This window comes from Pontibacter harenae, assembly GCF_020907245.1.
Classification (GTDB): Bacteria; Bacteroidota; Bacteroidia; order Cytophagales; family Hymenobacteraceae; genus Pontibacter; species Pontibacter harenae.
The window spans coordinates 1-57,671 of the sequence record NZ_JAJJWH010000023.1 but is presented as its reverse complement, the minus strand read 5'-3'; the positions used below and the strand labels follow the sequence as shown (position 1 = coordinate 57,671).

Below are 57,671 nucleotides of genomic sequence, written 5' to 3'. Positions count from 1 at the left end.
TGGAAGTCTTCTTCAGATTGAAATTCTTCCATCATAATGAAAACAGCTGGATCGGAAGTTGTACGATGTACCTCATACCGATGACAGCCTGGCTCAAGCCGGGTGGCGGAAACTAAGGGTTCAAATAGGGCCAAGAGGGTCTCAATGGCTTCGGATTGTACTTTGATAATTCCTGTGATATAAAGCATTTGTTTTGTATTTAAATTGGTTAGTAGAATAAGTCTTATGACGACCTATATAAGAAAATATATTTATAGGACTTTCGCACATTACGCATAAGCAATGTCAGGTTTTATTAGTTGCTGACAGAGATACTTATCGAGTAGCCCCTTCTTGAGTTGGTAAATTGTTTGGTTGTAGGCGTAGGCCAGACTCTTTAGCCTTGTCCACACCAGGGCTGCGGCCAGGATGTGGTTTCGCTGCGCCCTGGCCAGGCGGCACTGCGACTCCTCTATGCCCGTAAGCTGTTTCTCCTCGCGGTGAAGCTGCTCAATGCTCCATCTCAGCCTGCACATGTCTTTGATAGCCTGAAGGTCATCTTGCTCCACATCGTTTGTCACGGTGTAGTCCGTGCGGTGGGTGGACACCTCAACCCAGAATAGCTTCACTTTCACATCCATGGGGAACTTGTGGAGCTTTACTACTTTGCCATGGGCCAGTTCCTGCTCACTCCAATCCAGCTCATCGACAGGCCGGTAGGGCTGCTGGCCTGCCGAGTCATCTGCCTTCCTGTTGCTCTTGACAGGGCAGTAGAAGGTCTTTCCCTCCTTTATTAAGTATTTCATCACTTCTGTGGTGGCGTACCAGCTGTCCATAAGCACCGTCTGGAACAGCACGCCCCTATCCTTGAGCTGCCCAAGCATGTCCAGCACGTGGTCCAGCTTGCTTTTGCCATCCGAATCAGGATCAAAGATGCGGAAGTCTATGAGCCAGAACTGCTGGTTGATCGGGTCCAGGTAAAGGCAGTTGACCACACCGATGCCTTTGATGATGCCGTGCGCGTTGCCCGAGTATTGCCGCCTGACCAGCCCCATGACCCGCGAGTGCCGCTTGTCGAGCACTATATCATCGAAGATGATATAGGCAAAGGAGGACTGGGTAATCAGTGGGCTCACCTTCTCCCAAAGCAGGCGCGGCGTGAGCTTCTCATCCCGCAGGAAACGGTGAGCTGAGTCGTGGCTAAGCCCCGTCAGGTGGTCGGAAAAGTAGGTGCAGGTATAATTGATGTGCGTACTCAAAAGGTACTGGCAGTACATGTCAAGGTGCGTTTTCATAGCTCTTTTACCTCCTACTGCGTTTATCGTTATTCAACCTTTTTGGTTATTTTGCGAAAGTCCTATCTCAATAACCACAGCATTTTTAATGCATTTAACCTGAACCCCTTGTGGCCATTTATGTATTACAATAAAGTTTCTATTTTATAATCTTTACCTTATCACTAAAGCGTATCGGGGCTTCAGGGCTCTCGGCAGGATAGCCAAGGGCAAGGTTAATTGTCACTTCATAACCTTCAGGAATATTAAACAACTTTAGCAGGTCTTCATTTTCTTCTAAGTTAAGAATAGGAACAAGTGTGCCCAAAGGACAGGTACCCAAGCCCAAGGCATCCGCACTCAACATTATATTCTGCAAAGCAAGCCCAACATCAAGTTTGGCTGCCGGATTGGATTTATCACCGGCAATAACAATCAGTGTGGGTGCATTATGAAAAATACTGAAACCAGACTCCCTGTACCGCGCCGCACTGCCCTGAAACTCCTTGCCCTGTGCAAACTTTAAAAACCTTTTGTTTATCTCTTCCAGTATGGCGGGATTTTGGATTACACGTATTTCCCAGGGTTGCTTGTTCAATGCGCTGGGGGCGTATATGGCACACTTCATAATCGTATCGATTTTTTCCTGACTCACCTGTTCCTTGGTGTATTTCCGAATTGCCCTGCGGTTCAATATATTGCTGATGATTGCCTCTTTGTCCGAACCTTCGTAGACAATATGTTCCTGTTCCGGTTCACTGCAACCCAATAGTCCAAAAAACATAAGTATCATTAGTTTTTTCATGTGTCTATCTTTAAATCGCGTTACTTACTTTGTTTGAAAATGAAAAATTAAATTTGATAATGATGTACAAAATATAGAGATAGACCAGATAATTTACCAGCTCATAATAATATAGGCTTAATACAGCAAATGCAACACCTAAAATCTTTAAGGTCAGTATAAAAATTTCTTCCGTCTTTCTTTTATAGTCCAATGTCTCTCCCCAGGTTCGGGGTCTGAATACCACGCTTGCCTGATCTGAAAACCCATTTAATAGAAGGATAGAGTAAGACATATATTCATACTGTATACCTCCTTTTAAAAAAATGAAAATGACTATTCCAATCATCAAACCATAGTAAAGTTTACCATTTCCCGTAGTAGGGCTTGAGGGCATATCCGTTGCCATAAAAATGGTTCCCAAAAGAATACCTCCCAATGAGTACCTTAATCCATCGCCTCCCGATAAGCCCACCAAAAGCGTAAAGGTTCCGAGCAGAGATAAAGGGATATGCCAGCTTATTCTGTTGCGGACGAGCAGGTACAGGCCACCCAGAGCAATACATAAGATAGAATATTCGCCCATTGCACCAGTTGTTTTGAATATCACCGAATTGAGATAGTCAGATAGGTAAGGATAGTCAATGCCAGGAAATAGCTCAGGTGCTGATGTCTGTACAAGGTCACTGGTTTTCCAGATGTTTGGTGAGGTCATCACCGAGGCAAAAAATACAGCCATAAACTCGCGACCGACAAGTGCCGGATTGAACCGGTTCTTTCCCAAACCTCCCCACACAATTTTTCCGAATAGGATGGCTGAAAATACACCGAATGACAAAATGTACCAAGGTGTTACGGGTGATAGCGTGAGGGTCAGAAGTAATGCCGTTACAACCGCGGAGCCATCCAAAATTGTATTGTATTTTTTTAATAGTATGGAAGAAAACAGAAATTCTGAAACTAATCCTGTTACAATGGCAACGCAAATCTGTTGCAACATGATCGTTCCGTAAGCCAGCCAGCCTACAAATATCAAAGGCATCAAAGCAATGATAACATCCAGCATCACCATCTGGGTGCCGTTAAATCTCGGTTTTATATAAGGATTCGAATTCATCTCTATCTTCTTGTAAAACAGGGCTATTGAAACAGCTTCTTTTTGCCATCAAAGATATTTTCCATTAAGGGTACATCACTCGGACAGACATAGGCACATGCACCACATTCAATACAATCCTGGAGACTGAATTTTTTTAGTTCGGGGACATCGCTGGACAAATTATGCCGCACAAATTCCAATGGCATCAGGTGCTGCGGACAGACATCTACACATAGGCCGCATTTGATACAGTTATTCTTTTCGATTTTGGTTTTCCGCATGATCAGCAGACCTCCAGAACCTTTATGTACAGGCACTAAAGGTGATTCGACACTTTTACCCATCATTGCCCCACCCAGTACGATCGTTTGTAAATCTGGATTCCAGTTGTTATTGGTTTCCCGCAGGATATGGATGATAGGTGTACCAATCTTGATCCGGTAATTTCCCAGATGTTGACAGCCGTTTCCTGAAACAGTGATGATACGTTCTATATTTGGTCTGCCCTCAAATAGGGCCTTGTAGATAGCCCAAAGCGTTCCAATGTTATTGACAAGTATGCCATGATCAGCAGGGAAACTCCCTTTCCTGATTTCTAAGCCGGTTACTGATTTAATCAATTGCAGTTCGCCACCTTGCGGATAACCATCAGACAAAATCTTAACTTCAATTTCTACCCCTAGGTTACTGGCATTCTTCAGGAGGATTTTCCTGACGGCAATATTGTGCCTTTCAACGGCAAAAACGATCTTCTGTGCATTCAAAACGGTACGGATAACCTGTGCCGCTTTTATCAGTTCATCAGCTTTTTCCCTCATCAATACAAAGTCTGAAGTCAGATAAGGTTCACATTCAGCGCCATTGAAAATGACAGTTCGTATTTGCCGGTCCTGGATGTTATATTTTAGTTGTGTAGGAAACTGAGAACCTCCGGCTCCCTGAATACCATTATCCAACAGAACGTCCATGAATTCTTCTTTGGTAAGCCCCGTAGGTTCAACCGGAAAAGTCAGAGTCTCCAGATTCAAAAAATCATTTTGCAAGTGGATCATTTGCTTCCCATTCAGCTGAAAAAATGCCGTAACCGTTCCTGATACAGGTGCGTGCAGCTTGCTTGCAAAAGTTCCTTCGGATTGAGCAAGCAATTGATATTTCTTAACCCTTTCACCTATAGAGACAACAGGTGTCATGACATTTCTATAGGCATCCAAGGGCATATAAAAGTCCTTAGAATCAGCAATGGTACTAATGTCACTGTATTTTGTTTTTCCCTTAAGTGAAGGTATCAAAAGCATGTATCTGATATTTTATTGCCGTCTTCTTCTATGCGGAAATAGTTGAAGTCAAAGTGTTGTTTCATTTTTTTTATGGTATGAACCGCTTCATTCTTGTCTACCGTAAACAATGCTGTTGAGAGTACATCACCTAAAAATGCATTTTGAGTAAGGACACCTACCTGTACTGTTGATACAGGGAAACCTGTCCTTGAATTTAAAATATGTCCATAGGTTTTATCCTTGATAACAAGGTGGTTGTTTAGTCTTCCAGAAAGGCTGAAACATTGGTTACTGATGGTAATTCTGCTGGGATATTGGCCATGTACAAAAGCATCCGGTATGTTGATATTCCAATGAGGGTGCACTTCATCATTCAAGGCCATTATTGTACTTCCTCCTGCATTGATAATCGCGTCAGTAACCCCTTGTGCTTTAAGGAACTCGACGACTTTATCCACAGCAAACGCTTTAATGAACGAGCCAGTAATGATTTCCTGACCCGGATTGATTCTAACATCATTGCCATTAATGAAGACTGACCGATAATTAACCTTAACCAGGGTTTTCTGCAATTCGCTCAGGGTAGGAACATCTTCATTGACTTGGCTATAAAACCCCCATAACCGGATTAGTGGCATGCACGTGATATCATAACTTCCCTGAGTCAACTCAGATACTAACCTCAAGGTTTGCAGCATGCGGATGCATTGGTCGTCCACTCTTACCCAATTTCCCGCCTGACGGTTTATGTTGTCGAAATACGAACCAGGCTGATATGAATTATAATTGGTATCTATTTTTTCAAGTAGCTCAAAACATTGATCGATCAAGGATTCGCCAAAGCAAACCGGAAGCTTTATCTTGAAATGACAGTGGAACAGCTTCCTGGTCTGTGCCATGTATACCCTAGAAACTTTCTGAAGCATTTTCATCATCATTGGTTTCTATAGTTGTTTTTTTTGATCTTTTTAAAGCCTTAAAATTCACATTGCCAACCTGTATGGTCTGAAAGTAGGGATACTTGTTTTTCCATAAATTCTTAGTAGAATCATATACAAGTTCCTGTACTTCAAATTTTCTATTGGAAGCAATAAAAGCTTCTTCCAGCATCTTTTTTTTGGCTTCATTTTGTTCTGAAGCTTCCTGTAACTCTTCCCAGAAATTACGCTGACCAAAAATCAACAGAATGATTCCAATAGCATAAAGAACTATATATTTTGCTTTAAGTATTATCATTTTAACAATATCAAAAATGGATTTCATGCCAAAATTACTCCTTTAGCCATGTGCATCATTATAAATAATGTTGTGATTAACTTGTAAATGATGACTTCAATTGGTCATTAAAGAACTGCTCATACAGATATATATATTTATATTTGCATGAGCATGATGCAGAATGTATGAAAAGTTTCTCGGAAAGGAAGTGGGTTCAGGAGTTGGGTATACTGGTGTTTTCTTTTATCTTGTTTACTCTAAACGACTGGATATTGATTACGAGCTGGAGGGGCTTTTTCTTAGGTATCGTCTATTTTATGTTGCTCTACGGTCATGCTCAATTAAACCGTTATTTATTACTTCCTATCCTGGTCAAAAAACATAATGCCTTTGTTTATATATCCCTAACCTTAGTTCTATTGGTGGTGTCAGCCTTCATATTGAGCCATCTTACCAAAACTTTCTTGTACAAAAACTGCTATCTGTACCAAAACACCGATAAATTAACTTATCATTTCCAGTTTGGGGTCTTGTTGGGCGCCTGCATCTGTATTCTTGGTACTGCCCAGTTTTTAGAATATTACAGAAGACAGAAAGATGTTGCCTACAGGGAGATCCTGTCCAATAAAAACCAAATAGATTTATTGAATAAACAACTGAACCCACATTTCTTGTTTAATACCTTAAACACTATCTACGGCTTAAGTATAAAATTTCCGAAAAAAACGCCTGAAGTAATTATGAAGGTTTCGGAAATGCTCAGGTATCAAATCGAAAACAGCAATAAAAACCTTGTATCACTGAAAGATGAAATTTCCTTTATAAGAAGTTACATTGAACTAGAAGAAGAACGGGTTGGCTACCGTTGCCGGATTGAATTTGATGATCATATAGATGAGCCAGAGAAGTTTTATATAGCACCAATGATTATTTTTACGTTTGTGGAAAACGCCTTTAAACATGGAGCATCAAATATAGAAAGCTGCTTTGTTAAGATTGATCTCTCTTTGAAAAGTGGGGTTTTAACCCTCCAGATGCAAAACTCCATTCCCATAAAAAATAATAGACTTCCCTCAACCAAAGTGGGATTAGAAAATACAAAAGCAAGACTAAAAATGATTTATCCGGAAAAGCATAAACTGGAAATAGGAACCTTACATGCCCGATTTAATACTTTTTTGGAAATAACTCTGTAGCCTATGGGTGTTACTCAATATAAATGTGTCATTATAGACGATGAACCTGCCGCTCATTATGTATTGATAAGCTACATAGAAAAAAACGCGAACTTAATATTGGTGTCACAATGCTATAACGCTTTAGAAGCCCTGGATTATATACGCAATAATCCTGTAGATCTAATTTTTCTGGATATTGATATGCCTGAAATGTCGGGAATAGAATTTCTGAAATCATTGTCAAGTCCGCCCCAGACTATATTGACTACCGCCCATTCGCAGTATGCTCTCGAAAGCTATGATTATGGCGTGATAGATTATCTTTTAAAACCGATTTCCTTATCACGTTTTATAAAGTCAATAGAGCGTTTTTTATCTTTTCATCAAAGAGATGAGACAGATGACCCCAAAAATATTACCGTAAAGGTAGATGGTAGAAATATAGAGCTAAAGACGTATGATATAAATTATATCCAAAGCTATGGCAATTATGTTAAGGTATTCACGCGTCAAAAAATATATTTAGTTTCTACGACAACCCAGGAAATATTATCAAACCTTTCTGCCAGAACGTTTATGCGTATCCATAAATCCTATATTGTGAATTTAAGTAAGGTCGAAAAATATACAGAAAGTGAGGTTCTCATCAATAATGAAAAGCTTCCAATCGGAATTACTTTTAAACGTGAATTACTTGAATACTTGGGAAAATCTGCTTAAAAGTCTTGAGCTTCTATTTATAAAATTTAATATTAATTTGACTTTATATTTTTCGAAAAAGAAAAGGTGCTATGGAAATATTGGTTGTGGTCTATAATGTATGATGGTTTCGGTAATAGAATATTAGCTTCATGCGTTGTAGTGATTCTGCTCTTTTTTAGAGAAGCAGGCTGTTTTTCATCAAGTCGCTTTTTCCAGTTGATGTCATACTTTCCATCTTTCTTTATTTTCAGGTGGTCGGGTGGAACGGGAACAACTGGGTGAAACGGCGGGTATTTGTCGATACTGTTTTCTACTTCTTTTGGGTTTCTCAGTCTCCTGCTCGTATAGAGGTCAATAATCGTAAGCTTATCTGTAGGGTCAACACTTTTCAGGACGGGTCATCTCAGCACATGATGTAGCATTATACTGTATTCATTGTCTCCCATGGCAGGTTAAAAGCAGTTATAATATAGTATAAAAGGCAGTATATATGGTTGGACACATTAAATGTTCAGCGGCACAATGCTTGACACAGCAGGTCCAGCCAATCAGCCAAATTTTGACTTTCGCTAATTAGTTGATAGACTCCGTCTTTAAAAAAAAGGTTGTTACTTAATCGACATTGAACGCTCGAGGCTTTTCATAAATCAAGAAAGCTGTTTTAGGAAATGTTGTAATTTTAGATAACTCTACTGCCACGAATTGATGACGACAGCTCGCACCATACCTGGAAATATGTTTTGTTAAACTTAACAACGCGCTATAATAAGCTGCTTAGTTAGCACTTCATTTCAGATGGCATCGGCCAGTTGCGGGGCAAGTTTATAGCCCTGCCATCTAAAAGGTGACCGAAAAGCCACATACAGACATTCGTGGTCGTAAGGGCACCAGATGGAGGATAAAAAAGCGCTGTTGTCTCCTAAATTATTAGAAGACAACACCATCATACGCCTGCTTCGGCGAAGGAAAGTCTTTGCTTCCCCACTGTTCCTTCAAATTCGTTTCGATTGTCATGCTAAGTGCTGTGAGCGGCACATCCTCTAGCCTGTTCTCGAAAGGGTCTTCGGCGCGCTCACCCACCAGGTCGAGGCACAGAAACACAAAGGAGATGATGACGGAGACAGGTATAGAAGCCCAACCCAGCTCATCCACAAAGACAAATGGAAGCAGAGAGGCGTGTATGAAAACAAACACACGGGAGAAAAAGCTGTACTGCCTAGGGAACGGCGTGTTCTTGATCCGCTCGCTCCTGCCTTGAATGTTATTGAACTCCACCAGCGTCTCCTCCAGTCTCACAAACCTGTAATCTGAAAGCCAACCTTTGTTGTAGGCCCTTCTTAAGTCTTCGCCCTGCAGCTCCAGCAGGTAATTTGGAGGATTTTTCTTATGACAGAACACCTTGTACTCGTTTGGGATGAGAAACGTAGCTGTATCGTTATACTCATTCGACTCCTCGTATATTTCTATTTGGTTTGTTTCGTTGTAGGAGTGCTTTTTGCGAAGGAACACACGAAGTGCATGAACAAAGGCAATGTGCCTGTACACCATACGACGCTGCAAGTCCTTTACCTCTTCGGCCTGTGTGACATCGGGCGGTATAACCATTGTGATCACCTCCCGTGCCCAAGCACGACTGTAATTTACCAGCAAGCCCCATATTTTACGGCCCTCCCACCACCTGTCATAGGCATTGTTGTTCTTAAAGCCCAAGAATATAGCCAGCGCCGTGCTTAGGGCTGAGATAGTGTTGAAAGGCAAGTGCAGCTCAAGGGCAGCGAAGTAGTCGTGCATCAGATACACTGCCACAGACAAGAGCAGGTAGTAAAGCATGCTCTTCCATGTGTAGTGAAGAACAACGCTCCACTTTAAATTTCTGCTTGTTATCATGGTAGTATAGTTGGTGACGGTACATCGACTTAAGACCTTATCACGGCGTCAACTGGAAAATGTTACGGAAAACCACCCCAAGGGCAGGACACGCCTATGAAAGGAGACCCAACAGCTGGAGGTAAAGTCAAGTCTTTGAATCCTAAGATGTCCTCCTAATAGGAGCAGCTGACAGAAAAAACATGAAGCTCAGAGGCACGAATCTACTTAGGATACTTACAGCCTGAGCCAGTCCCCATTTTATTTTTTTTAATGCTCCTTCACTTTCGAAACCTCATTAAAGCAACATCAAGCGCTACGGAGTGGCTACTTGTTTCTTGATTTTACTGGCTTTTGCCAAAGTACCTATGGTGTGCTTTTGTACTATGGGTTCTTTTTAGCAGCACAATGCTCAAGTTTTTCCTCCAGTTCAATGAGGTATTGCTTTTTGCAATCAGACAGCTTAAGCTATTGTAGTATATCGATAAGCACTATCACCGCTAGGATTAGAACAACACCCACACAAATGAGTACTCCCTTTTTCATATCACTCATACCTTTTCCTTTTTCATTGTAATCTTGCGTTGTTACTGAGCCCAAACCCACTGGCTGTCACTAGCTGCGAAAGCTACAGGCTATATGCTTCTGATTTTACCTTTACTTCCCTAACACGGAATAAGTTGACATGAAGTTTACTGACGTGAAAGAAAAACGTCAACAGATTCGGTAGCTCTTGAAAACAGCGAAACTAGTTCAATAAGATGTTGTGTTCGGTCTTTTGCAAGGAAGGTCAAGAAAGTAGATACTTTCCTTACTTCTCTCCTATCCTGCCGCTTATGTCCATCGATCCAGAAAGTAAATAGAATCAGGAAGCCTCAAAGACACCGTATAGTTAAAATTGCGCATCATGTTTTGTGGCTCTTTGAGTCTTGCTAATAATGAGATCCCAGGAAGAAAAACAAAGAATAGCTGGGTTCTTTCTGCTCTTTTATTTACTATAGTTTTTGTTTTTCTACAGGTAGTACCAAAACCATTTATACCTAATTTTTCATGCACATTAAAGGATTATACCTCCACTCTTTCTGCCTACTAGTTTTATGGTTGGTCAGCTTTCAGACAATTGCTTTTCAAACTTCTTCGGCTACCGATGCTCATGTGTGGGAAATGCAGGAGATAACGTTGAAGGCAGAAAACACCTATGCTAATTACTAAGCAGATGTGACTGTATGAGTGGATTTGAAAGGCCCTGGTTTTTCTAAGCGCGTGTACGGATTCTGGGATGGTGACAATGTGTTAAGGTACGACTTGTAGGGACTAAGCCTGGTCAATGGGAATGGGTCAGTGGTTCAAACCAGAAAGATGATATGGGGTTAAACCAAAAAACTGGCAGGTTCAATGCTGTGGAATGGACAGAGAACGAGAAGGAGGAAAACCCCAACCGTCGCGGCTTTGTGCATGCCACACCCAATGTGCATGCGCTGCAGTATGCGGACGAAACTTCATACTTTATGGTAGGTGACACTTGGCTGGCAGGCACCACGTGGCGGCTGCCGTTCCGCCATGCGCCCACCTCAGATGATTATCGCCCTGGCCCTGGCATCGGCTTTGAAGACGCCATCCACTATCGAAAAAACCAAGGGTATAACTCCGTCAGTATGATTGCCGCTTTCCCTAACTGGGACACAGACTCAAACCTCAGTACCTATTCCGACGAAAACGGAGTGTTTTGCGCAATGCTTGGGAAAAATTCGGTTATGATGTGGCCCAAAAAAAGGGAACAGACGCTTCTGGCGGCCTGAGCTACTGGGGCACTTTTACTGCCAAAAATATGCGGGACGAATATGGGAACCTGCCATTTGCTATGTCTGAGAAACACAAAGGCGTTTCAGACTTCAACCAAATAAACCCAGCTTATTTTCAGAGCTTGGACAAGAAAATGCAATACATGTCAGAGAAAGGTTTTGTGCCCCTGTTGGAGACTGTACGCCGTGATGCTGGACCATCTTGGAACGCTTACTACGACTTTAATGAGACCTTTGCGCGCTACGTCCAATACCTGATTGCGCGCTACGGCGCTTATAAGTTTTTATTCAGTGGCATTTACCTGGACTGGATTCCCAAGGAATTCAGTCTGACCGCAGAGCAGTTCAACGAGGCCCTGACTTATCACCTGAACAAGTACGGACCACCGCCCTTTGGCCAGCTGCACACCGCCCTGATCGACCACTCGACATACACTACCTTTGGCCACAGTAAAGAAGTGCCCTGGCTCGACATGCACAGCGTCGGTAACAAACCTAGGGATCATGGTTTCTATGGGGCAATGGACACACTTTTTCACCTGAATCCTCCCTATCCTGCCATTAACTTTGAGCCTTACTATACTGGCTGGAACCATGAAATCAACAAGCCAGGAGGCGAAACACCACCAGCCAACTCAGACCGAGACAATTATTTTGCACGGGCGCAAATGTATGGCTCCGTTCTTTCTGGAGGTTTAGCAGGTCATGTGCATGGCACCGCTGCTTATGATACGACCACTACAGGAGAGCCTGCTGGAGCCCGCCCTCAAATCTGGGATGCCCTGCAATACGAATCAGGAAAACAGATGCAGCACCTGAGAGCCTTTGTTCTTTCTGAAGGGGCACGTTATCAGCAGTTGCAGCCCAACCATAATTACCTCCATCCACAAAAATCAAAAGCCAGTTCGGTGCGTGGTTTAGATGGTTGGTCCTTCATGATGATGCATCCAGAAAAAGATTTCGCGTTGCTATACTTTGAAAATAAGGCAGAGCTGCCGAAGATCAGTGGATTGAAAAAGAACACTTATTATACCTTCCAGTGGTTTAATCCTAGAAATGGAGAATGGAAAACACCAGAACAGCTAAAATCTGACCGAAGAGGAAACCTGACCATACCTAACTTTCCAGATAATTCTAATCCAGCTTCAACAGACTGGGCTGCTAAAATATTGCAAAGTCGTTAAATCCATCCTTTATCTAAAAGGTATAAAAAGAGCCGTATTCAGTGATCAGGAAAATGATCATTTGAATACGGCTCTTAGTTAATTCTAAGATAAGCTACTTATTCTTATCCAGCCATCCAGGTACCTCTAGTATTGTAGACAACCTTCTTCTGTTGGTCCCCCCTCCTTAAAGTAACTCTGCTGTTACTTCATGTGCAGGACGGTTGCTTCTTTTGCAATTTCAAAATCTCTGGCAACTTCCGACTTGATGAGTGCCCAATGGAACAGATTGTTGTCATTGCGGTCATGGCTGCTTCCGTTATAATGCGTCAGAGGCATGTCTTTGTAGATGGGGCGAGTTATTTTGATGACTTCGTCCCAATATCCCAGTGCTTTTTGCAGGTGTGCCACCGCTTTTTGCTGGTTTTCTTTCCCTCCTTTGGTCCGGTAGGTCTGAAGCGCTACAGCACCTTTTAGCTTTTCAGCAAGATGCAGGCCTAGATTTGCCCAGGTTTTCACATCAGCCACCTCGTACATCAGAGAAGCATTATTTTTGGTGTCGATTCCTTTCACCAGGCGCAGGGCTTTTTGGCTATCGCGTTCTAGCATCTGGATCAGCACAGGCGGAGTAACTTTCTCTTTTTCAAACGATCTTGCCAAGTTTTTCTGCACATAGTCCTTCACCGACACATAGTCTGGGTCCAGGGTCGGCTGGTTGATAAGGGCATCCACAAAAATGTATTGGGTACTGTCCCCTATCAGGGCCACAAACCCTTCGCCATAGAGAGTGAAATCCCACCTGGAATCGAAGAGCGAGGCAAGGCGCAACTGAGTGGACGAGGCCAGGGAAAATGCCTGTAACAAATCTTTGCCCTTTTGACCATAGCGCATGGTAAAGTCATTCTGGAATACCTGATCTGGAGTAGCAGGATTGTAAAGCAACCTTCCCCATAACTTATAAAACAACCACTGCCTTGCAAATGCCCACTGCCAGTCTACAGGTGCCTCCACGGCTGTGAAATAATCTTTTGCAGGAATATAGGTTTCTGACCCGATAAAATATCCCCCTACATAAGGCTGGCTGTTTTGGGCAACATGAGCAAGAATAAAAGACGGAACACCCCAGCGAAGGGCAAAGAAATCTTCGTTACGAGCGGTGTAGGTAATCTTATAGCCATGCGGCATGGGGTTATAAAAGGTATCGAACATCTCCCCTCCATGCACCTTTACCAGCTTTGGCGTAGAGTGCGCATGAGACCAGTTGTACTTTAAGTCAGTCCTGATAGGCTCCTGAATAAAATCCAGCGCCGCTTCCCTTTCAATAGATTTTCGGGTGAGTCGCTCCAGGTCTACACTAGTTGCCCCCAACGATTCGGTGGTACTGGAAAAAGGAATTCGATGAACCAGTTTTAGCGGCCGTCCTACTTGTCGCATACCTTCAATGTAGGTGTCATAAATTCAATCCTCCCGTTGCTGAGGGGTCATGCCTGCGATTCCTTCGCCGAGTGTAAGGCCAAGGCCAGTAAGGGTGGGATACTCTTGGAACATCTGGGTGATGCTCTCCCGCATGTAGCGTTTTACAATTTCAGAGGTGTCTCCAGATACATAATAATTAGGGTATACATTTTCGTGCGCCACCCCATAGGCTTCAGCAAATTCCGGACTTACAAAGATGTTGAAGGGAATGATATAGGTATCGATGTCACGTTCGTGGGCCATCCGAAATATTTCCTGGTGCAGCTGTTGCCACTCTTTCATTTCAGTCTCGCTGAATGGGCTGGCCTCCAGAAAGTTCTTCGGACTTATCATATACACAAAAGGGTGAAGATTCCAGAGGGAAAGGGAATTGAAACGGTTTTCAGCCATCATATCCAAAAATGCCTCCCAATAACGCACATCCCGCACTGTTTCATAATGCTGATCCAGGGCAGAACTTGATCGGTAGGAATACCAGGGGGTGTTATGCTTGATGGCACGAAAGGGATAATGTGGTTTTTCGCTGCGCTTTTGGACTTGCTTCAGGCGCATGCCATGCTGTATACTTTCCGCAAGCGAGAGGCTGCCATAGATCATCCCTCTGTTGTCGCCTCCCATGATGATAATGCTGTTCTGCTCTGGTACGATGTTAAAAGCTTCACTTTCCAACCTGGCAGTGTCTACTCCTAGCCTGATCAAAAAATCTGACCCTTTCTGATCATTAAGCACAGTATACTTTTGCGCCAAAAGAGCTTCTTTCAACTGCTTGGAGGCATAAGCTGCCTGAGGGGTAGCTGCATCGTACTGCACATACACTCTTTGCGCAAATCCTGCCTGAATGCCCGCCATACAGCATAACAAGAGGCTGAAAACAATTCTGTTGATAAATACCATAAGAACAAGATACGATTTTAATTCATATAGATGAATCGGCTATAGCGAGCATACCCACTGGCACCAAAACGACAAGACCTTTCATCTATGCTGCGGCTAATGTTACCTGCTCCTAAAGTAAGAAGAGGAGCTGTTTCTGAACTGGTAGCCCTATCAGGATATTTCCTCTCACCAAGTATTGATCTCGATGAAAGGCTTTCTAGATGGAGAGCAATACTTGATGGCATAACTGACTAAATGCAACAGAATATACACAAACTCCAGTAATCCATGAATAAATTGGATAAATCCATGCACGAATCATGGTAATATAGAACTGAATCGTTTATTTAGTGAACCTACTTTAGTTCCTATCACTAAATACAAGTAGGAACCAAACGTATCAATTTGTTCTTCTGAATATCAGCTATACCATAGCTATTGGCTGATAATCGGCCAACCTCTCAAGGTCCAGCAACTCTCATATTATTTATTCTGTCTAGCTGTTGATCAAGATTTTCTCTGATAATCCTGGTTTTGCATAAAATGAAATGAGCTACCCAAGGGCAGCTCATTTCATTTTAAAGTTTATATCCAATAAGATACTCAGTCTACTTTGTTTGCTGTCCAGGAACAGGGAAACCACGGTCACGCATCAGCGCATCAATTTTCGCATCGCGGCCACGGAACAACCTATAGGCCTCAGCGGGATCCATCGAATTTCTCGGTGCGAACAGATATTTTACAAGCTTGGCTGCGACCTCTTTATCGTAAAAGCCACTAGGTGCCTCTTCAAATGCTTCTGCTGCATCCGATGTAAGCACGTCGGCCCACAGGTAACCGTAATAACCAGCAGCGTAGCCCTCGCCTGAGAACACATGTCCGAAATGCGGCGAACGGTGGCGCATCACGACCTCTTTCGGCATGTTTAAGGCAGCAAGCGTTTCTCTCTCAAACTTATCTGGATCTATGCCTGTCGGGTCAACGGTATGGTACTTCATATCCATTAACGCAGAAGCCAGAAACTCAGTGGTGGTAAAGCCTTGGTTGAACGTAGAGGCCTTCTTAATTTTGGCTACCAGCGACGCTGGCATCACTTCGCCCGTTTTGTGGTGCTTTAAAAACTGATTGATCACCTTGTCGGTAGACAGCCAACGCTCCAATAACTGTGAATGAAACTCTGTATAGTCTCTCACCCCGCTGTTCAGGGTTGGGTACTTTACTTTTGATGCAAAGAAATGAAGCGCGTGTCCGAACTCGTGGAAGAAGGTAGTAGCATCGTCCCAAGAAATAAGCAACGGTTCGCCTGGTGCAGGCTTTACAAAGTTAGAGTTGTTAGAGGCCAACACTGTTTTTTTGCCATCAAAGGTGGTGTGGCTGCGGTAGGTGGTGGCCCAGGCTCCAGAGCGCTTGCCCTGGCGTGCAAACGGGTCTAGGTACCATAGTCCAATGTGCGCTCCAGTCGTTTTATCGGTTACTTCCCATACTTTCACATCCTCCTGAAAAACGGGTACAGCACCCTCTGGCACTGGTGTAAACTTAAAGTTGAACAACTCTCCAGCTGTGAAGAATAGCGCTTGGGTCAGGTTATCTAACTGCAGGTACTGCTTTACTTCGTCTGAGTTAAGGTCGTACTTTTGTTTGCGCACCTTTTCGGCGTAATAACGATAATCCCAGGGTGCTATTGTTATCTTTTTCCCGCTGGCATCTGCTACCGCTTGCATGTCGGCTACTTCTTCTTTCACCCTTGCCAACGCTGCTGGCCATACCGCGTTCATCAGATCCATGGCACGATCTGGTGTTTTAGCCATGCGGTTTTGCAAGCGCCACTCGGCATAATTATCTTGTCCTAAAAGGGCCACACGCTCATCCCGAAGCTCTAAAATTTTGGCTATGTTGGCGTTGTTATCATATTTATCGCCATTGTCGGCACGGGAGTAGTAGGTGTTCCACACCTTCTCACGCAAAGCTCTTTCGTCGGAGTAAGTTAGAAACTGATCCATAGACGAGCGGGTATTGGTCACAGCATACTTACCCTCCTGCCCTCGGTCGGCTGCTGCTTTGGCGGCAGCTTTAATGAAAGACTCAGGTAAACCGCTCAGTTGGTCTTTTGTAAGGTAGGTAACATAGTTTTCTTCGTCTGCCAAAACGTTGTTTGAGAAGTCAGTGTAGAGCGATGATAATTCTTTATTAATTGCGGCATAACGTGCTTTGGCCGCCGCATCCAGGTTGGCTCCCTCCATGGCAAAATCTTCATACACCAGCTGCACCACGCGCTGCTGGTCGGCAGGTAGCGGATTCTTCTGCGCATTCTCATACACCGCTTTGATACGCTGAAACAGCTTTTCGTTCTGCGAGATTTTCGATCTGAAATCAGAAAGCTGTGGTGCCAGCTCTGCCTGTATTGCCCTGAACTCTGGCGATGACATATTGCTACTCCAGATGCCATAGTATGTTAAGGCCCTGCTTAGTTCCTGGCCTGCTTTTTCTAGCGGCACAATGGTATTCTCAAAAGTAGCAGGATTGGTGTTATTAGCGATTGCCTCCACCTCAGCCAACTGCAGGGCCATGCCCTTTTCTACGGCTGGCTTCAAATCCGACAGATTCATCTTATCGAAAGCGGGCACTCCGCCGTACGGTTCTGTCCATTCGGCAAGCAGCGGGTTTGTTTTTTCTTTTTTCTGTTCCATCGCTGCCTGTGTTTGTTGCGATTGCGTCTGTGTCTGGGTTGAGGTGCAGCTTGCAAGTGCCAGCATAAAAAACAGGCTTGACTTCCTGCCTGCTGATAATACTTTATTTACCATTTATGTTTTTAAAATAGTTAAGAAATGGCTCCTGATGAGCCGCATGAAATTATTGGAACCACAAGTTACTAAAAAATGACTGGAGTTGGGGAAGGCGTGTAATACAAGATAAGTTAAAACCAGTACTTAATAATAAAAGAGCTTACATGATGCCCCTTTACTATTTAGCTCACATTTATTTAAAAATCGACTGGTACAGCAATAAAGCTCCAATAGCTATCAATCCAAAGTACACATATTTAAAGAAAGTTTCGCCGTGCATGCGGCGGTTAATGGTTCTACCTATAAATATGGCAGGAATCATGACGGGCAAGCTCCATAGAAAGTAGTAAGTAAGCTGGGTAGTCCACAGTCCTTTAATCCAATACCCTAGCATACCCAGCATGCTGGCTGGCAGGTAATACCCCTGCAAAGTCGCTCGAAAATGTTGTGCAGACCAGCGACGCATGGCGCCGTACACCACTAGCGGCGGCCCGTTCAGCCCATACGCACCTCCCAATATTCCTGCAATAAAACCACAACCGAAAAGCCAGCCTTTACTATCGGTTTTTAGCTCGATAGGGGCTTTGCCGTACAAAGAGTATAGGGAGAAAGCGATAGTGATGAAGCCAAGTACTGCCTTCACAATTTGCTCATCGCCTGCAGTTAGTAGCATCAGTCCAAGCGGTATTCCTAAAATGGTAAAGAGCACCAACCAGCCAGCACTGCGGAAGTGTATCTGTTGCCTGTCCTGCACTACAACTACACTCGCTACCGTGATAGACACAAGTACAGAAAGGGGAACAGCAACCTCGAGCGGAATACGAAAGGCAAGCAAAGGAACAGCAACAAGCGACTCACCGAAACCAAAGATCGAGCGGATTAAAGTAGCCAGAAAAATAACAAGCAACACGTACAAGATAAAATAATCAATGGTCATTTATTCTTCTCTGTTCTGTAAAAAATATTTGCTATGCTTTTTCCATTATCATTCTGCCTAAGCCCTTCTCTTCTTATCCTCAGTTAAAACCGCTTCTTCTTCCGCCTCCTTCACTTCTGCTGCAGACAATCGTATGGCTGAATCCAGATCATCCCAATAAACAGCACGCACTTGTTCTGAGGCAGCGTGTTTGGTGGTTAAGCTTACCGTCACCAAGGTTACCAGTGATACTAGCAACCCGAAAACAGTATGATCAATCGGGATGTTGAGGTAAGGGTAAGTTAGCCCTGCAATACACGAAAGTATCATACTGGTTTGCACTCCTGCTTTCGTGCACCTTTTCCAGAACATTACGGCAAAGAAGGGAAAAATTAAAACTATAGCCGAAAGCCTCAGCGACCATTGATACATCATCGCTATGTTTGTTACCTTAAAAGCTACAATCAGGCCCAGTATTACCATAATCACAACTGTTATCCTGGAGGCGCGCATTCTGTTTTTGTCGTTTGCATCGGGGTTATAGAGACGAATGTACAGATCGACAGTAAAGTTTGAGCTTCCTTGTAGCACATAAGAAGTGGCACCCGTCATTAAGGCAGCCATTATTCCCACCACTACAATTCCGCCAAGTACGGGAGGCATCAAATTAACCATCAGGTAAGAGAAAATCATATCAGGATTTATGTCTGCAGGTACCATGTCTCCAGAGCGCGAAATGGTGCCGATCATAAACGGAAACATCGTGATGACACCTACCGCCAAGGCCGCTGTGATACCTGCATTACGGGCTGTCTTTTCGTCTTTAGAAGCAAAGATGCGTTGCCAGGTAGATTGAAAAACAAAATAGAATGGCCCTGCTGCAAGCGCAAAAAGAAGCACATGCTGTAGCCCCTGTCGGCCTGTTGGCGTGAGGTATTCTCTAGGGGTGTTGGCAATAATAGTTTCCGGACCGCCGGCATAGTTTACAACGAAAACAAACATGACAATTATGCCAGCAATTAGCACCACACTCTGCAAGGCATCTGTAACAATGGTTGCAGGCAAGCCACCAAGTATAGTGAAACTGACTATTAAAGCTGCCGACAGATATAGCCCTGTTAATTCTTCGAGCCCGAAAACAGTGTACCAGATTGTTGTCATTCCCACCATCTGCAGCGCCAGTGTAGGAACAGCATATACTATTGCCGATAATAGTGCAGGAACTACGCCAGTAGCCCCTCCGAAACGCTCGCTGAACAAGTCCGCCAAGGTATACAGCTTTTGCCTTCGTAAAGGTTTAGCAAAGAAAATAACTAAAAGCAACGTACAGACTACAATGGGCAAGGCAAACTGGAAGTAACCTGAAACACCAACCTGATAGCCCATGCCCATCCAACCAATAAAAATGGCGGCACCGCAAAAGGTACTAACCAGTGTACCTGCGATAGACCAGAACCCACTGTTCCAGCCACCGATCAAATAGTCGTCAGAGGTTTTTACTTTTGTAAAATAGTAAAAACCCAAACTGAACATAAAAATAAAGTAAGCCACTACATAGCCTAAATACCAACTCATATTTCACCCTATAAATAGATTCAACAAATCATTTACCTACAATCCTGCTAACTCAGGATTAACTCTTCTTGTAATTTTAATAGTGGGTGCGGGCACTTTTGATATGAAAAGCACAGGAATAGCTTTAATATCTTTTAATAGAAACTACTTCCTCTGAACTCGTCAAAAGGCTTTACGGAACAAAGTATCATTAAGCTTTAATACAAATAAATCATAAGATTACTACATCTGCTAAAGCTGCCGCACTTGCTGCTTCTTGTGCAGAAAGTATAATATGAATTGTCTGTATTTGTATATTTTCCATGTTACACACAGGCTACATGCCTGCATCGCAACCCTTGGACACTTAATAAGCACAAATAAAAAGCTGCCGCAGTATTTACTACTGTGGCAGCTTTAAGTATAGTTTTAAAAGTAAACTGTATTGTTGTCTATAAATTATTCATTCCTATACCTTAAAAAGTACTTCTATTTGGGGTATAGATCATGCCTTTTCTATAATTCCTATTGTTTTGCTACACGCTCGTCATAAATTGATTTGAGATTGACGATCTCGCCAGCCGTAAGCTTATACCTTCCATTAGGTGTTAGCAACCTCACTTTTGTAAACTTCTCGTCAGGAAAAAATATAGCTGTCATAGCTGTTTTTCCACCATCTGCAAACAGTTCTACTGAGGCTACATCTACTAGCAGCCGCAGGTCAAAGCCTGTTGCCGTTGAGATTCTTGGAGCATACTGAATTCCTGCAAAGTTTTCGGAGAAGTTGTTTGCACCTGAACTTGTTCTGTCAATATAGTACTGCCCCTTGGTAGCATCATAGCCGATCAGCACCTTCTGGTTTACATCGTTTGAAAGCTCTATTGCGAAATCAGTCTGCTGGCCAACAGGTTCTAATGATAGTTTTAGATCAAAAGTTGTGAATTGCTCTGAAAGTAAAAGCTCATTTGTTACAGTAGTGTCTTTCAGCGAAATCTTTTTATCAAAAATGTTCTGGAGCTCTTTCACTGGCTTAGATGCCACTCGTAAACCTGCAGCTGTGTTTTCTAAAGTCAAAGTGCGCGCTATTGTCATAGCACTTCTCCAGTTTTCTGTAGGCACTTGGTTTGCATAATCCCAGTTGCTCATCCAGCCCATGAATAAGCGCCTGCCGTCCTGCTCTGGCACGTTTGCCCAAGTAACACCAGCATAGTTATCACGCCCATAGTCAAGCCAGACACCATCCTTATTCTCCTCGGCTGGCTCAGTTGATGAAGTATTTTGATCTGCCAGAAACTCCTTATCTAACGTAAAACTTTTCCCGTCGAACTCCCCAACAAAGTATTGTGTGGCTGAACCACCATTTGGCCCGCCAGGATTTATACTTACTAGCAGAACCCATTTCTCCTGGTTTGTTCCTTCAACAGGCATTTTAAACAGATCAGGGCATTCCCATACTCCCCCATGCGCTCCTATACCTTTACCAAAATCACTTTCATGCTGCCAGTCCAGGAGGTTTTTGGAAGAGTAAAAGCTAATGTGGTCGGAAACAGCCAATGTCATAATCCACTTTTTTCCTGCTTCATACCAGCTAACTTTCGGGTCTCTGAAATCACGTATTCCTGGGTTTTCCATTACAGGGTTCTTCTTATACTTTTCCCAAGTACGGCCATTGTCCAAACTGAAGGCTAGCCCCTGCGTCTGAAAATCATTTCTCCCTGCACGTTCTGCTTCTGCATTGTGGTAGGTATAAATAGCTACCATGGCAGGATTTTCTTCACTACCCAAACCAGAGGTGTTACCAATATCTACCACTGCACTACCTGAAAAGATCGTGCCTAAGCTGTCGGGGTAGAGAGCAATTGGCAAGTGCTCCCAGTGCACCATATCCTTGCTAACAGCATGCCCCCAGTGCATTGGGCCCCACACAGTGCTGTCGGGGTTGTGCTGGTAAAACAGATGGTACTCTCCATTGTGGTAGACCATCCCGTTCGGATCATTCATCCACTTGGCTCGGGGCGTAAAATGGAACTGTGGGCGGTGGATTTCATTCAACCCGCTATCAGTCTCCTGCCCACTGGTATCAGCAGTTTGCTGATTTGTACCACAGCCAAACAAAATTGTGCCTAAAGCTAAAATTAGGTGTAGTCTTTTCATATTCAGATTTAAATAAGTCTTCTTTTTTCTATGGTTACTCTTGCTGTCCTGTACTTAAATTCCAACTATCTGTACGAAATGGTACAGCGGGTAGTCCCTCCTTATTTATCAAATTAGCATCAGGGTTATCAGCCCAGGCATATCGCACCGCCACAGGACTTTTTACTTGCGCAGCACTTACAATTACTTTATCTCCTTCTATTACTGCATCAGCCCAATAAAACTTCTGGTCGCTTCCTGCCAATGCAAAGCCACTAAGCTTGCCATTATCTTTTGTTGCCAATCCTGAGCCTGTTTCAGAAAAAGATAATACGACCTTGTCTCCTTTTATTTCATAATCCTGGAACAAAGGACCGTAAGCCTGCACAGGTTTATCGTACACCGTGTTCTTTGCGAGTAAAGCAAGCCTTCTGCCTACCTCCTGCTTGTTTTGTGGGTGTATGTTATCTGCACCTCCAATATCAATGATGGAGGCCATGGCAGTGTTTGGCTGAGTCAGCGTCATCGTCTGCGCCTCACGCAGTGCAGCCCAATCACTTTCTGACGGCTCTGGTTGTGTTTTCATATAATTGGCTAACTGCACATACAAAAACGGCAGGTATCCTTGTTTCCACCTGATTCGCCAGTCACTGATCAGCATAGGAAATAAGGTGCGGTAATCTTGAGGGGCGGCCACATTATCTTCTCCCTGGTACCAGATAAAGCCCTTTATTCCATAAGGTATAACAGGATTGATCATGGCGTTGTAAAGGAAAGTCGGGTACCGATGGTAATTGTTAATTTTGGGAATAGCAGGTTCAAGGTCTTTTTTATACTTCCAGGCACCTGCCAGGCTAATGCTTGCATCTCCATCCGTAATGTACATCTCCTGGGCAGGTGGGTTAAAGCCGCCCCCCCCCCCACAGAAAGGCCATACGAACAGCAATAACATTTTTACCGCTTTTAACTAATTTTGCAGGTACGCTGTAGTTGTGTGAAGGTTCGGCATTCCATATATTTTTACGTATCTCCTGGCCATTAAAGTACAACGTGTAATTCATTTCAGGGTGACCGAGGTTGATATTCAAATCTTTAGCAGCCATACTTGTGGGAACGTTGACAGTTTTCCGCAGCCAAACCATCCCCTCGTAATTCGGCATGGCCATATCTTTGAGAGTTACAGGCATGGTAAGCTCAGGCCATTTTGAATCTTTGAAGTTTTTCTTTGGAATGGTTCTGTCGGTCTTGCTCTGTGGGTTATACACAATCTCCCAGAAGCGGATTAAGTCGAGGCTGTCTTTTATAAAATGTTTTTTCGTAATCGAATCATTCTGCAGCACTCTGTTGCGGATGATGGGTGATGCAAGCAATTGCTCTCTGCTTGTCCATGCCTCAACAGGCGTGCCACCCCACGTGGACTGGAGGATCCCGATAGGTACGTTTAATTCAGAGTGTAAGTCTCGTGCAAAAAAATAGGCAACAGCCGAAGCAGCTTTTACCCTTTCAGAGTCTATGGCTTCCCAGGAGCCACCAAGCACATCAGTTTGGGTATTTGTTCTTTTATCATGTGGTACATTGAAAAACCGTATGGAAGGATAGTTAGCGTTTTTTATTTCCTCTTCCGCGTTATTCGATTGCTGTACCTGCCACTCCATGTTAGACTGCCCTGATGCCAGCCATACATCCCCGATTAGCACATCTTTAAAGCTGGCAACTGGCTGCGAAACATTGCCTTCATAAACCAGCATGCTGTGCGGACCACCAGCTTGCATAGCAGGCAGGTGCAGTATCCATTTACCGTCCTGCCCAACAACTGTTTGTATTCGGTTTCCGCCCAATTCTACTGTTACCTTACTGCCAGGCTTAGCGAATCCCCAAACAGGAATATCCAAGTTTCTTTGCAGTACCATACTGTTACTAAATACCTTTGGCAACTGTACCTGCCCGTAAACCAGCGAATAGGCAGCAATTAGCAAAAGGGTAAAAGCTAATCTGAGCAAAAGTAAACGGTTCAAACGCCACATCACTTTTTCATTTCTAGTTATCATGGATTTTAAATAGGATAATATTTTTGTAGTGCCATTAATTGAGATTAAAACAGTTATTTCGGCTGTTTGCTTACTCTCCTATTTTTAGAATACATATTTATCTAATTCAAGGCTTGGCCTTTTCCTACATACTTGAACTTCAAAAAAGCCTGCATACAAGCTCTTCTCAGCAGGAGTAAGTACCAATAATTAGAGGTAAAGCATTGCTGCTTTACCTCTAACATGATCATATTATGGATAACCTATTTCTTGAAAAACTTTTCAGCCCAGGGAATGAAATATTTAAAGTTTGGTGCGTCGGTATGGCCACCGTCATGTTGTCGCCAAGCTAGTTCCCCGTCCAGTAATCCGACGTTTAATCCTGGCATTTTGGCTGTTTTATAATCATTGCCTACACCCAGTTCTTTAGCTCCCAGCAGTTTGAACACTGGTCCTGCCGCAACGGTTGCCATATAGCTTCCCTGTTGGTCCAGCCATTTCGCATCGCCTTGTTCTGGTATACCATAGCTGATAAACGTAAGGCGCGGGGCACACAAAGCAATAAGCTGATGCGAGTCTACTGGGATATCGTCTGGTGTTTTACTGCCAAAAGTGGCCTCAGAAGCACCGTACTTTAAAAAATTACCTGCCATCCAATGGTATTCGCCGCTGCTGGTCAGGCTTTCCACGGCCTCCCCGAAATTGCGTCTGTGTGGTTTAACTCCGCCCTCACCAGAAGAACCAATTAGTCCCATAGCAAAACGTTGATCGAACGCCATCGCCACCAAGGCTGCCTTTCCGTAGCGAGAAACTCCTTCAATTCCTACACGCTTAGCATCAACTGCAGGGGCTGTTTCCAGGTAGTCTAAGCCACGCGAAGCACCCCAAGCCCAGGCACGTAATGCTCCCCAGTCATCGGGCTTTCGAGGTTGCCCTTTGTTTACCAACCCGATAATGCCCTTTGTTAAACCTGCTCCATTATCGGCCTGAATGCTGCCAGGTTCGATTAAAGCATAACCCCAACCTGCCGCTAATAACTGATGGGTTGTGGGCGGATCGCCTGCAGGAGGCGGACCAAAGTTTGGCGTCGCCGCTGTTATCGGATTGTAGGCAGGATATTTTTCAAACACGGCCTTTAGTGAAGGATCGTTTTGAATGAGCAGTTCCTTTAAAGCAGCGTTAATTTTTTCAAGGCTTTCTTTAGGTGGCTGCGCTGGGGCTGGCAACTCGCTGCGGCCAAACATCATTAGCAGTGGCACTGGCCCTTTGGCATTAGCTGGCGTCACCACCGTCATGGCAATGTTTACATCTAATAAGGGGTAGGATGAATTGTCGACCTGCCCTACCATCTTTTTTGCATTCACTGGAATCCAGCCTACATACTCGCGTTCCGAAATCAGTGTTTTCCAGGTCACCTTAGGCACATTCTTCGGAACCCTACCATAAATTTCACGCTCAAACTCCTCCACTATTTCGGGTCGGCGCTGGTTCCACCACATGGCTGGTGTTGTTACCTTCTTGCCGTTTTTCAGGGTTAGTAACTCTGGCAGGTTAGGGTAAGGGTTAGCCAGTGCCTCATCATAATTAGCATGGTTAGGTGCCGACTCATCGCCACTGGGACCAGGCCGCAGAGCCTTTATTCCTAATTGCTTCATCATGTGCTGATGATCCTGCTCGGCAGTAAAATTGACAATCGGCTGATATTTTGCTGGTTGTGCGGTTGCATGCTGCTGGGCCGAAGCCGAAGAAACTGCCAGGGCAAACAGTAAATAAAATGCTTTTTTCATGGCGTTTACTTTCATAAAGTGCTTTATTATTTATCAGTCCTGAAAGGAGATGCTGGTAAACTTTCTTTGTTATATAAATTGGCTCCGTCTGGGTTGTCGGCCCAGGCATAGCGAACGTACTTAGGATTCGGAACTTCTTCGCTCCACACAACTACTTTATCTCCCTCTATTCTGGCATTCGCCCATACAAACTTTTTGTCTTCCCCAGCTATGGCAAACCAATTCAGTTCCTCCCCGTCTATGGCGGTCAGTCCGCTTCCAACATTTGTAAAGCTGATGATAATTTTGTCTCCCTCTATTCTGTGTGACTGGTAAAGCGGACCAGATGAAACGAGATTTTTTTCACCGTAAATCAGTTTTTGAGCAGCCAGGGCTAATCGTTCTCCAACATCTTTTTTATTGTCTGGATGTATATCGTTCCACTCGCCTAACTCAATGGTCACGGCCATGGCGGTGTTAGGAACCGACAATGTTTGTAAAGCAGCCTCCCGCATCAGGGCCCAATTACTTTCGGAAGGCAGATAGTTTACCTCCATATAATTAGGCAGCTGCACATATATAAACGGCAGATTCTGCTGCCATTTATTGCGCCAATCGGAGATTAAGGCTGGCAAAAGCTTCTTATACTCTGTAGGGTTTCCAGCATTGTTTTCCCCCTGGTACCAAAGTATTCCCTTCAAAGTATAGTCTGTGATTGGGGCTACCATTGCATTGTATAAAGCGGTAGGCTGGTTTTGAAGGTTTATTCCTCCTTCGTTTCCTCCGCTGGCGGGGCGGTATACTTCGCCTACCTTATATTGCCAGGTTCCTTTCAGGTCAAGCGTCTGGCCGTTTGCTTCTATGTAATAAGGTTTGTCTGGCACAAAGCCACCTTTGCCGCCATTGTTTGTTACTTTTATCACAAAAAGGTTTTTACCAGGTTTCAAAGTCCCTGCTGGTATACTATATCTTCTCTGAGGGTACTGATAGGTGGTGTTACCAACTTGTTTTCCGTTGATATACAAAACATCAGCATCTACAATCCTGCCCAGAAATACTTTTGCAGGCACTCCCGCCATAGCTGCAGGTATTTCCAGTTCGCGACGATACCACACAGTTCCGTTCAGGTCTTTTATTCCCTGGTCTTCCCAGTAGCCAGGAATGTTGATGCTGCGCCAGCCTTTCGGCTCATAAGCTGTTTCATACCACTTCACTGCTCCTGTAAGTCCTTTTTCCTGCACAGGCTTCTGACTGTTGGCTCTGGCCGCTGCCATTGCGCGGCGTTGAGTAGAATTAACGTAACTGGTGTCTCTGTTCTTTTCTACGGTGGCGAGTGTGGCAGGAAAGCCTTTCAATCCTTCTTCGCTCATCCAGGCCTCAATAGGAGTTCCACCTACACTGGCATTTATGAGACCAATCGGAATTTTGTATTCGTTATAAAGCTTACGGGCAAAGAAATAAGCAACGGCAGAAAAGTTATTTACATCCTGCGGGTTAGCTGACTTCCAGGATGCCTCTGACAGCTCTTTAGCAGGCCCTTGCAAATTAGTGGTAGTAGGAATCCAGAAATGTCTTATCTGCGGGTAGTTGGCAGTGGCAATATCTTCAGCATAGGTAATGTTATGCAACGACATTTGGTGCACCATGTTTGACTGGCCAGAACACAGATATACATCTCCCACCAACACATCTTTAATTGTGAGCCTGTTACTAGCTTTGATGTTTATGGTATAAGGTCCTCCCGCTGGCATAGCAGGAAGTGTGAGACTCCATTTGCCGTTTTGAGCAGTAGTTGCTTTGTAGTTTTTTCCTTTAAAAGATAAAGTGACCTTCTCCCCAGGGCTAGCCCACCCCCATACCTTAACTTTTGCGTTTCTTTGCAACACTATGCCATCGCTGAGAAGCTGCGGAAGCTTTACCTGACCGAAAGCGGTGATATCAAAAAACTGAAGGAAGCACAGGACCAGGAGTCCAGTAATAGCAGACTTGCTTTTTCTTATTAAACTATAGCGCATATTTTTATCTGGTAATTTAATTATCAACGGATAATGTATTCGTATTCCTTTCCTGATACGAATAAGTGGTAATATACAAAAATTACTTTTGTTACCTTGTAGGGTTCAAAACACGAACGCTCAGTAAACTATAGGCCTGAAGAATCTTTAGTAGAGAACTAATCTATACCTTCTTAAGGTGAGGCGCTGAAAGCCTAACGTACATTCAGCTTTTGAAGTTTTTTAATCGGGTCTTCAATAACACAGGTTGCATAGTATGATCTTTAATGCTTCAACTAAGCTTAGAACAAGCTACTTGGGCAAATCAGCTTCTTTATAGCAACACCATTACCTAAAATTACCTTTTAAAATCTACTCCAATTGCAGCAGCTTCGCGTAAAGCAAAATCAGTAAACTAAAAACTTGTAAAGAATGAAAATAGCAATCACTGGAGCTACGGGCCAACTTGGTCGTCTTGTTGTAAGCAAACTCAAAGAAAAAGAAACCTCTGACAATCTTGTCGCACTTGTTCGTTCACCGCAGAAGGCTTCCGACTTAGGCGTTGAGGTTAGAGAAGCAGACTATAACAAGCCTGAAACACTAGAACAAGCACTAGAGGGTATAAACACCTTACTGCTGATTTCTGGCAGTGAAGTAGGTCAACGCGCTACCCAGCATAAAAATGTAATAAATGCAGCAAAGAAGAACGGTGTAAAAAGAATCGTCTACACTAGCCTGCTTCATGCTGACTCTTCCTCGCTTAGCCTTGCGGCAGAACACCTTGCAACGGAAGCAGCGTTGAAAGATTTAGGTATTTCTTATACCATTTTGCGAAATGGTTGGTACACCGAAAACTACACAGGCTCTATTCCAGGTGCGTTAGCTGGAGGTGCTTTTATCGGTAGTGCCGGTGAAGGCAAAATTTCCTCTGCTACACGTGCCGATTATGCTGAAGCAGCGATTGTTGCTTTAACTGGGGAAGGACATCACGGCAAAGTTTATGAACTAGCTGGAGATGAAGCCTATACCCTAAGTGATTTGGCTGCAGAAATTTCTAAACAAACAGGCAAGGATATTCCATACAAAAACTTAAGCAAGGCTGACTACGCTGCTGCACTAACAAGCTTCGGTTTACCTGAAGGCTTGGCACTGGCTATTGCTGGATGGGATGTGTCCGTATCGGAAGGAGCTTTGTTTGACGATAGCCGTCAGCTTTCTACGTTGATTGGCCGTCCCACAACTCCCCTGTCGGTCGCTGTGGCAGATGTGCTAGAATCAACTTCAAAACCTGAATAACTAACTTTATTTATAGTTACCATTATGGCTTGGATGTGGTATTCAGGAATCAGACACGCTAGAAGCCACAGATGATAACTAATAGCTAAAAAGGCGGTTCCATGTGTATGGAACCGCCTTTTTAGCTATTAGTTTTTATTACAACAGTATCATCATTTACACATCAACTCCAACATCTTTTGCAGACAGAATAAGATGAGCTTTCTCTTCAACGGCAATTAGGAGTTCCTGAAATTCCTGCTCTGTTGAGAGCGGATTCATGACGGATACGCGCAGGTAAAGTTCTCCGTTAAGAACAGTTTGTACGATGTAGAAACGCCCCTCTTCCAACAATTGCTGACGGATAGCAAGGTTTATTTTACTTAGGTCTCTTTCTGTCGCTGTAAAGCGGAAGCAAACAATGTTGCACTGTGGCTCATAAGCAAGATCAAGGCTCTTGTTCGCCTTTATCTTTTCAGCAAAACTTACAGCCAATCCATATAGTCGTTCAATATTCTCCTTAAAAATGCCATCTCCATACATTCTAAAGATAGTGTAAACATTTAGGGCTGACATGGCTTTAGTACATTCGAAAGAGCGTTTGCCACCGTTGTACCACTCCTCCGTGTTCTGATCTGTCCAAAGATACTGTGCCCGCTGCGAGAAGGTCTTGTAAGCATCTCCACCTCGCTTAAAGATCAGAGCCGTGGAAAGAGAAGGAGTCATCATCATCTTATGATAGTCTACCACCACAGAATCTGCCTCCTCTATACCAGCCATCAAGTGCTTATACGTCGGTGAAAAAGCTGCTGGTGCACCATGAGCTCCGTCCACATGAAACCAAAGGTTATACTTCTTGCTGAAAGCGGCAATCGCCTTCAGATCATCATAAGAACCCGTGGAGGTAGAGCCTGCACATCCAATTACACTGATAACCTGCTTCCCCTCCGACAAAGCCTGCTGATAATATTCTTCCAGCAGTTCTGTCCGCATTTGGAATCTTGCGTTAATTGGTACTTTAATAATGCCAGCTGCACCCAAGCCCATAATGCGCGCGGCCCTATCGATACAGTAATGCGCCTCCTCCGACACCAATACGGCTAGTTGCTTACCGTTTTCATAACCGCTTTGCCAGATATCGGTGGCAACAGCCCTTGCCGCTAGCAGTGCAGTCAGGTTTCCCAAGGAACCGCCTGAAGTTATAAAACCAGATGCCTCCTTGCTGTAACCCAGTTTCTGAGCCAGATGCTCCGTGAGTACTTTCTCTAATGTGTTACCCACCATGCCCATTTCGTAGACGCCCATCCCCTGGTTCAACAGTGCAGTAAACGCAGCTGACAGTACCGTAACGGGCAAAGTAGGAGTAGTTTGGTGGCCCAAGTAACGCTTACGGTGCACCTGTATAGAATGGTCCATGACATCTTTAAACAATTCGAGCGGGTCTGACACTTTTGGCTTGCTAAAATCCTGTTGCCAATAGCTAAGCTGCTCCTCAGGACTCTGCCACGGAATGGCCTGTATCTCTTCTTTATCTGAAGTGGCCTCTGCCAGGTAATCCGCCATCATATCGATAAGTGCGTGCCCCTGTTTACGAAAATTCTCTGCTATATATGCTTTATCTAAAATAGAATCCATGAAAATTAAACTGTTGTTCTATTGCAAAGAAACGACAGAGTAACCCCATGAAACAAAATAGAACGTAAAGTTTATGTTTATTATAACTTCTATTCTACTTGTAGTCGCAAACTTTTTGAGGTCCTGTAGCAAAATCTTGTAAGAAGTTTGCTAGTTCGTAATTAACACTCCACCTCACCATTTTGCATAAACAAAAAATTTTGTCAAGAACAGCTAGGCTTTCCAGCTTGGCCTCTTCAACAGCATCATTCTATTTAGCCTTGCAAAAAGTAAATGCATTGACTTTGCTTCCCTTAAATGGATTTTGTCCTGATACTTTTCTACAAAGAACTACTGTCCCACGAATTACCAAACAAGTACACGCATCGCTCAAGAAATATAACTTTTTCACTCCTACACCTGTAACACCGAAGCAGCACCCTTATAGAAAATTAGCGTCTCAACTAAATCTGAAAGTGTATTCATCTGCAGTTGTTAACACTCAAAAGATGGAAACACTGTACATCTACAAATAAGCATAAGCGATGAAGACCATATCAATTTACAGAGCAAACGCCATCATTCTTTTGGGTATTCTGACTGTGGTGGCACTACACTATGGCAAAGCTTTTTTCATTCCTCTCTTCTTTAGCATTATCCTTTCCATGCTCATGCTGCCAGTAAGCAAAAAGCTGGAGAGTTGGGGCATGAACAGGTTGTTGTCCACCTTAGTCTGCATCTTGATTATACTGTTGTTTATTGCTGTAATCCTTTTTGTCATCTCCGCGCAAGCAGTAAGCTTTTCGAATGATTTACCGCAGATCCAGAACCAGCTACAACAAATGGTAGATAAGGTTCAACAGTGGATACAGCAGCAGTTTGGAGTGGCGCCTCAAAAGCAGATTCAATTTGTTCAGTCCAGAATATCAAGCCTGTCACAGTCAGCTAATAACTTTGCCACATCTGTTGTAAAAGGCCTAATGGGCATCATCACTTCTTTTGCCCTGGTCATGCTTTACATGCTGTTTCTTTTGTGGCAACGCGATAAGTACAAGAACTTTTCCCTTAAGCTTGTAAAGCCTGAGAACAAGCCCGAAGCCAACCGCACTATTAGCAGCATCACGGAGGTAGCGTCGGCTTATTTGGTAGGCCGCCTAATTTCTATGCTTTTCCTGGCCGTATTCTATAGTATTGGCTTTTCAGTTGTAGGCCTCCAAAATCCGATCTTACTCAGCATTATTGCCGTACTACCAACCATTGTTCCCTATGTCGGCGCTGTTATCGGAGGACTTTTCCCGTTGATCATGGCTTTTGTAAGCGGCTCGACAGGCATGGTATTACCAGTGATTGGAATTCTGGCTGCCGCTCAACTTATTGACAACAATTTGATAGAACCCTTTGTGATGGGTGCCAAAATGGACTTGAGTCCGCTTATTACTGTTGTCGCTATTGTGTTGGGAGAATTAATCTGGGGGATTGCGGGCATGATCCTGTTCGTGCCTATGTTCGCTATCATCCGCATTGTCTGCGAGCATCTTCCTGCACTGCACCCATACGGGTATTTATTGGAAGATGAACTTGGTGAACCCGACTGGGTAAAAAAGCTGAAAAATAAGTTCTCCAAAAACTGAGAACTAAGTTAAGCCATATTGACTTGAGCTTTTAAGATTTGCTTGAAAAAAAGACTTTTAAAAGCTCAAGTCAAGCTTTAACGTACCCACTTTTTTTAACAGACAGTTTTCGGATGAGGATAAGCACCTTCGTTCTCCTCATCTGGACGATCCAGGCAAACAAAATCCTTTTCTACTAGTAATTCAATTCGCTGCCCTTTGCCTGTTACTACTGTTCCTTCGAACCCGACTAAGTTTGTTCCTACCCATTCTTCCGCCAGGTGCTTTGGTACCTTTATAATGGTAGTTCCCAAATTATAATTTATAGCAAGCTCAGTCTCCACAGATTGCTCCAGAACAAACTTTATCTGGTCTGTCGGCTCTGGACCAAAGGTTGTAGTTTCCGTCACATTACCACTTCGTTGAAACTGTTGCACTTCAGGCTCTCTAAGTCTAAAGCGAATGGAGTTACCGAGAATTCTGATTTTCATAAAATAAGCGTATAGGTTTTTATAGATACAGGAACAACCAAAGATACTTAGTTGCTATATCCCTAAGATTGCTCTTAAGTTACAGCCATTGACCGATTTCAGCAACCTTGCTTCAAAAGAAACAATTACATATCAGACACTGTGGTTATGATCCCGAAAAAAGTATAGAACATAAACACCCAAACTTAAAGCCCTCTACCTGAGGAGAATCTTTGAAAGTACTTCGTTTTCTCAGCTGTTAAGACTAAAAATGAAAAGTGAAGTTTTTAGGAAATTACTAAAAAGTACAATATCAGCATAAGCACCAAGAACCCTGTCTTTAAAACAACTAAATTGCACTAAACACATAAAATAGCTGCACTTTTAAAAAATAACTGCATTTTTCTACTAACACAGGAATTATTACGACTAACTTAGTGTCTACATTTTAACTTTTAGCCAAAGTTAAATTTTTATAGTTTAAGATTAGTTTGTTGTAAGTATGATAGGGTAGTCTCTGGCTACCCTTTTCTATTTCTAATCCTTGATAAAGATCAAACAAGGTTGAGTTCTAAAGTATAGATCGCTACTAAGGGATGCTGAAGACTTTTAAGCTCTTTCTTTTAGCTGAGACAAAATAACTTGCACATCCGTCACATCAAGCGGCTTGTGAATGAGGCCACAAACCAAGTCATACTCCTCAGACTTTGAAGTATCTGACAGTACCAAAGATGAGGTAAGTATGTAAATCCAGCACTTTCCAAGAAGTTTTTCTTTATAAGGAGCCAATGCCTCCAAAAACTCCCAACCGTCCATAACGGGCATGTTCAGGTCCAGGAATATAATTTCAGGAACATTGTCTATATCATGAAGCAAAGCAGAAAGCGCTTCTTCTGCCGAGAGAAAAGGGATAACCTCACCAGTATAGCCAGCAGTTTGTACTTCCATTGTACTCAGATAAATACTGATGCGGTCGTCGTCAATGATATAAGTCTTCATGAGTTGCTTCATTAAGGTGAATAATAAATGTGGTACCTTCTCCTACCCTGCTGCTTACTTCTATACGCCCACCCATGGCCTCCACATGAGTTTTAACCAAAAACAGGCCAAGGCCTTTACCCTCTCTGCCTAAATGGAACCGCTTGTACATTTTAAACAGATTGTTACCAGCCTTTTCCACATCAAAACCAGAGCCATTGTCCGAGATGCGGATAACGGCAACTCCCTCCGAATTAACGCAGCCAGTTATGCTAATCTTTAGGTTTCGCTTTTCAGAACGGTACTTGATAGCATTAGAAAGAAGGTTATGAAAAATGCTGTAGAGGTAGGCACGATTGCCTTGTACTAAGATACCATTTTCTACTTCTACATCAACACGCCCGTTGCATTTCATTAGCGGTTCCTGCAAATCAGTCATTGCCTGGTAGCAAACATCAGAAAGTCTTACCTTCTCCTTTCCAAATACATCCTGCCTGTCACGTATGGAGAGGATGAGGTTTACATCTCTCAGCACCTCATCTAAACGGGTTACGCTTTCGTTTAAAAAGGTCATCAGAACATTAAACTGATCCGAGTCTTTATCTATTGTTTCCAAAAGCCTTGTAATACCCAACGCATTGGCCACTGGCCCTCTTAAGTTATGGGAAATTATATAGGTGAACTGCTGCAAATCTCTGTTATGCTGGTAGAGGTCCTGGCTCATCTTCAGCAGGTTAGCTTCAGCTTCTTTTCGGAAAGTGATATCCTTCTGAATAGCGATGGTGTGTGTCACTTTACCTCCTGACTCAAACACAGGGCTAACATCCATCGAAATCCAGAACGGCTCCCCTGATTTTCTGTAATTGACCATAACAGAGTTGAAAGAGACTCCAGCTTTTATGTTCCTGGTTATTTTCTCTAGCTCGTCTTTATCTGTTTCGGGTCCTTGTAACAGCTCTCTTGGTTTCTTCCCTTTTATCTCTGCCAGCGTGTAGCCAGTCATCCTGGTAAAGCCGTCGTTTACCCACTCTGTACGGCCTTCCCCATCCAAAATAATTACTCCGTTGCTTGTCTTGCTCGCTACAAGCGATAATTTCTTCAGTTCCTCATCAGCCCTCACTCGTTCTGTAACGTCTGTCTGTATGCCAATCCATCGGCTTAAAGCACCTTCTTCATCAAAGACAGGGGTTACTTCAATAGAAAACCACCGTTTTTCGCCAGTTTTTCTATAAACTAAAATTTCTGCTTTTAACGGTTGGGCACTATTTATCTTCTCAACAACATGCTGAACAACGGCTTGATCTGTTTCTTTTCCTAAAAGCAAATTGAAGGGTTGAGTACCAGCTGCCTCTGAGAGCGTGTAGCCTGTGAGCTTTGTGAAACTCTCATTTACCCATTCGATGCGTGCATCCTGATCCATGATGATAACAGAGTTGATTGTGTTGCTTGCAACAAGCGACAGCTTTTCCAACTCCTGCCTCGACTGCACCATTTCTGTGGCATCATCGAAGTATATTGACAAGCCTCCTGAAGAAGGAAAGGCTTTTACTCGGAACCACTTATCAAACTCTTTGACATAGGCAGTGAAATTTACAGCTTTTCCAGTCTCAAAGGCTTGCACATATTGCGTATAAAACTCCCCTCCTACCTGCTCAGGAAAGATTTTAAGCAAACTTTTTCCGATATGGTACCTTTTATCCAGCTGTAACAACCTTTCGGCCTCACCATTAATGTAGGTGATGTTCCAGTTCGTGTCTAATGTCAAAAAAGCATCAGTGATGCTCTCGAAGATGGTATTGAGTTTGTTTGCCTGCTGCTGAATGGTTTCGTAAGAACGAATTACCGAAGTGATGTCTTTTGCTATTGTCTTAACCCCAACTACCTCACCATGCACTAGGATCGGGTATTTTATGGCATCAAATATTTTTCGTTCTCTATTTACTGTTTCAAGTTCCATATCAAACCTCATTTTACTACCTAGTAAGGCTTGCTGTAAATACATATCTGACACTGTTACCATATCAGGTGGTAAAAAGGAAGAAGCAGGGCGGTTTACCACCTCCTCCTCCGACAAACCCAAAATTTGGCAAAAGCTGTTGTTCACTTCCACCACCATTCCATCTGTGCTTTCTACATAAAGGATGTCTGGATTGTGCTCGAAAAGAGATTTATAGCGCTGCTCGCTTTCCTCTAACTTCGATCTACTGACTTTACGTTCAGTAATATCATGTGCTACAGCAAAAACGGCTTCATCTTCCTCAGACCATACGGCAGACCACAGCAAGGGCACAGCATAACCACATCTATGCATAAATCGGTTTTCAAAGTTTGTTACCTCTGTGCCGCTTAAAATTTTCTGCGTTACTTCTTGTGATGCTGTAAGATCTGCGAGGTGTGTGAATTCGGAAAAATGATGACCTTCTATTTCATGAGGACTATACCCCAATATGGTTCTGCTAGCACTACTGACATGGGTAAAGTTGCCGTTCCTGTCGAAGGTGCAAAGCATATCTAACGATACTTGCGCCATCTTCTCCCACACCTTTACACTTGTTTCACGTTCCATTATCAGTTGCTCCTTATGAATCTCAACAAATTAGCAATCTTCTGCCGAAGTTACAACACAGAAGTACTCCTGTTACAAATCAGGATTAGCAATTATATGAGTCATCTTAGGCTGTTTTAGTTTGTACACTGCTCTTATTAGCATACTCGATACAGTGTGCCAGGTTTAGCTTTAACAACATAAAGAGGTCTAAATGACCTTCTATGGTTTATTTTTCCTTCAGAAACTAAGAAAGATATTTACAACCCTAATGCGCCTGATGATAAGCTTTAAGCATCTAAGCAGTATTTGACACGACACACAAAACATATTATGATCTTCTGAAAAGCATTGAGGTGATAACTAAACTGATTAACGACGCAGATATGGATACAATAATTAAACTTACCACATAATTTAGGCTATCTCCTAGCTTGTACCTGAGCACAAGTACAGAAAATGCGATCAACAAGAAAACAACCCAATAGCTTAGCTTCCTGAACTGCGATGTTTTAGGTTTTGGAACTGGCAAAGCAGGAAGCATGAAGAAGGCTATAAATATCACTAGCAAGCCTACTAACGAGGAGCCGTTTTGAAGAAAATTGAACATTTCCATTTTAAAAGATTTGAATACTAGCTCTTTCTCTAAAATTGGAAACAGCCTGACGAACCTTCCGTCGATGTGGGTAAAGGCATCCCACCCGATGTGTGAAACAGTACCTATAAGTATAGATAAGATGACAATACCATAGTTTTTTCGAAAATACCCAACCCAATTCAGCCCTTTGAATTGAATTAGGCGGCGCTGCAGGAAAAGAGGCAGATGGTCTATCAATTCATCGCGAACGAATACGTGAAACAAAAAAGCTAGAAGAAGACCAATGGGAAGATTAAAGTAAAAGATGCTTTTCCAGGTGTGGCTATAAGCATCGTAGGTGCTCATACGGATAAACTTCTCGAAATCAGGCGCCATGCTGCCCACTATCAACCCTGTCATAGATCTCCATCGCTCAGGAAAATATTTAAACGGTAAAACAATTGCGGGATGCGAAAATGTAAATGGCATATTTGAATTTTTTCGAGGTTGCTTCTGCAAGAGGATGCTACATCCTTTTACTTAGCAGAGGAATTACGCTACTAAGCTACAAACAGTTGATAGAACTGCGGCCTATAAGAGTATATTAACAAAAAATTATTATTAGGAGGTTGATGAGTTTGAGAACAGATAACGGCAAAACTTAGCTTTAAGTCAAAAGCTATCTCTGCTATTAAATCTTACTTCTTTAAGTATACCAGCTTAATATGATGTAACTATTTGTATCAACCAACACTAAAAACAACAAAATCCTGTATGTAATCTTACTATGCCAGAGGGTCCTCAAATACGATTCATAAAAGATCAATCGGAGCAGTTTATCCACCAGCCTGTGCTAAATGCAGAAGGAGATGCCGAAGGTATTCCTTTAGACCTGATAAAGGGGCAATGCCTGACAGATATCAAAACTTACGGTAAAGAGCTTCTGTTTTGCTTTCCTGATTTTGCCATTCGCGTGCACCTGATGCTCTTTGGTAAATATGCTATCAATGGGGAGCTTAACAGAAAACTGCGTTTGGGCTTTGAGTTTGAGAATGGCACGCTTAATTTTTACGCCTCAAATTGCAGGATTATCCGAGAACCACTACACAAGCTTTACGACTGGAGCCTCGATGTAATGCATCCTACTTTTGACAAAAAACAAGCATTGGCTAAGTTGGCTCGCAAACCAGAAAGGTTAATTAGCGATGCCTTGCTTGACCAAAATATTCTAGCGGGTGTAGGGAATATAATCAAGAATGAAGTCTTATTCCGCAGACAAGTTCATCCTGAAAGCACGGTAGGTAAAATTCCTGAACCAGTGCTGGCGCAACTAGTTCAGGAATGTGTTAAGCTGAGTTTTAAATACCTTGAATGGAAACGCGAGGGCACAGAAAACGAACACTGGAGCGTGTACCGAAAAAAGATTTGCCCTAGGGACCTCATTCCTCTACAGAAAGAGAAAATCGGCAGGCAAGGCAGAACCTGCTACTTTTGTGATAAATGCCAGCAACTGTACCTGCCAGACAACATAGCATAAAGAAGGAGCACTACAATCTCTATGGCTACCAGATTAAAATATGTAACGGATATCGCACCACGGAACAACCTCTTGCTGGAGCTTTTTAAACTCACTAATCCATCGCGATTTTAGCTGGTATTGGTAGCGCACATTAATGCCGCCAAACTGGCTCTGCTTGGTTTCCTGTATGGCAGGTGTCCAAATCAATTCCTCTGCCTTTGGGTTGATGGCTAAGTTAAGTTCGTGTTGCCATTGGTTGTGCGTCAGGAAAATAACCTCACAGCTCATCTGCTCCTTTAACTTTGGATGCACTACCTGGTTTAGCTGTTCAAGCAGTTTGCGGTAGTCCTCCAGCCAACCTTCATACACTATAACTGGTGAGAAATTTACGTGTACCTCATACCCTGCCTGATAAAAATCATTAATGGCATTTAACCGCTTCTCCAGGCTATCGGTGCGCACATCTACCAGCTTGCTTACCTTGTGAGGCAGCAGACTAAACCGTATGCGGGTTTTGCCCTGCGGGTCATAACTCAGCATATCCTCGTTCACAAACTTTGTAGCAAAAGTGGCAAAGGCTTTAGGGTGTTTCCTGAAAAAGCTAACCGCCGTCTGAACGCTGTCGGAGATGGAGGCATCTACCGAAACATCAGAGTTACAGCCAATATCATAGGTATAAAATTGCTGATGTGTCTGGTTTGGCACTTTAGGCCATGGCTGCTTCTGTACATGTTTGTTTACGGCTGCCAGTATTTCCTCTGTGTTAGTGAAAAGTGTTATAGGGTTTACTGGCTTGTTGCGGTCTACATAGCAATAGGCACAGGCACCTAAGCAACCGTTCGCCAGGCTTGGGGATATAAAATCAGAGCTTCTACCGCTTTCTCTACAAGTTAAGGTTTTAAGTCGCCCAAGTACCAGCACATTAGACTTTACCTGATAGTGATTTCCCTCCACATCAGGTAGTCTATTATGCTGTTTTATCTCCTGATGAACAGCGTCAGGATAAGTAAGCAATGCTTTTCGTCCCCGCTCATTCAGAGCATCAGGCGTATAGAAAATGGTAGATGGATGTAGTTTCTGCATATAGTATAACAACACCATCCGCACCTACTCAGTTCAAGAAAATAAATTTTCAAGATACTGATAACCAATGAATTGTAGTGTTTTTACAAGTCTATTTATTGAATTAAAGAAGGCATAGGTATGTTTCTTTTATAGCACCTCACGCACTAATACCAAGCTTATTGAGGTGTTAAAATTCAACTAACATACAAAGGGAAAACAAGAATGATAACAGCAGCTTTGGATAAGATAGAAACGAAAACAAGCCACCGTAGCTCTAAACTATGGATGCCTAAACAAGTGCTTATTACGCCAGCTGCATTGGCAGAACCTTGGGGGCAGCAAATGTATGAGCGGGTAAAATCTTTAGGATTGCCTGTGCAGGAATTAAAACAAAACAGAATTACAGGCTTGCGTGGTGAAGACGAGCGTGAGACATATAGAAAAGCAAAAAGCACACTAGCTATTGTAACAGCACCTGCAGGTGCATTCAACCTGCAGCCTATACCTCCCTCCGCTGATTACCAGTTTCACTTGGCAGAAGGCTGCCCTGCACACTGCCAATATTGCTACCTTGCAGGGAGTTTGCAAGGGCCACCTGTCATCAGGGCTTTTGCTAATTTACCTGCCATACTCGAGAACCTGCCTAAGTATAAAAAGCCTGCAGGAGTTACTACTTTTGAGGCAAGCTGCTACACAGACCCTTTAGGCATTGAGCACCTGACTGGAAGTCTGGCTGAAACAATACGTTTTTTTGGTGAACAGGAAGATATGCACCTGCGCTGGGTGTCTAAATTTGACCAGGTAGATAAGCTACTTGCATTACCACACAACGGAAACACGCAACCACGCATTAGCATCAACACGGACCTCATCTCCAAACGTATGGAAGGAGGCACAGCTTCTTTGGATGCCAGACTGGCCGCTATTCGTAAATTAGCTTTACCAAAAGCAGCAGGCGGCGGCGGTTATAAAGTAGGTCTGGTTATAGCTCCAATCATGCCTGTACCCGATTGGGAGGAGCAGTATACAGATTTGCTGGACAGGCTGGAGCAGGCATTAGACTTTGAGTGTGAGTTGACCTTCGAGTTGATCAGCCACCGCTTTACGCCTGGTTCTAAAGCTATTTTGCAGGAGTGGTACCCTAACACTCAAATAGACTTTGACGAGAGCAACAGATCTTTGAAGTTTAATAAGTTTGGCGGCAAGAAGTATGTATATCCTGCCATCACGATGAATATGCTACGCAGCTTTTTCCAGAGTGAATTGAAAAGACGCTTTCCTAACGCTCCTATTTTATACTGGACATAATAGGTGAGGTTAGTTGACAAACTAGTGTATATGACGAGTGAAGTAGCAGGTGTTTCAAATAGATAAAAATAGCCTGCTACTTTCCTATTATAATGCTGTATATTAAGATGCACTTTTTGATTTCAAATAAGGCATAACTCCTGCTACTGTTTCTTCGTGTAATTACTTTCAAGTAAACAACGCACTATGAAAGCAAGAAGTATATTATTAAACAGTCGCCCACAGGGCATGCCGACACAGGAAAACTTTAAATTTACGGAACAAGAACTGCCTGAATTACAGGAAGGAGAAGTGCTCCTAAAAGCACTATACGTATCGGTAGACCCTTACATGCGTGGCCGCATGAGTGATGCAAAGTCTTATGTGGCACCTTATAATGTTAATGAGCCCATTGTTGGAGGTATCGTGGCCGAAGTGGTGGAGAGCCAAAACAACCAGTACAAAAAAGGAAGCATTGTGGAAGGCCGTCTGCCTTGGCAAACCTACAGCATTTCAAAAAGTGATGACCTTACAATAGTAAATCCTGACCTTGCACCACTCGGCTATTACTTAGGCATATTAGGCATGCCAGGTTTAACAGCATATTTTGGTTTGCTGCGCATTGGTGAACCTAAAGAAGGTGAAACAGTGGTGGTATCTGGAGCTGCAGGCGCTGTGGGTACTGTTGTAGGTCAGATAGCCAAAATAAAAGGTTGCCGGGTTGTGGGCATAGCTGGTTCCGACGATAAAGTAAAGTACCTGAAAGAGCAGCTGGGCTTTGACGAAGCTATAAATTACAAAACAACTGATGATATAAAAGCAGCTATAGAAAGTGCCTGCCCAAATGGTGTTGATATTTATTTTGACAACGTTGGTGGTGAAATATCTGATGCTACTTACGGCTTGCTTAACAACTTTTCCAGAATAATTGTCTGCGGACAGATTTCGCTATACAATGCCACCTCACAACCCACAGGGCCACGTGTAGAACCAATCTTGCTCAGAACAAAATCGCTTATGAAAGGCTTTATCGTTAGCGATTATGCCAGTGATTTCGGCCAGGGTATAAAAGAACTTGCGGCCTGGGTACAAGCGGGGCAGTTAAAATATGAACAAACCATAACTGAGGGCTTCGACAATATACCAGAGGCTTTTTTGGGCTTGTTTAAAGGTGAAAACACAGGAAAGCAGTTAGTTCATGTGGCAGACCCAGAAAAAGAATAATTTAAACTGGTAACAGCTATGCTCCTACCAGACAGAAGCCACTTGTTTAGCTAAACGAGTGGCTTCTGTCTGGTAACGATATTGTAATCTCAGCTTAAGGCAATCCTATCAGAGCATCTACAATCTTTTCAATCCATTTCGGCATTACACTGGAGGTGATGCCGCTTGTCATGGCACTGCTCATGTGGTTGAAAACAGATTTCGTGTAATCTCTCTCTACTTTTATGTTTCCTTCACGATAGTTTCCTAGCTTAGAAGGATTGTTATCTTTTACCACCAGATTGTTGATGAGCCAGCTTCCAGCATTCAGAAAAAAACCTGGATTTCCAGGATCATTCTTGTCAATCATCTGCATTTTCAGATCGTCATACAAAAGGTGTACCTGCCCTTCCGATATGTGTTCTGTTGCACGTACATTAAATTTGGCCTCATTTATACTACCGCTTTCCATCCGAAAAAACATGATTTTCTCAAACAACGGGTTGAATGCTTCAAATTTCATCGGCTCCAAAGTCCCCTCATAAGTATATAAGTCTTCGGGGTGGTCCATGTGAAATTCGAAGTTTGCTTTTAGCAAACTCTTGCCCATAAAGCTGCTGCTTCCAACCACGGTAACAATGCTCTTCTCACGAAGCTGCAGGGTATCGTTTGTGATATTGGTGAACAGTAGTTTAGTATCATCAAGTGTGAGCACACCTGGTTCTACACCATCGGCTGCTATCTCTGAATATATTATTTCGCCCCCTCCTACAGCTATTGTATCAATTTGAACAAAGTATTTAACATTGCGCAGCATACTTTGTAATGTAGGAGGTCTTCTGTTTGGGTCTTCGTCAACGCGCCTGTCCCTGTACATGTTTAATTCGGGTTCTAGCAAGCTGATTTTCGAAGCTATGATTTCTTGGTTGTTAAACAAGGCGTACAGTTTTAAGCCTTGCATCTCAATTTTAGGGAGCGTCAACTCAATGCGATCTTCTGCATATTCAAGTTTATCCTGGTACTCATCCGTCTCAAAGAGCGGTTCCAGTTCTAGGCTGTCTATGACAAGAGTTTGGCTGCTAAGACTTGTTCTTAGTTTCGCTATACTAAATTCGTACAAACTATCAGCGGTTAAGAATTCATAGTCCCTAACTAGTATCCCTAAATCGTCTACTTTAAACATTTCCAAAGGATCAGATGCATCAAGAGAAGCTAGCCTTAGTTCGTCTAAAACAACAGAAACATGTCCCAGCGACTGACTTTTTTGCACCGTATCCTCCAGGATGTTCATCACAAAATCGCCATCTTCCAGCCGTAGCCGCTCTACTCTAAAGACATCAACGATTTCATCTAGCTGCTCGCTCACCTGATTTTTGCTCTCCGTATCTTTCTGCTCTCCACTAGTTCCTTCACCTGCTGCTCCATCTTCAGAGCGGCGCTCCACTACCCGCTGGTCCTGCAGTATGGCTACCTCAGGCCTTGTTAGTAATACTTCTGCCATTACAAAACGACCTGTTCTGTAGGAATGTATCAGGTCCAGACCACTGATCTTAAATTCTCTGGCAGACACATCGAAAAGATTACGACTGGCAGCATCAAAGTTTTGTTCTTTCAGGCGTTCGTGTGCTTCCCTATCTGAAGTGATGTTAAACAGGCGAGCAAGCAATTCCTGCTCACGGCTGGAGTAACGCATACTGTCTAGTGTAACCGTATAGACACTATCAGGCGACTGATACGTATAGTTACTTGCTGTCAGCAGCATTTCATTTATAGGTATAGCATCATCCAGGTTAGTGAAGGTTTTAGGGCTGAGGTAAAGCCCTGTTATAGTCGAGGATAAATGATCCAGCCGCTGTGTCCTAATTATCTCATCCCGATTTTCCCGATACGTAAAGGTACCGTCCTCCAGGTGAACGGCATTGAAAGTAATAGGGTTAAAGAATCTGAATAAGGCGTTTTTAAGCTGTTCTTGCTTATTACCTTCAGATGAGGATGTCGTTACACCTCTGTTCATCAACACACCTACATTAGGCTGGCTAAACGTAATCTGGTTTACAGCTAGCCTTCCACTATTCATGGCTTTAATTACATCCAGCCCTTCAATTCTTAGCATAGGCGCGGAGAAATCATACAAACTTCTTTGCGCATCGTCAGACTTCTTGAGCCTGTTATTTTGCTGAAGATCATAGTTTAGATCAATGGATCTTGCTGTGAATGTCTTGTTTTTGGTGGAGTAACGGAACTGGCCAAGTGAAAGGGTTTGGGCATTTCCTGGTATAAGGTATTTATAGTTTCGCCCTGCCAGAACAATATTATCCAAAGGCAAGCGCGGCTCCTGCTCATAAATAAAAAGTGAGTCTATGTGTATACCTGTAAGAGAGAGTGAAGCATCTCCTAGTTCTTGGCTAAAAACAAAACTGCCTTTTTTTAGCTTTTCGGTGAAGTAGGCATTCTGGAAATGTAGTTGCCCAACTTTCAATTCTTTTACAAAATTAGACACCTGCTCATAGGTTGATTGTACTAGTTCCTGCACCGTTACATCAGGCTCTGGCACTTGCTGAGCGTGAACCATGGCAAGAGCAGGTCTTGCCAGTTCTATGTTGCCAATGTCTAAAATGCTGGTCTTAAAAGCCTGTAAAAGATCAAGATTATCGATTCGAATACCAGGTGATTTAAAGTCATAAAGCACAGCAAGAGCTTTGCCTGTAGCTTTCAACCTATCGTTTTTATTTAAATCGGCTCTTACGATAGCGGAATTGATATATAAGTACTTCTCCTGACTCGATAACTCAAGTAAGCCAAAACTGTAGGTGTAGGGAGATGTAGGGTGGCTGAAACGATAGTTTTCCGCAGCCACGAAAAAGTCTTGAACAGGCAAATTTTCTCTTGGTGAGAAAAGTGTGGCGGAATCAATCTGCACCTCCCGTAGCTTCACATCCAGCTTATCCAGGCTTTGTACAGTTACTATCTGATCATACTTTGTACGGTAAGCCACGCTGATTCCTGATAGATTCACCTCGTCCAGACTTATGGATTTTAGGAATTCTGACACTTTTGCATAGAGTTGCTTCGGGTCCATAGATGCTGTGTCGGCGGGCACTTCTGGATTTTCCAAAACTTCTAGGGCAGCGTTTTGCAACGTAAGCCCGTCCATTTGAATTTGCTTATTTTGATAAGCTTCAACTACATTGAAACCTTCTAACCTAAATTGTGGCACTAGCACCTCAAACAGCATGCGCTTAGCATCCTGAGTATTAAGAGCCACATTAGCTTCATGGTTAGGCGTCACCTTCAGATCTTCCAGCTGTAGCTTACCTGCCTTAGAAGCGTAGCTGAACAGCCTAAAGGCGATGTGGTAGACATTGTCTGGCACGTGGTAAGCATAATCTCTAAGCTCCAGCTGTATATCTTCCGCATCGAACATTTCCGCGTAATCATCTGCATCTAGAGGGCCAAGTTCCATCTCCAGAATACGCAGCGATAAATGGGGAACAGCGTGTACAGGTGTATCAGATGCCCCCCAAACATACTGATAAACACTTGCTGAAGGAATGTCTATTTCTCCAATGTCGATGGACTTTACAAGCCCCCCCATACCACCTTTGCCCTTGCTTTCTTTAGAGTTTTGCTGCCCCTTCTCAACCTTGTTGTCTTTAAACAACTTTATCTGAGGGCTATCCATAAACACAGTACCTATGCTTAGCTGCTTTCTCAAAAGCAAATCCAGGATGTTGATACTGGATACTGTAAACTCCTCTGTTTCCAGGTAAACCAGCATGGGGCTGGCCTCTCCAGCTTTCCGCTGTTGTAGGTGCACGGCCGAGTCAGCAGATAGCTTTACCTTATCTAACGTAACAGTGGTACTAAGCAAATTGATATAAATATCTTCAAAGTCGAGTTGGTACAAACCATTAGTTTGCTCAGCTACCTGTTTCTTAAGAAAACGTTCTGCATAAGGCTCCAGTGCAGTAAGAAGCAGTATGGTAAGTATAAGAATCAGGCCCAAGAGGCAGGCAGATATGATACCTGCTACCTTTAGCACTTTTCGGCCAAGACCTGATATTTCTGATGAGGACATTGATTTAGATAAGGTTAAAGTTTTGTTATATGGGACATTCTCAAACCCCTTATAAAATTCTGTTTATTGAAATTTATGAAGGATATTAAAGTCTCTTTACAAACTAGTTAATCTAAATCTACGGGAGGCAAGGCAATAGGGTATAAAAGACGAGGCTTTCTGTAGGAAATCATGTACGCTTTGCTACACTAAAACAGATAATTCTGCTGTCTAGCACAAGCTTAGAACAGAGAGGAATTCATGAATATTGGAAGGTTAGAGTTAATAAAGAAATTGGTGGATATTAGCTCAACACAATTAAAAAGTTCTTGTTTAATAACCTTTCAAATCTATCTCTTCCGTGTCAAGCATATCCACTTTTCGCCCCATTTTTTTCTGGATAATTTTAAAATGATGCCCATCCTCCTTAGTGATCAAGGATATTGCTTCGCCAGTAGCACCTGCCCTGCCAGTCCTGCCTATCCTGTGTACATAATCTTTAGGAGAGCGCGGCAGGTCGTAGTTTACAACAACAGGAAGTGTTTTGATGTCGATGCCGCGAGAGGCCAGATCAGTAGCTACTAAAACCTGGAGTTTGCCTGACTTGAAACGCTGCAGCGCTTCTGTACGGGCACCCTGGCTTTTATCGCCGTGCATCGCCATGGCCTGTAAACCATTTTTGTTTAGCTTCGCCACCAGGTTATCAGCACCCCGAATACTCGACACAAACACCAACACCTGTTGCATATTTCCTTGCTTGATCAGGTACCGCAAAAAAGGCCCCTTCCGCTCTGTACTGATGCGGTAAGCCACCTGCTTAATCAGTTCTAGTTGGTTCTCCTCTTTCTCCTCCTCTACTGAAATAACAACAGGAGAACTTAGCAACCGCTCTTTAACAACCTCAACATCACGAGCTAGCGTGGCTGAGAAAAGAAGATTTTGCCGCTTCTGAGGCAGAAGCGCAATAATTCTGTTCATTTCTTCTTCGAAGCCCATGTTCAGCATCTTGTCAGCCTCGTCCAGCACCAGAACCTCAAGCTCTGAAAGGTGCAGTGCTTTATTATCGATCAGATCCAGTAAGCGGCCTGGCGTGGCTACTAGAATTTCTGTGCCACTCAGCGCCATCATCTGTGGGTTTATACTAACGCCACCATACACAGCCAATGTCTTTACACGCCGAGTCAGGTGTAGGCTGAAGCCTTTGAAAACATCAGCTACCTGCAAAGCCAGTTCACGCGTAGGCACCAGCACTAAGGCTTTTATAAAACGGTTCTTGCCTGGCTGCTTTTGCTGGAACTGTTGCAAAATAGGCAGTGCAAAACCTGCTGTTTTTCCTGAACCAGTTTGGGCTATTCCCAACAAATCTTTACCAGCCAAAATAGCAGGAATAGCCTGCTGTTGGATTGGGAAAGGCTGATTATAACCTTGCCCTTCAATGGCTTTTAGAATGGAGGCCGATAAACCGAGATCTGAAAAATTCATAAAGTAAAAAATGTAGTACGAACGAAAAATGTTTAGGCACTACAAAGATACGTTTATTAAGGCAAAGCCGAAGGAAAGCCCCGTATTAGAGCTTTATTAAGCGAACAACAGATAGACAAGAATAGGCTCATCTGGCAAGCTGATTATGATATATTCTAGCAACTACAAAAAAAGAAGCCGCCCACATCTTGTGTAGCGGCTTCTGAGTCAACCTTTATAACTTTAAGAGCTAATGAATATTACTTTCTCAGCTCTGGCTGTTGCCTAACCTGGAGATAAAATCATCTAAAATTTCTTTGCTGTAGCCGATCTGGCGTGTGTACTCAAGGCAAAGGTCGTACTCTCTTTCTTCAACTTCCCCGTCCTGCAGCACCATCATAACCAACGCCTGCAACTCCAGTGTTTTTTGCAGACCGTCTTGTGGAATGATAAAAGAAAGTGATGAGAGATTATCAGTTATAGGAAGCGTATCCTCTTCCGTTAAACCTAACTGATTTCCTATGGATAAAAGAAATTCGCTTTCCATCTCATCAATATATTTATCAGCTAATGCCACCAACAGCATGTTCTGAAAGAAGGCTAGCTTCTTATCCTTTGTATCTAAAAAACTATCCAATGTTTTACTAGCTTCCATTTTTTCTCAATTTAAGTTTATACACAGATTAACCCGTTGCCCAAAGTCCTAAAATGGCTTCAAATGAGCAAAAAGGGTCATCTACACAATTTCATTTCTTCATTCTCTGTGCAAATGCTTCATACTGATACGTATCTAATCACGCTCAGCCTGTGCAATTTTAGAAGACCTGCATAAATCTTAGTTAAACAACCTGTAGGAATGGTTAGAGAAAGGAAAAATCTTAGTTAACCAAAGACGAAGAACTTCAAAAAGCAAATCCACTGCACTTCCTGATAGCTATAACATCGGTAGCAGCTTTGTCACAGTTGTTCAATTGAAACACTTAACACAACTTACAACCACTTGCTTTTATTTGAATTTAATATAGATCATCGTCTAAAAAACAACGTAAAATCATACTATAAAAGCTTTTAATTTCCTATAAAGGAACGGTTTTTGCCTTTTATACAATAATAAAGCAAGCCAATTTTAAATATTAATACAGCAAGAAATGACTCAGAATAAATATAAATATTTCCTATACATTATGCCAGTTTTGCTTTTGGCATTGATGGCATTTAAAAGTCCGCAAACGGACTTACCGAAGAGGATAGCTTCTTACCTAGATACTTTTCGTACACAATATGCACCTGAAAAGGTGTATGTGCAGACTGATAAACCTTATTATGCTCCAGGGCAGTCTGTGTGGTTAAAAGGATATGTGGTAGATGCAGCCACACTGCAGCCAACTACTAAAAGTGGCGTACTGTATGTGGATTTGTTTAACGCAGCTAACGAACCTGTTCAGCGCCTTAAACTGAAGGCTGAAAATGGTAAGGCAGCAGGCGACATTGTACTGCCTGATAGCTTACCAACAGGTACTTACAGACTTTCAGCCTATACGCAGTGGATGCGTAATTTTGGAGAAGAAGTCTTCTTCAACAGAAAGATAAGCGTATTTAGCGCTGCTGACGTCTCTAAGACAAGCGCCGCACAAGTAAACTCACAGGATGTTGATTTTCAGTTTTTCCCTGAAGGTGGTGAAATGGTACAGGGGCTAGTGAACCGAATAGCCTTCAAAGCAACTGATGCCAGCGGAAATGGAATAGCCGTTTCAGGAAGTGTTCTTGATGACCAGGGGCAAAAGGTGCTAGATTTCACAGATGCTCATTTGGGTATGGGTGCTTTCGATTTGAAGCCTCAGGCTGGACGCAGCTATATGGCTCGCGTGAAGACGAAAGATGGCAGAACACTAACTTATAGTCTTCCTGCAGCAAAGGCAACAGGCTATGTGCTGCGGATAAATGAAGCATCTGACAGAAATACCGTTACTGCTTCTATTACTGGAAACGTAAATGAGCAGGAGTCTTTAGTGCTTACGGGCATTAGCCAGGATGCTTTAATATACGCACATAATATTATCTTGAGGCCAGGACAAACTTACCGTCAGGAGGTTCCTACCTCAGCGTTTCCTACAGGTGTTGCTCGTTTGAACTTGTCTCGCGCAAACGGAGAGCCGCTGGCAGAACGGCTGGTGTTTGTAGATCAACAAGATAACCTTGATGTGACGCTAACAACAAACAAAGCTACTTATGGCGGAAGAGAGCTTGTAACGCTGCAACTTGAGGCAAAAAATAAAGAAGGTAAACCTGTAGCCACTGATTTTTCTTTGGCCGTAACAGACGATGAACTGGTAAAGCAAGTAAAACATGGCCTTGACATCAAGAGCTATTTACTCCTTACCTCTGACCTGCGTGGCCATGTAGAACAGCCAGGTTACTATTTTGAGAACGATAATCCAGAGAGGAAAGAAGCCTTGCAGTACCTGCTCATGACTCAGGGCTGGCGCCGATTTAGTTGGCAAGAAGCTGTAGCAGGTACCTTTCCTGCGTTACAATATCCAAGCGAAAAAGACCTGACTATTCGCGGAAAGCTAGTGACCAGCAGAGATAAACCTGTTGAAAATGGTGAAGCGCTTTTGTACTTGCAAGGGCAGCACCAGGCTTTTATCACAACAGAAACAAATAAACAGGGTGAATTTGCCTTTAGAGGTTTCGATTTTACGGGTGAGGTAGATATGGTGATACAGGGCACAGATGCCAGAGGAAGGCGTAAGCACCTGCAGGTAGTTATGGATGAGAACAATTACCTACCCAAAGCACCTACAATTTCTGCATCTCTATCTGACGCGCTTGTGGCTAGTACGCGTCAGGAGTTTGTGCTGGCAAGCAATCGGGTACGTTCTTCGGCCGCAGAGTTAGGCAGAACTTATACGCTAAGGGGAATCTTGCTGCCAGAGTTTGAGATTAAAGGAGAAAAGGACGTGTATGTTCCGTTTAAGCTACACCAGAAAGCCGATGTTGTTTTGAGTGGTCGAGAACTTCCTGCTGCTCCATCAGGTAATATCCTGGAAAGTCTTCAGGGGCGTGTGGCTGGGCTACAGGTTTTCCGCTCAGGATTAAACCAGTTTCAGGCCAGAATCAGAGGGCAGCAAGAGTCTCCACTTTACCTGATAGATGGTATGCCTGTATCTGAAAATGCTATCACAGGCTTAAACCAGTTTGATATCAGCCGTATTGAGATCTTGAAAAATGCAGCTAACACGAGTATCTATGGCGGAAGAGCATCTGGAGGTGTAATTGCCTTTTTTACAAAGCGCGGTGGCGAAGAGGATCAGGTAGTAGAACCAGGTACTTATATCATCATACATAAAGCGAGTGGCTTTAGCAAGGTGAGGGAGTTTTACAGTCCCCGCTACGATGAGCAAAATAACCGTGCCGATGAACCTGACATGCGTACTACTGTTTACTGGAACCCTAGTGTGAGGACCAATGCAGAAGGAAAGGCAACAGTAACCTTTTATACTGCCGACCGAAACACCACATACAGGGCTATAGCAGAAGGAATATCGGATGATGGGAACCCAGGCAAAGGAAACCTTACCTTCAGAGTGAACAGCAAAAACCTTTCTCAAAAATAGATATGAAAAAGCCTGCCGATTTAAGATCGGCAGGCTTTTTACTTTTTATGCCTATGCAGCAATGATTCTGACTTTCTGGCCTTTCAGTTATTCATGCAGATACCATTTATACAATACTTGCACTCGCAGCTCCTTAGGCCCTGATGGCTTTGAACCACTCTTTATGGCCGCAGTTATCGCAAGTTTGTTCTGGTTTGTTTTGTGATTGCACAACATTCCCACAACTGCCACAGGCAAAAAAGTCATCAGTTACAGTAAGCTCGTGGAGAAATTCTTTGTCCCAATCAGGTAAAATGCAAAGTCCCTCACGTTCTTCATCTTCATCATATAGATAGATGGTGAAAGAACCATTCGCTTCGAGATAGGCTCTTTGCACCTTCCCCAGGTTAGTAACTTCTTTGTTTCTGAACTCTGTCAGAAGTCGCTCACGCGTAATTTTGCTACGCTCCATATTTTTAAGCTGCAGACAGCCATCCTGTGCCAAAGCATTTATACTGCCCACTACCAGGCTCTCAAACTTTGCGCTCTTCATGGTATTGGTTGAGATAATACGTTGCACGCCAATAACAATAATTGCTACAATAACCGCAGGTATTAAGCCTTGGTTTGGGTCTTGCATGGGTAAACCTACAGCCGCTGCCAACGATACCATCGCAATCATCTCATTTCGGCTGATTAAAGCAGACATACGCTTACCCATTATCCGCATACTCACCATAAGCAGCAGGTATATAAACGATACTCGTATAATAACTTCAATCAAAAATATGGGCGGCGAGCTTCCCAGCAAGATTCTCATCCAATCCCAAAGTTCCGCATCTGTCGAATTCATATCTTTAAATTATAGGTTTAAATAACTGCAGCTATCCAGTCTTCAGAGTTACAGTTATCACAAGATTTGGGCGGCTCATCTGCTCTTTCAACCACATTACCACAGTAGCAACAGGCTTGTTTACCTTGCAGCTCCTCAGTGCTAGGGGGCAATACATTAGCAGACCTCGGAAAAACAGATAAACCTGGTCTTGCTTCTTTTAACTTATACAAGCTATAATGCCCGTCGGCTTCGGAATAAAGTCTTTTTACCTGACCCAGATGCCGAACACCTTTAGCTCGCAGTACAGAAAATATCTGATCTTTACTGATGCGCATTCTAGTAAGTTCATCCGGATCTACTACACCATTTTTAATAACAAGCTTGATATGGCCTTGTGTAAGCATTTCTACTTTTCGTTTATTGTAGGTAAGTAGCGTAACACCCTGGTGTAAGAGCAATATTGCAATGAGCAGTACAATGCCTGGCAAAATACCTTTGTCGAAGGCTTGCATCGGCACAGAGGCTATTGCACCCAATGTAAGCATGACGGCTAAATCAGTAATGGTCAGCTGCGCATTCATGCGTTTCCCCAACAAGCGCATTACAATAATCAAACATACATAAATGATGAGTGATCTGAGGAAAACTTCTACCATAAAGCCCCAAGGGTTATCCCCGATGAGGATTCGCTGCCAATCATCTAATTGTAAATCTTCTTCTTTCATCCCAATTTTATACTTATAGTAGAGTCAAAGGTTTATGATTTTAACTATACCCCATTACCTTTTAGATTTGAAGGGAGTTGTTATTTAGAAGTTCTTTTCAATTTAGATTACACTAGTTTTATAAGAGAGAGCGGCAAACTCTTATTTAGGTTCTGCGTTTACAGGTATCGGTTAAGGAACTACTACAGCTAATGAAAATGTAGAATCATGTTTACGTAGTAGCCCCTTCACTCACAGCGCCCCCATACTGTTTAACATTTTGTTTATATGAAAACTGCTAAACTGAAGTATTCTGCAAAGAAGGGGTACAAGCAAATAATTACAAGTATCGCCTTTTATCCAACGTTGATATCTTTGGGCATGTTGGTTACCTCATGGGGCACCAATCAACTAGATAAAGCTTCTATTGGGGGTTCGATAATGAGAGTAGTGCCATTCCTGCAGATTGACAATGCTGATACGGCACGCAGCCTGCTGTCTTCCCTCCTCACAGGCCTGATAACCCTCGTGACGTTCACTTTTACTATGGTGATGGTTGTTCTGACACAAGTAACCTCTAATTTTTCTCCCAGGTTGTTGCCAGATTTACTTAACCAGAAAGGAAGTCAAATTGTGATGGGCTCCATTATAGGTACTGTATGTTTTATCATCATCACATTAACCAACGTCGAAACAATGCAGTCGGGGCCGAAGGTGCCCCTATTTTCCGTTGTACTTGCTATGTTTATGAGTTTTGTCAGCCTAATATCTTTCATTTATTTTATCCATAGAGTTTCGAATGATGTTCAGATTGGCAACATTCTTAATGATATATACACCACTGTAAGAGACAATCTTAGCCGCGAACTTGATAGTGGTAGTTACCATGAGGTATGGGAAGAGGACGAGGAGTTTAGGCTTGTGAAAGCCTGGGACTCTGGCTACTTTGACACTATCACGAAAGATGAATTTAAGAAAAGCGCAGAAAAAAAAGGATTAAAAGTTAGGCTTTTAGTTAACCAAGGGACGTACTTGCTTAAAGGTGAACCTTTTCTTGAGATCAACTTGCCTTTGGATGATGAAGTTAAAGAAATACTGGAGGAGAACGTATTGTTGCGGCACCAGGAAATTGTGCAAGAAAACTTCCTTTATGGTTTTAAACACCTTACTGAAATAGCTGTAAAAGGACTCAGTCCTGGAGTAAACGACCCTGGCACAGCTATTCATGCAATAGACTATATGATGGACCTGCTTTGCAGGCTACAGCAACTAAAAGGGCAGAAAGTGATAAAACAGAAGGATGGTACAGCTTGTATTATTTACGCTCCTGTACCCTTCGAAAGAACATTTTACCTCTGTACTGCCAGTATAAGAGCTTATTCTACGCAAGATGTGGCAGTGCAGGCGCGCCTTATTGACCTGATCAGTAAAGTAAGTGCACGCGATGAACAAGACTTACATAAGTCTCTTCTTGAAAAAGAATTAAAATCTATTGAGGAGGCCTCAATAAAAGATATGAAAGCTCAGGAAGATATAGACTTCATCAAAGTCCTACTGCGTAAAGCCAGATTAGAACATATGTCCTAAAACATTGGCACCTGCTTTTATCTTGGTTGATAAGCTTCCATGAAAAACGAAACCACCCTTTGTGATAGAATAAAAAGCTATTACAAAGGGTGGTTTCGTTAACAGGTTTTATGGCAAGGATGAGTTTATTTGCTGCCTTTCCTTAGGTAGATATTCCCATTCATGTTCTTCACCATAATTTCAGAACCGCCTAGACTAGTGGAACTGAACATTTTTAAGCGAACAGCCTTTTTTAGCAAAAAACTTACTATATTGATACTATAAATACAAATGTATTTAAGTAACAAAAGTACAGTAAACATAAAGCGCAAAGGTACCTCATAAATTGTTGCTAAATGCATGTAGAAAGCTATTATTGTTGCTTTATAAATCACACTTCTCCAATATTTTGGAGACAGATAGTTTAAACTAATTAAGTGTCCTTACTTATTACCTGATACTTTACATCTACATTCCTTTAAACTTTGGCAACAGAAAGGACAAGTTAAGCCTGATGGAAGTAGAGAACAGGCTCCAAACAAAAAACACCTATGGCCAATAAAAATAAGGGCAGGCGCGAGTTTCTTAGAAACTCAGGACTGGCAACACTTCCGCTGCTTTTACCTACAGGTTTAGCAGTTCCAACTGCTTATGCCAACAGTACAAACAAAGAAGAAAACATAAATTTCTTTACTGATGGAGCCTTAACGTCACCCTTAGAATACGTGCAGGAGCTTCAGGCAATTGTTACCAAGAACAGTGACACACAAGACGCCTATGCAAAAGGTGGCGCTGTGGCTAAACTAGAGCAGAAGTTTGCTGAAATAACAGGAAAAGAAAAGGCCATTTTTATGCCATCGGGCACCATGGCAAACAACCTAGCGATTAGAGTTCTAAACGGAAACAACACCAAAGTTTTTGTACAGGAAGTAAGCCACCTTTATCGTGATGAAGGTGATGCGGCACAAGCAGTTCACAGTAAAAGGTTGATTCCTCTCGCGCCCGAGAAAGGTGCTTTTAGTTTAGAAGATTTAAAAGAAGCGATCACCTATCATGATAAGGGAGAAGTGTTTAAAAGCGGTATAGGAGCCGTCTCCATAGAAAACCCTGTGCGTAGAGCTGATGGAGAGATTTTTCCGATAGACGAAATAAAGAAGGTCTCCTCCTATTGTAAAGAAATCAATATAAAGCTACACTTAGATGGAGCAAGACTGCACCTAGCCTCTGCCTACTCTGGAGTTCCTATCAAAGAATATGCTTCTTATTTTGATACAGTATATATATCACTCTACAAGTACCTTGGCAGCAAAGGAGGAGCAGTGCTTTCAGGCGATGCAGCGGTAATAGACCAGATGCCCCACCTGATAAAGATATTCGGCGGTAACATGTACCAAAACTGGCCTTACGCTGCTATGGCCCTCGATAAAATATCAGGTATCGAAGGCATTCTTCAAAAGTCCAAAACAAAAGGAGAACAGCTCATCAGCCTGATTAACCAATCTCCAAACATGAAGATTACCAAGATTCCGAACGGAAGCAACATTTTTAATCTTCAGGTTACAACACCTGTTAACTATGAGAAACTGTCTGCTTACCTAAAAGAAAAAGAAGGCATCCAAATCAGAATGCCAGACAGTCATGGCAGCATCAAGTTCTTTATCAACGAAACGATCCTCAGACGAAAAAATGAAGCCATTGTTACCGCATTAACAAAAGCTATCAACTCTTCACTTGCTTGATTTTTTCTCGTCTGCAGCAAGAACAAATATCTTCATAAACAGCAAAGCTTTACTTACCTACTTAAAACCAGACTTTTCTACACTTAAAGTATACTTCCAATGAAAGAAGCACATCAAAATGAAGAAAATAAATCCCGCAGAGGGTTTCTGAAAAAGACTGCTAAGGGTGGACTTGCAGCACTTTCTATAAGCAGTGTAGCAGCCAGCGCCGCCAGTATATCTTGCATAGCTAGTCCAGAAGAAACCTTTACTACTGTCTCCCCACGCATCAAACCAGATCATGTAATCAGATCTATTCCTAAAAACATGGTTTGGGGTTATTTTGGTGCTGATGTACCTCCTGTAGCTCGAGTTAAGGACGGAGATATAGTAGAAATACATACCGTTAGTACCGCTGGAATCAGTAGCAGAAACCCTGAGGCTTTCTTCAAAGACAATAACCTCTCTATTGATCAGCATGCACAAGAAATCATAGATATCTTGAAAAACGTACAGCCAGAGCCATCTGGCATCAGAGGCCATATGCTCACGGGGCCAATCTATATAGAGGGCGCTGAACCTGGTGACACTTTGGAAATTCGTATACTTGACTTACCACTACGCAGTAACTATGGCGTGAACAGTGTTTGGCCTGGAGGCGGTGGCATTCCAGATGCTGTTACAAGCAGGGAGAATTTTGTTTATCGCTACGACAAAAAGAAGAATACAGCCTCTTTTGTTGAAGGTGTAGAAATACCTCTTAAACCTTTTATGGGAGTAATGGCCTTATCCCCTCCCCCTGAAACTGGCCGTGTCAGCTCCATACCGCCAGATTTTTTCGGAGGTAATTTAGATATCAAACATTTAGTTAAAGGCACTACTTTATTTCTGCCTGTATCTGTGCCAGGTGGTCTTTTTACTACAGGAGATTGCCATTCTGCACAGGGTAACGGAGAAGTGAGTGGTGTAGCTATAGAAGCCTCTCTCGCATTAGTCGCAAAGTTTATAGTACACAAGGGCAAAACCATAAAACAACCACGTGCCGAAACACCTACTCATTTTATCGCTATTGGCCTAGATCCAGATTTGGATAAGGCTATGCAAAACGCTCTTACTGAAACGGTAAATTTCATAAAAGATGAGATGGGATTTACTTTCAATCAGGCCCTGTCCATTGCCAGTACAGGTGTTGATTTTGAGGTAAGCCAGGTGGTGGACAGAACCCTTGGCGTACATGCCATGATACCAAAGTCTATTTTCACAAAGAAAAAATTTCATTACTGGACCTAGTTCTATATTAGAAGAGGCAAGTCAGTTTAGCACAATTTGTGCCATCAAAGCGTCCACGACAGAACGAACGCCCTATTAATGTTAACTTTTATGATTGGGAGCATAATAGCCCCTGGGGAGGGTCAGACAATTATGGTATAGGCTGGTAAAAGATATTGACTTGAGGGTAGAAATCTTTTTTGAGAAAACGTCAGCAGCATTTATGGTACTTAGGCAGTTACAGTTATCTCAGTCATGATAAATAAGAAGCGGGAGACACAATGTATGCCACTCCCGCTTCTTAATTTATTGTAAAATTAGTTAGAAGTAGATAGGAGCCAAAGCATTGCACTACAAATACATTTTATTCTGCAATACTAACACCTTAAGTTCAAAACTAGCATCCCCCCGCCGTCCCCCTATGCTGCCGCTACGTTTCCGCTGGGTATAAAACG

General features: G+C 42.9%; 44 protein-coding genes and 1 pseudogene (1 of these 45 running past the window's edge). 14 read left to right on the top strand and 31 right to left on the bottom strand.

Going from position 1 to position 57,671, the window contains the following annotated elements; all coding sequences use genetic code 11:
• The 7 genes from LN893_RS12815 to LN893_RS12785 form a co-directional block, all read right to left on the bottom strand.
• Positions 1-188, bottom strand: the 5' portion of a protein-coding gene (locus LN893_RS12815; protein ID WP_229970635.1) for a putative quinol monooxygenase. Its footprint begins 100 nt before the window's first position; the window shows 188 of its 288 coding nt (coding positions 1-188); its start codon is at positions 186-188; its stop codon lies beyond the left edge, outside the window.
• 81 nt (positions 189-269) lie between these two features.
• A complete protein-coding gene (locus LN893_RS12810; protein WP_255710046.1) occupies positions 270-1,274 on the bottom strand; it encodes an IS701 family transposase in 1,005 nt (334 codons plus the stop codon).
• 139 nt (positions 1,275-1,413) lie between these two features.
• Positions 1,414-2,058: a nitroreductase family protein gene (locus tag LN893_RS12805; protein WP_229970633.1), complete on the bottom strand. Its 645-nt coding sequence runs from the start codon at positions 2,056-2,058 to the stop codon at positions 1,414-1,416.
• A 10-nt stretch (positions 2,059-2,068) separates the two neighbouring features.
• Entirely contained in the window at positions 2,069-3,154 is a 1,086-nt protein-coding gene (locus tag LN893_RS12800) for an RnfABCDGE type electron transport complex subunit D (RefSeq protein ID WP_229970631.1), read from the bottom strand.
• Positions 3,155-3,177: 23 nt separating this feature from the next.
• The gene (rsxC, locus tag LN893_RS12795; protein WP_229970629.1) at positions 3,178-4,431 is read right to left on the bottom strand and encodes an electron transport complex subunit RsxC; all 1,254 of its coding nucleotides are present in this window, start codon (positions 4,429-4,431) and stop codon (positions 3,178-3,180) included.
• Positions 4,422-5,312, bottom strand: coding sequence for an FAD:protein FMN transferase (locus tag LN893_RS12790; protein WP_229970627.1), 891 nt, complete (start codon positions 5,310-5,312; stop codon positions 4,422-4,424). Before LN893_RS12790 ends, rsxC begins: the two co-directional genes overlap by 10 nt.
• Before the next feature lie 7 nt (positions 5,313-5,319).
• Entirely contained in the window at positions 5,320-5,676 is a 357-nt protein-coding gene (locus LN893_RS12785; RefSeq protein ID WP_229970625.1) for a hypothetical protein, read from the bottom strand.
• A gap of 140 nt (positions 5,677-5,816) precedes the next feature.
• Between LN893_RS12785 and LN893_RS12780 the strand changes: the two genes are divergently transcribed.
• The gene (locus tag LN893_RS12780; RefSeq protein ID WP_229970623.1) at positions 5,817-6,827 is read left to right on the top strand and encodes a sensor histidine kinase; all 1,011 of its coding nucleotides are present in this window, start codon (positions 5,817-5,819) and stop codon (positions 6,825-6,827) included.
• Positions 6,828-6,830: 3 nt separating this feature from the next.
• A complete protein-coding gene (locus LN893_RS12775; protein ID WP_229970622.1) occupies positions 6,831-7,529 on the top strand; it encodes a LytR/AlgR family response regulator transcription factor in 699 nt (232 codons plus the stop codon).
• A gap of 91 nt (positions 7,530-7,620) precedes the next feature.
• Here LN893_RS12775 and LN893_RS20960 read toward each other — a convergent pair.
• From LN893_RS20960 to LN893_RS12765, 3 genes and pseudogenes are all read right to left on the bottom strand, one after another.
• Positions 7,621-7,706, bottom strand: a pseudogene (locus LN893_RS20960) (IS1 family transposase); the annotation flags it as partial.
• 596 nt (positions 7,707-8,302) lie between these two features.
• The gene (locus LN893_RS12770) at positions 8,303-8,458 is read right to left on the bottom strand and encodes a hypothetical protein (protein WP_229970620.1); all 156 of its coding nucleotides are present in this window, start codon (positions 8,456-8,458) and stop codon (positions 8,303-8,305) included.
• Complete coding sequence (locus LN893_RS12765) at positions 8,439-9,398, bottom strand: bestrophin family protein (protein ID WP_229970618.1); 960 nt, start codon at positions 9,396-9,398, stop codon at positions 8,439-8,441. Before LN893_RS12765 ends, LN893_RS12770 begins: the two co-directional genes overlap by 20 nt.
• Positions 9,399-10,427: 1,029 nt before the next feature.
• Here LN893_RS12765 and LN893_RS12760 point away from each other — a divergent pair.
• From LN893_RS12760 to LN893_RS12750, 3 genes are all read left to right on the top strand, one after another.
• Positions 10,428-10,589 carry a hypothetical protein gene (locus tag LN893_RS12760; RefSeq protein WP_229970616.1) on the top strand — a complete coding sequence of 54 codons (162 nt, stop codon included), beginning with the start codon at positions 10,428-10,430 and terminating at the stop codon, positions 10,587-10,589.
• Positions 10,590-10,741: 152 nt separating this feature from the next.
• Positions 10,742-11,176: a hypothetical protein gene (locus LN893_RS12755; RefSeq protein WP_229970614.1), complete on the top strand. Its 435-nt coding sequence runs from the start codon at positions 10,742-10,744 to the stop codon at positions 11,174-11,176.
• On the top strand, positions 11,137-12,363 hold the full coding sequence (locus LN893_RS12750; RefSeq protein WP_229970613.1) for an apiosidase-like domain-containing protein: 1,227 nt from the start codon (positions 11,137-11,139) through the stop codon (positions 12,361-12,363). Before LN893_RS12755 ends, LN893_RS12750 begins: the two co-directional genes overlap by 40 nt.
• Positions 12,364-12,546: 183 nt before the next feature.
• Here the strand turns inward: LN893_RS12750 and LN893_RS20765 are convergent, their stop codons facing one another.
• The 10 genes from LN893_RS20765 to LN893_RS12705 form a co-directional block, all read right to left on the bottom strand.
• Complete coding sequence (locus LN893_RS20765; protein ID WP_369427676.1) at positions 12,547-13,776, bottom strand: hypothetical protein; 1,230 nt, start codon at positions 13,774-13,776, stop codon at positions 12,547-12,549.
• A gap of 24 nt (positions 13,777-13,800) precedes the next feature.
• Positions 13,801-14,667, bottom strand: coding sequence for a hypothetical protein (locus LN893_RS20760; protein ID WP_369427674.1), 867 nt, complete (start codon positions 14,665-14,667; stop codon positions 13,801-13,803).
• 635 nt (positions 14,668-15,302) lie between these two features.
• Positions 15,303-17,495 carry a M3 family metallopeptidase gene (locus LN893_RS12740; RefSeq protein ID WP_229970612.1) on the bottom strand — a complete coding sequence of 731 codons (2,193 nt, stop codon included), beginning with the start codon at positions 17,493-17,495 and terminating at the stop codon, positions 15,303-15,305.
• A 175-nt stretch (positions 17,496-17,670) separates the two neighbouring features.
• On the bottom strand, positions 17,671-18,414 hold the full coding sequence (locus LN893_RS12735) for a sulfite exporter TauE/SafE family protein (protein ID WP_229970611.1): 744 nt from the start codon (positions 18,412-18,414) through the stop codon (positions 17,671-17,673).
• Between the two features lie 57 nt (positions 18,415-18,471).
• Positions 18,472-19,968: a sodium:solute symporter family protein gene (locus LN893_RS12730; RefSeq protein ID WP_229970610.1), complete on the bottom strand. Its 1,497-nt coding sequence runs from the start codon at positions 19,966-19,968 to the stop codon at positions 18,472-18,474.
• A gap of 504 nt (positions 19,969-20,472) precedes the next feature.
• Positions 20,473-22,101 (bottom strand): glycoside hydrolase family 32 protein, encoded by a 1,629-nt coding sequence (locus LN893_RS12725; RefSeq protein ID WP_229970609.1) that lies wholly within the window; start codon positions 22,099-22,101, stop codon positions 20,473-20,475.
• A gap of 34 nt (positions 22,102-22,135) precedes the next feature.
• On the bottom strand, positions 22,136-22,966 hold the full coding sequence (locus LN893_RS12720) for a sialate O-acetylesterase (protein WP_229970607.1): 831 nt from the start codon (positions 22,964-22,966) through the stop codon (positions 22,136-22,138).
• A 16-nt stretch (positions 22,967-22,982) separates the two neighbouring features.
• Entirely contained in the window at positions 22,983-24,128 is a 1,146-nt protein-coding gene (locus LN893_RS12715; RefSeq protein ID WP_229970604.1) for a sialate O-acetylesterase, read from the bottom strand.
• A 242-nt stretch (positions 24,129-24,370) separates the two neighbouring features.
• On the bottom strand, positions 24,371-25,909 hold the full coding sequence (locus LN893_RS12710) for an alpha/beta hydrolase family protein (RefSeq protein WP_229970602.1): 1,539 nt from the start codon (positions 25,907-25,909) through the stop codon (positions 24,371-24,373).
• Between the two features lie 11 nt (positions 25,910-25,920).
• Positions 25,921-27,888: a sialate O-acetylesterase gene (locus LN893_RS12705; RefSeq protein ID WP_229970600.1), complete on the bottom strand. Its 1,968-nt coding sequence runs from the start codon at positions 27,886-27,888 to the stop codon at positions 25,921-25,923.
• Positions 27,889-28,299: 411 nt separating this feature from the next.
• On the opposite strand from LN893_RS12705, the gene LN893_RS12700 reads away from it, so the two are divergent.
• Positions 28,300-29,163 (top strand): SDR family oxidoreductase, encoded by an 864-nt coding sequence (locus tag LN893_RS12700; RefSeq protein WP_229970598.1) that lies wholly within the window; start codon positions 28,300-28,302, stop codon positions 29,161-29,163.
• 156 nt (positions 29,164-29,319) lie between these two features.
• Here the strand turns inward: LN893_RS12700 and LN893_RS12695 are convergent, their stop codons facing one another.
• A complete protein-coding gene (locus LN893_RS12695; RefSeq protein WP_229970597.1) occupies positions 29,320-30,777 on the bottom strand; it encodes a pyridoxal phosphate-dependent decarboxylase family protein in 1,458 nt (485 codons plus the stop codon).
• A gap of 524 nt (positions 30,778-31,301) precedes the next feature.
• On the opposite strand from LN893_RS12695, the gene LN893_RS12690 reads away from it, so the two are divergent.
• Positions 31,302-32,387, top strand: coding sequence for an AI-2E family transporter (locus LN893_RS12690; RefSeq protein ID WP_229970595.1), 1,086 nt, complete (start codon positions 31,302-31,304; stop codon positions 32,385-32,387).
• Between the two features lie 95 nt (positions 32,388-32,482).
• Here LN893_RS12690 and LN893_RS12685 read toward each other — a convergent pair whose 3' ends face one another.
• The 4 genes from LN893_RS12685 to LN893_RS12670 form a co-directional block, all read right to left on the bottom strand.
• The gene (locus LN893_RS12685) at positions 32,483-32,857 is read right to left on the bottom strand and encodes a DUF7009 family protein (RefSeq protein ID WP_229970593.1); all 375 of its coding nucleotides are present in this window, start codon (positions 32,855-32,857) and stop codon (positions 32,483-32,485) included.
• A gap of 588 nt (positions 32,858-33,445) precedes the next feature.
• Entirely contained in the window at positions 33,446-33,835 is a 390-nt protein-coding gene (locus LN893_RS12680) for a response regulator (protein WP_229970591.1), read from the bottom strand.
• Positions 33,816-36,380, bottom strand: a complete 2,565-nt coding sequence (locus LN893_RS12675; protein WP_229970589.1) for a PAS domain-containing sensor histidine kinase — start codon at positions 36,378-36,380, stop codon at positions 33,816-33,818. Before LN893_RS12675 ends, LN893_RS12680 begins: the two co-directional genes overlap by 20 nt.
• A 310-nt stretch (positions 36,381-36,690) precedes the next feature.
• Positions 36,691-37,425, bottom strand: coding sequence for a DUF4184 family protein (locus LN893_RS12670; protein WP_229970587.1), 735 nt, complete (start codon positions 37,423-37,425; stop codon positions 36,691-36,693).
• A gap of 298 nt (positions 37,426-37,723) precedes the next feature.
• Here LN893_RS12670 and LN893_RS12665 point away from each other — a divergent pair, with 298 nt between their 5' ends.
• Positions 37,724-38,473 (top strand): Fpg/Nei family DNA glycosylase, encoded by a 750-nt coding sequence (locus LN893_RS12665; RefSeq protein WP_229970585.1) that lies wholly within the window; start codon positions 37,724-37,726, stop codon positions 38,471-38,473.
• A gap of 33 nt (positions 38,474-38,506) precedes the next feature.
• On the opposite strand, the gene LN893_RS12660 is transcribed toward LN893_RS12665, so the two are convergent.
• On the bottom strand, positions 38,507-39,538 hold the full coding sequence (locus LN893_RS12660; protein ID WP_229970583.1) for a spore photoproduct lyase family protein: 1,032 nt from the start codon (positions 39,536-39,538) through the stop codon (positions 38,507-38,509).
• A 219-nt stretch (positions 39,539-39,757) separates the two neighbouring features.
• Here LN893_RS12660 and LN893_RS12655 point away from each other — a divergent pair, with 219 nt between their 5' ends.
• Together LN893_RS12655 and LN893_RS12650 are read left to right on the top strand one after the other, a co-directional pair.
• A complete protein-coding gene (locus tag LN893_RS12655; RefSeq protein WP_229970580.1) occupies positions 39,758-40,828 on the top strand; it encodes a spore photoproduct lyase family protein in 1,071 nt (356 codons plus the stop codon).
• A gap of 186 nt (positions 40,829-41,014) precedes the next feature.
• Positions 41,015-42,031, top strand: coding sequence for an NADP-dependent oxidoreductase (locus tag LN893_RS12650; protein ID WP_229970579.1), 1,017 nt, complete (start codon positions 41,015-41,017; stop codon positions 42,029-42,031).
• Between the two features lie 94 nt (positions 42,032-42,125).
• On the opposite strand, the gene LN893_RS12645 is transcribed toward LN893_RS12650, so the two are convergent.
• From LN893_RS12645 to LN893_RS12635, 3 genes are all read right to left on the bottom strand, one after another.
• On the bottom strand, positions 42,126-46,088 hold the full coding sequence (locus LN893_RS12645; RefSeq protein ID WP_229970578.1) for an AsmA family protein: 3,963 nt from the start codon (positions 46,086-46,088) through the stop codon (positions 42,126-42,128).
• Between the two features lie 312 nt (positions 46,089-46,400).
• Entirely contained in the window at positions 46,401-47,549 is a 1,149-nt protein-coding gene (locus tag LN893_RS12640) for a DEAD/DEAH box helicase (protein ID WP_229970577.1), read from the bottom strand.
• 247 nt (positions 47,550-47,796) lie between these two features.
• A complete protein-coding gene (locus LN893_RS12635; protein WP_229970576.1) occupies positions 47,797-48,183 on the bottom strand; it encodes a hypothetical protein in 387 nt (128 codons plus the stop codon).
• Positions 48,184-48,676: 493 nt separating this feature from the next.
• On the opposite strand from LN893_RS12635, the gene LN893_RS12630 reads away from it, so the two are divergent.
• Positions 48,677-51,145, top strand: coding sequence for a TonB-dependent receptor (locus LN893_RS12630; RefSeq protein ID WP_229970575.1), 2,469 nt, complete (start codon positions 48,677-48,679; stop codon positions 51,143-51,145).
• A gap of 133 nt (positions 51,146-51,278) precedes the next feature.
• Here LN893_RS12630 and LN893_RS12625 read toward each other — a convergent pair whose 3' ends face one another.
• Positions 51,279-51,977: a DUF421 domain-containing protein gene (locus tag LN893_RS12625; RefSeq protein ID WP_229970574.1), complete on the bottom strand. Its 699-nt coding sequence runs from the start codon at positions 51,975-51,977 to the stop codon at positions 51,279-51,281.
• A gap of 17 nt (positions 51,978-51,994) precedes the next feature.
• A complete protein-coding gene (locus LN893_RS12620) occupies positions 51,995-52,684 on the bottom strand; it encodes a DUF421 domain-containing protein (RefSeq protein WP_229970573.1) in 690 nt (229 codons plus the stop codon).
• A 267-nt stretch (positions 52,685-52,951) separates the two neighbouring features.
• Between LN893_RS12620 and LN893_RS12615 the strand changes: the two genes are divergently transcribed.
• The 3 genes from LN893_RS12615 (at position 52,952) to LN893_RS12605 (ending at position 57,237) form a co-directional block, all read left to right on the top strand.
• The gene (locus LN893_RS12615) at positions 52,952-54,250 is read left to right on the top strand and encodes a DUF2254 domain-containing protein (RefSeq protein ID WP_229970571.1); all 1,299 of its coding nucleotides are present in this window, start codon (positions 52,952-52,954) and stop codon (positions 54,248-54,250) included.
• 530 nt (positions 54,251-54,780) lie between these two features.
• On the top strand, positions 54,781-55,968 hold the full coding sequence (locus LN893_RS12610; protein ID WP_229970569.1) for a threonine aldolase family protein: 1,188 nt from the start codon (positions 54,781-54,783) through the stop codon (positions 55,966-55,968).
• Between the two features lie 99 nt (positions 55,969-56,067).
• A complete protein-coding gene (locus LN893_RS12605) occupies positions 56,068-57,237 on the top strand; it encodes an acetamidase/formamidase family protein (protein ID WP_229970568.1) in 1,170 nt (389 codons plus the stop codon).
• The last annotated feature ends 434 nt before the right edge of the window (positions 57,238-57,671 follow it).

What these genes read in the sequence shown, in the direction of transcription:
- LN893_RS12810 (WP_255710046.1), bottom strand. Translation starts at nt 1,274, where the DNA reads ATGAAAACGCACCTTGACATGTACTGCCAGTACCTTTTGAGTACGCAC.
- LN893_RS12805 (WP_229970633.1), bottom strand. Translation starts at nt 2,058, where the DNA reads ATGAAAAAACTAATGATACTTATGTTTTTTGGACTATTGGGTTGCAGT.
- LN893_RS12800 (WP_229970631.1), bottom strand. Translation starts at nt 3,154, where the DNA reads ATGAATTCGAATCCTTATATAAAACCGAGATTTAACGGCACCCAGATG.
- rsxC (WP_229970629.1), bottom strand. Translation starts at nt 4,431, where the DNA reads ATGCTTTTGATACCTTCACTTAAGGGAAAAACAAAATACAGTGACATT.
- LN893_RS12790 (WP_229970627.1), bottom strand. Translation starts at nt 5,312, where the DNA reads ATGGCACAGACCAGGAAGCTGTTCCACTGTCATTTCAAGATAAAGCTT.
- LN893_RS12785 (WP_229970625.1), bottom strand. Translation starts at nt 5,676, where the DNA reads ATGAAATCCATTTTTGATATTGTTAAAATGATAATACTTAAAGCAAAA.
- LN893_RS12780 (WP_229970623.1), top strand. Translation starts at nt 5,817, where the DNA reads ATGAAAAGTTTCTCGGAAAGGAAGTGGGTTCAGGAGTTGGGTATACTG.
- LN893_RS12775 (WP_229970622.1), top strand. Translation starts at nt 6,831, where the DNA reads ATGGGTGTTACTCAATATAAATGTGTCATTATAGACGATGAACCTGCC.
- LN893_RS12770 (WP_229970620.1), bottom strand. Translation starts at nt 8,458, where the DNA reads ATGATGGTGTTGTCTTCTAATAATTTAGGAGACAACAGCGCTTTTTTA.
- LN893_RS12765 (WP_229970618.1), bottom strand. Translation starts at nt 9,398, where the DNA reads ATGATAACAAGCAGAAATTTAAAGTGGAGCGTTGTTCTTCACTACACA.
- LN893_RS12760 (WP_229970616.1), top strand. Translation starts at nt 10,428, where the DNA reads ATGCACATTAAAGGATTATACCTCCACTCTTTCTGCCTACTAGTTTTA.
- LN893_RS12755 (WP_229970614.1), top strand. Translation starts at nt 10,742, where the DNA reads ATGGGGTTAAACCAAAAAACTGGCAGGTTCAATGCTGTGGAATGGACA.
- LN893_RS20765 (WP_369427676.1), bottom strand. Translation starts at nt 13,776, where the DNA reads ATGCGACAAGTAGGACGGCCGCTAAAACTGGTTCATCGAATTCCTTTT.
- LN893_RS20760 (WP_369427674.1), bottom strand. Translation starts at nt 14,667, where the DNA reads ATGGCGGGCATTCAGGCAGGATTTGCGCAAAGAGTGTATGTGCAGTAC.
- LN893_RS12740 (WP_229970612.1), bottom strand. Translation starts at nt 17,495, where the DNA reads ATGGTAAATAAAGTATTATCAGCAGGCAGGAAGTCAAGCCTGTTTTTT.
- LN893_RS12735 (WP_229970611.1), bottom strand. Translation starts at nt 18,414, where the DNA reads ATGACCATTGATTATTTTATCTTGTACGTGTTGCTTGTTATTTTTCTG.
- LN893_RS12730 (WP_229970610.1), bottom strand. Translation starts at nt 19,968, where the DNA reads ATGAGTTGGTATTTAGGCTATGTAGTGGCTTACTTTATTTTTATGTTC.
- LN893_RS12725 (WP_229970609.1), bottom strand. Translation starts at nt 22,101, where the DNA reads ATGAAAAGACTACACCTAATTTTAGCTTTAGGCACAATTTTGTTTGGC.
- LN893_RS12720 (WP_229970607.1), bottom strand. Translation starts at nt 22,966, where the DNA reads ATGTACATTACGGATGGAGATGCAAGCATTAGCCTGGCAGGTGCCTGG.
- LN893_RS12715 (WP_229970604.1), bottom strand. Translation starts at nt 24,128, where the DNA reads ATGATAACTAGAAATGAAAAAGTGATGTGGCGTTTGAACCGTTTACTT.
- LN893_RS12710 (WP_229970602.1), bottom strand. Translation starts at nt 25,909, where the DNA reads ATGAAAGTAAACGCCATGAAAAAAGCATTTTATTTACTGTTTGCCCTG.
- LN893_RS12705 (WP_229970600.1), bottom strand. Translation starts at nt 27,888, where the DNA reads ATGCGCTATAGTTTAATAAGAAAAAGCAAGTCTGCTATTACTGGACTC.
- LN893_RS12700 (WP_229970598.1), top strand. Translation starts at nt 28,300, where the DNA reads ATGAAAATAGCAATCACTGGAGCTACGGGCCAACTTGGTCGTCTTGTT.
- LN893_RS12695 (WP_229970597.1), bottom strand. Translation starts at nt 30,777, where the DNA reads ATGGATTCTATTTTAGATAAAGCATATATAGCAGAGAATTTTCGTAAA.
- LN893_RS12690 (WP_229970595.1), top strand. Translation starts at nt 31,302, where the DNA reads ATGAAGACCATATCAATTTACAGAGCAAACGCCATCATTCTTTTGGGT.
- LN893_RS12685 (WP_229970593.1), bottom strand. Translation starts at nt 32,857, where the DNA reads ATGAAAATCAGAATTCTCGGTAACTCCATTCGCTTTAGACTTAGAGAG.
- LN893_RS12680 (WP_229970591.1), bottom strand. Translation starts at nt 33,835, where the DNA reads ATGAAGACTTATATCATTGACGACGACCGCATCAGTATTTATCTGAGT.
- LN893_RS12675 (WP_229970589.1), bottom strand. Translation starts at nt 36,380, where the DNA reads ATGGAACGTGAAACAAGTGTAAAGGTGTGGGAGAAGATGGCGCAAGTA.
- LN893_RS12670 (WP_229970587.1), bottom strand. Translation starts at nt 37,425, where the DNA reads ATGCCATTTACATTTTCGCATCCCGCAATTGTTTTACCGTTTAAATAT.
- LN893_RS12665 (WP_229970585.1), top strand. Translation starts at nt 37,724, where the DNA reads ATGCCAGAGGGTCCTCAAATACGATTCATAAAAGATCAATCGGAGCAG.
- LN893_RS12660 (WP_229970583.1), bottom strand. Translation starts at nt 39,538, where the DNA reads ATGCAGAAACTACATCCATCTACCATTTTCTATACGCCTGATGCTCTG.
- LN893_RS12650 (WP_229970579.1), top strand. Translation starts at nt 41,015, where the DNA reads ATGAAAGCAAGAAGTATATTATTAAACAGTCGCCCACAGGGCATGCCG.
- LN893_RS12645 (WP_229970578.1), bottom strand. Translation starts at nt 46,088, where the DNA reads ATGTCCTCATCAGAAATATCAGGTCTTGGCCGAAAAGTGCTAAAGGTA.
- LN893_RS12640 (WP_229970577.1), bottom strand. Translation starts at nt 47,549, where the DNA reads ATGAATTTTTCAGATCTCGGTTTATCGGCCTCCATTCTAAAAGCCATT.
- LN893_RS12635 (WP_229970576.1), bottom strand. Translation starts at nt 48,183, where the DNA reads ATGGAAGCTAGTAAAACATTGGATAGTTTTTTAGATACAAAGGATAAG.
- LN893_RS12630 (WP_229970575.1), top strand. Translation starts at nt 48,677, where the DNA reads ATGACTCAGAATAAATATAAATATTTCCTATACATTATGCCAGTTTTG.
- LN893_RS12625 (WP_229970574.1), bottom strand. Translation starts at nt 51,977, where the DNA reads ATGAATTCGACAGATGCGGAACTTTGGGATTGGATGAGAATCTTGCTG.
- LN893_RS12620 (WP_229970573.1), bottom strand. Translation starts at nt 52,684, where the DNA reads ATGAAAGAAGAAGATTTACAATTAGATGATTGGCAGCGAATCCTCATC.
- LN893_RS12615 (WP_229970571.1), top strand. Translation starts at nt 52,952, where the DNA reads ATGAAAACTGCTAAACTGAAGTATTCTGCAAAGAAGGGGTACAAGCAA.
- LN893_RS12610 (WP_229970569.1), top strand. Translation starts at nt 54,781, where the DNA reads ATGGCCAATAAAAATAAGGGCAGGCGCGAGTTTCTTAGAAACTCAGGA.
- LN893_RS12605 (WP_229970568.1), top strand. Translation starts at nt 56,068, where the DNA reads ATGAAAGAAGCACATCAAAATGAAGAAAATAAATCCCGCAGAGGGTTT.